This is a genomic window from Dechloromonas denitrificans (assembly GCF_020510685.1).
Lineage (GTDB): Bacteria > Pseudomonadota > Gammaproteobacteria > Burkholderiales > Rhodocyclaceae > Azonexus > Azonexus denitrificans_A.
The window spans coordinates 2729919-2784952 of sequence record NZ_CP075185.1 but is presented as its reverse complement, the minus strand read 5'-3'; the positions used below and the strand labels follow the sequence as shown (position 1 = coordinate 2784952).

Genomic DNA, 55034 nt, shown 5'->3' with positions numbered 1-55034 from the left:
TGCGCCAGCGCCACCGCCTGCGCGACGGCTCGCCCGACGATTTCTTCATGCGCAACCTGTCGGCCGCCGCCGAATCCGAGGCGGAAACGACGCGCACGATGTCCATCCTGCTCGGCGCCATCGCCTCCATTTCACTACTCGTTGGCGGCATCGGCATCATGAACATCATGCTGGTGTCGGTCACCGAACGGACCCGCGAAATCGGCATCCGGATGGCCATCGGCGCCCGCCAGAAAGACATCCTGACGCAGTTCCTGCTCGAAGCGGTGATGATCTCCTTCGCCGGCTGCCTGCTCGGGCTGGTCCTCGGCCTGGCCATTGCGCTGGGGATCAATCTGGCCACCGGCATGGTCGTCGTCATTTCCGGCAGCGCCGCCCTCATTGCCTTTGCCGTGGCCGCCGCCGTCGGCATTTTCTTCGGCTGGTATCCGGCCCGCAAGGCGGCGCAGCTCGACCCGATCGAAGCGCTGCGCTACCAGTAACGACAAGGCCAAGCGAGTCGCTTGGCCTTTGGGTTTTGGGCTACTGACCGGCGTCAGCCACCTTGGTTATGGAGCACTGCATTGCGGCGGGCGTAGAGGAAATAGATCGCCAGTCCCAACACCAACCAGACCAGGAAGGCTATCCAGGTCAGCGCCTGCAAGTGTGCCATCAGGAACAGGCAGAAGCCCACCGACAGCAAGGGCACCACGGGCACCCCCGGGCAGCGGAAGGCGCGGGGCAGTTCCGGATGCGTGCGGCGCAGCACCAGGACGGAAACGGAGATCAGCGTAAAGGCCGCCAGCGTACCGATATTGATCAGTTCGGCCAGAACATTCAGCGGCACGAAGGCGGCGATGGTGGCAAACACGATGCCGACGGTCCAGGTGGCAAAGTATGGCGTGGCATACACCGGATGCACTACCGAGAGCCGCTTGGGCAGCAGGCCGTCGCGCGACATCGCAAAAATGATGCGCGTTTGCCCATAGGTCATCACCAGGATCACCGTCGTCATGCCGAGGATGGCTCCCAGGTCCACAAAGCCCGCCACCCAGTTCTGGCCGGCAAACTGCAGGGCCAGAGAAATCGGATGATCGACGCCGGCGAAATTCGCGAATGGAACGATGCCGGTCATGATCGCCGAGACGGCCACGTACAGCACCGTACAGACCGTCAGTGAACCAATGATGCCGATCGGCAGGTCGCGGCGCGGATTGCGCACTTCCTCGGCCGCCGAAGTGACTGCATCGAAGCCGATGAAGGAAAAAAACACCAGCGCCGCCGCCTGAAACACGCCAGCGGCGCCGAACGGCGCGAAGGGCTGCCAGTTGGCCGGTTTGACATGCCAGATGCCGACACCGATGAAGAGCAGCACCACGGCGATCTTGATGGTCACCATCAGGTTGTTGAGGCGGGCGGATTCGCGGGCACCGTGCGACACCACCCAGGTGATGGCGAGCATGATCAGGGATGCCGGCAGGTTCATTATGGTGTGGGTACCCGGTATGGCCCCCGGCGCGGCAGTTAGCGCCGTCGGCAAAGCCAGCCCCAGGCCCGCCATCAGCGACTGGAAATAGCCTGACCAGCCGACCGACACCGCCGACATCGCCAGCCCATATTCCAGCAGCAGGTCCCAGCCGATCATCCACGCGACAATTTCGCCGAGCGTCGCATAGCAGTAGGTATAGATCGATCCCGATACCGGGATCGCCGATGCAAACTCGGCATAGCACAGCGCGGCAAAGCCGCAGGCCATGGCAGCGATGAGGAAGGACACCGTCAGTGCCGGTCCGGCGGTCAGCGCTCCGGTGCCGGTCAGTACGAAAATTCCGGTTCCGATGATGGCGCCGATGCCCATCATTACCAGGTCCACCGGGCCAAGGACCTTTTTCAAGCCATCTTCGCGAGCCATGGCGAGCATGGCGTCGATACTCTTCGTACGAAAGAGGCTCATTGGTAATACTCCTGTGGTCGCCGACGACAGCGGCGAGGCCACGCCGGCTTGTTCCAGGGGCCTGCGCAGGGCGTTGCGAGGTCGGACGCTACGAGGCGGTACGGTTGACCGATAAACCGGGAGCCAGGAGATTAAATTAGTTGCCACCTACTTGCCGATTTCATGCCGCTTCGGCTGCTGGCAACGGTCTGCTCGTCCCCGGTATGGGGTGTTGTGGCAGAGCAGCTGTCAGCCAGGTTTTGGATTTTGGAATCGCTTAGTTGTGCTTTTTTATCCAGGCGACGTAGCGATCTATCCAGCTTTGCAGGAATGCCTTGCTATCGGGGCCGATATTGCCGGCACTATCAAATAGACCATCCTTGGCGTGAATGAATGCTTCCGGTTGACCTAGGGTTGGCACGTCCAGGTAGGCGAGAACATTGCGCAAATGCTGTTGCGCCATCGCGGTCCCGATGGCACCGACCGATACCCCCAACACGCCGGCAGGCTTGCCCGCCCACGCGCTCTGGCCATACGGGCGTGAAGCGTGGTCGATGGCGTTCTTGAGGACGCCTGGCATTGAGCGGTTGTATTCAGGCGTGACGAACAATAGACCTTGGGCGGTAGCGATTTCCGCTTTCAGGCGCTTGACCGAAGCGGCCTGTTGCGCATCGTCATCCTGGTTGTAGAGCGGCAGATCGCCAATTTCCAGCTGTTTGAACGAGAACTCGGATGGCGCCAGTTTGACGATGGCACTTGCCAACTTGCGATTGAATGAATCCTTGCGAAGGCTACCGACTACGACGGCAATTTGATATTGGCTCATGTCTGTTTTCCTTACGTTTGCGATTGGAAGTAGAGCTTGCTTTATTGCTGCATGATTCACACCGAACAACTTGAATTTCACTCCCCGCGTCATTTTAAAAAACACGGATGATTGATTCTTTCACAGTTATCAAACGGTAGAGATTTAGTGCCTACGCACTCCGTCGATGCCCCTTCCGTCTGTGATCGCGACATGATGCCTAAGTTGCACAGTTCTTCAGATCACCAGCTGCGTCCCCAGTTCGACGACGCGGTTGGTCGGAATATGGAAGAAGTCGCTGGCGCTGGTGGCGTTTTTCGACATCACGGCGAACAGGCGGGCACGGAGCGGCTGCATGCGCTTGGTCATCGATGGCACGATGGTTTCGCGGGAGAGGTAGAACGTCGTTTCCATGATGTCGAAACGTTCGCCGAAGCGCTTGCATTGCTCGAGCGCGCCCGGTACATCCGGACTTTCCATGAAACCGTAACGGACGATCAGGCGGATGAAGCCACGGCTCATCCGATGCAGGTAGATGCGGTCCATGTCGTTGACATGCGGGGTGGCCATTGTCTGCACCGTGAGCAAGACCACCCGCTCATGCAGTACCTGGTTGTGCTTCAGGTTGTGCAGCAGGGCCGGCGGTACGCCATCCTTGGCGCTGGTCATGAAAACGGCGGTACCGTCGATGCGGTGGACGTCGTCGATGCTTTGCAGGAAGTCGTCCATCGGGATGCTTTGCTTGGCCATTTCCTGCGAAACGAGGGCGCGGCCGCGCCGCCAGGTGGTCAGCACGGTGAATGAAACCAGACCCATGGCAATCGGGAACCAGCCGCCCTCGGGGATCTTGATCGCATTGGCGGCAAAGAAGGCGAGATCGACGGTGAGCAGTACACCGGCGACGATGAAGACAACGACACGGTTCCACTTCCACAACAGCACCATAACGAAGGCGACCAGGATGGTATCGATCAGCATCGTGCCGGTGACGGCGATGCCGTAGGCGGCGGCGAGATTGGAGGAGTTCTTGAAGCCGATGACCAGGGCGACGACCGCCAGGTACAGCGACCAGTTGGTGAAGGGCACGTAAATCTGGCCTTCTTCCATGCCCGAGGTGTGGATGATCTGCATGCGCGGCAAGAGGCCCATCTGGATCGACTGGCGGGCCACCGAGAAGGCGCCGGAGATGACCGCCTGCGAGGCGATTACGGTGGCCATGGTGGCGAGGAAGACCATCGGCACGATCGCCCAGTCCGGCGCCAGATGGAAGAAGGGGCTCTGGATGGCGGCCGGATCGATGAGCAGCAAGGCACCCTGGCCGAAGTAGTTGAGGACCAGGGCCGGCATGACGAAGCCGAACCAGGCCAGGCGGATCGGGAAGCGCCCGAAATGGCCCATGTCGGTGTACAGCGCCTCGCCGCCGGTCACGGCGAGCACGACCGAGCCGAGCGCCAGGAAGGCGAGGCCGGGATAGGTGACGATGAAATAGATCGCAAAGATCGGGTTCAGGGCCTCCAGCACGTGCGGGTTCTGCACGATCTGCATGACGCCGAGGGCGCCGAGGATGCTGAACCAGGCGACCATGACCGGGCCGAAGAACAGGCCGACGGTGCCGGTGCCGCGCTTCTGGATGAAGAACAGGCCGGTCAGGATGGCGAGCGTGATCGGGATGACGTAGGGCTTCAGCGTCGGGGTGATGATCTCCAAGCCCTCGACGGCGGAAAGCACCGAAATGGCCGGCGTGATCATGCTGTCGCCGTAGAACAACGCCGCCGCGAAAATGCCGAGCAGCGTGACGATCCACGACAGGCGCGGATTTTTGGCGCGTTCGGTGACCAAGGCGAGGAGGGCCAGCGAGCCGCCTTCGCCGCGGTTGTCGGCACGCATGATGATCGCCACATACTTGATGGTGACCAGCACGATGATCGACCAGAAGACCAGCGACAGGACGCCGAGAATGTTTTGCGGCGTAACCGGGATTGGGTGATGGCCGTTGAAAATTTCCTTCAAGGCGTAAAGCGGGCTGGTGCCGATGTCGCCGAAGACGACCCCGATGGCTGCGACGGTCAGAGCCGGCAGCGCTTGGCGTTGATGCATGATTTCCCCTGAGGCGCCTGAGCCGCGATGAATGATTTATTGGCGACCAGGCCAGAACGCCAATCTAGCACTTCAGTCATATCTTGGGTATGGCTCGGCGCGCTCGGGGACGATGATCTCAGCGATTCGGGCGGCGGCGCAGCAGGTGGATGACGATGAAGCTGAGGACCGCTTCGCCCCGCTGGTTGACCGCCTGATACTTCAGTCGGGCAATGCCGCGGTCGGCCTTTGACGCCGAGGGCCGCACTTCCAGCACCTCGATTTCGCTGTGCAGCGTATCGCCCGGCCGGACCGGTGCCAGCCAGCGCAACTCGTCGATGCCCGGTGAACCCATGCTCGAATCGGCCAGCATGCCGGACTGGATGAACAGCCGAAAGCAGATCGCCAGGCTCTGGAAACCGCTGGCGATCAGCCCGCCATAAGGCGAATCGGCGGCGGCATTGGCATCGAGGTGGAAAGACTGCGGATCGTAACGCCAGGCGAAATCGATGATCTCGGCTTCAGTCAGCGTCACGCCCGGCGTAGTGAATTGCTGGCCGGGCGTCAGGTCGTCGAGGTAGCGGGTATCCATGGCTGGTCTCCTAAGGGTTCTGGCATTCCGAAACCAGATCGTCGCCACCCCGCCCGCAAGGCGTAAAGGTGCCGGAGACCGGCCAGGGGGTGCCGTCGTTGTCCATCTGCGCGGCGAGGGTGTCCCAGAAGATCAAGCCGGATTTGTCGAGCCTCAGGCGGAGCAGCCAGCCGCGCTGGGCGTTGGCGTAGTCGAAGCCGTCGAAGACGAAATTGCCGAGGCTGTAGATGATCGGTTTGCCCTTGTAGGTTTCGGCGCCCTGGGTGACGTGCGGGTGGCCGCCGACGACCAGCGCGGCGCCTTCGTCGATCATTCGGCGGGCCAGCGTTTTCTGCCGCTCGCCCGGCTGGGTTTCCTTTTCCCAGCCCCAGTGCATGAAGGGGATGACCAGATCGGCGCCGGCCGCCTTGGCGGCGCGGATGTCGGCGATCACCTGATCGTCCTCGCTCCAGGCGATGCCAGGCCAGTTGGCGCCGGCTTCGAAGGCGCGCGGCTTGAATTCGTTGTAGGCGAGCACGGCGATCTTCAGGCCCTTGCGGTCGATCCATAGCGGCCGGTGGGCTTCGCCGAGATTGCGGCCGCCGCCGAAATGGGCGATGCCGGCGTTGTCCAGGAGGCGGATGGTTTCCAGGAAGGCGTCGCGACCGTAGTCGCCGGAGTGATTGTTGGCCAGCGCGACGGCATCGAAGCGGCCTTGCAGCACCGGCAGCACGCGCGGTTTGGCACGGAAGTTGTAGATCTTGTTGTCCTGCGGGCTACCGCTTTCGGCAATCGGGCATTCGAGATTGCCGATCCGGTAGTCGGTTTCCTTGAGGATGCTCGCGAAGGGCTGCAGCGGGTCGCCGCCTTGGCCGATCAGGCGGCCGGGGCCGTCGTCGAGCATGATGTCGCCGGCGAAGATCAGCGTGACCGGCTCGGCATGCAGGTTGAAAGCGAGCAGAACGGCGATTGCCGCCAGCCATGGCTTTCTCATCTTGGTGGTGGGGTAGAGGCTTTGACTCATTTCGCTGCCGCGTCCTTCAGTTCGCACCAGTATTGCAGTTCGCCGTCGCGCACCGGTTCATAGACGAAGTGCAAGCCGCTGAAGCCGTAGTCCGGCAGGGCGGCGGCCAGCGGATAACGGTAGCTGGCCTGGTGGATGAGCACCGGGCCGGCATCGCGGTCGGCATAGGCGTAGAGCTTGATGCCGGCGAGGTCGGCCGGTTCCTGACGGAAAACGATGCGGAACAGGAAGTAGGAGCCGACGGCAACTGGCGCCACGCTGTAGGGATCGGTGCTCGGCCGGGCTTCGACGACCTGCGTTTCACCGCCATAGCTGAGGTGGCAGACGACGCTTTGCGCCTGCGCCGTGGCCGCGATGCATACCGCGATCAGCCCGCCGAGGTGCCTAGCGCGCCTTGCCACTGACGACCTGCTTGAGCTGCATGGCGACATGCAGTGGCTGGCCGTTGTGCAGCGCCGGGTAGGATTTGTCGCTGACGAACAGCAGCTTGCCGCGCCGCTCGATGCGGGCGGAAACGGTGACCTGGGCCTTCTTGCCGATCAGGTCGCGGTCGATGGTAGCGGCGAAGGGGATCGGCACCTGCCGGCCGCCGAGTTCGATGCGTTGCTCGGCCAGTTGGCGGGGGCGACCGCCGGCCCGGGCGACGTCCTGGATGCGGACGATCAGGATGGCATCGGGTGGCAGGGCGATGCGCTGGCGGTAGGTGATGCTGCCGGCAATATCGAGGAAGCTGCTGGTGGCCGGCGTTGCCGTGGCCTGGGGCGGCGGGGTGGTGCCCTGGGTACAACGCCGGGTGTTGCCCTTGCCGTCGTCGAAAATCGCTTCGTCGCCCTGGGTCTGCAGGCGGATGTTGTCGGCCCGGTACAGCGCGCCGGAGGCGGCCGGGACTTGCGGCAGCGTCAGTTCGCTATCGGAGAAGTGCAGGGTGGCTTGCGGTGGACCATCGCCGGCCGGGGCAAACGAGATGTCGATGCGGCTGCCATTGTCGCAGGCGTAGGGCAGGCGCTCGCCGGCGGCGAGTGCGGTCAGCGGGAGCAGAAGGAAAGGGAGCAGGTAGCGTTTCATGCGGTGTCCGTGAGGCGTTGCCATTGCCCATCGACGAGACCTTCGATGGGCTGGAAGTCTTTCTTGTAGGCCATTTTCCGGCTTTCGGCAATCCAGTAGCCGAGGTACAGGTAGGGTAGGCCGAGCGCCTCGCACTGGCTGACTTGCCAGATGATGTTGTAGACGCCGTAGCTGGCGCCGGCGATTGCCGGGTCGTAGAAGGTGTAAACCGAGGACAGCCCGTCATCAAGCACGTCGATCAGGCTGACCATGCGCACCACGCCATCTTCGGAAAACTCGATCAGCCGGGTATCGACGCGGCTTTGCAGCAGGAACTGGGCGTACTGCTCGTGGCTGTCTTCGTCCATGCCGCCGCCGGGATGGCGGGCCTGCTGGTAGCGGTTGTAGAGGGCGTAGTGTTTGTCGAGGAAGACCAGCGGCAACTCGAGCGCTTTCAGATTGCCGTGTTTCTTCACCGCCCGGCGCTGGCTGCGGCGCAGTTGCAGTTCGGCCACCGGCAGGCGGACCGGCGTGCATGCCTGGCAGCTGTCGCAGCGCGGCCGGTAGGTAAAGATGCCGCTGCGCCGGAAGCCGGCGCGGACCAGCGAACTGTAGATTTCGGCATTGATCAGGTGGGCCGGCGTGGCGACCTGCGAGCGTGCCTGACGGTCCGGCAGATAGCTGCACGGATACGGTGAGGTGGCGTAGAACTGGAGCAGCGAGAAGGGTAGCGCTGCGTCGTCCGGGCGGGCCATGGTTACCAGTCCAGTGTCAGGTCGGCGGCCGACCACCGGGCGCGCGATCCCGCTTCGCCGGTCAATGCCTGCAAGCGGGTCAGGAAGCTCGAACGCGGAATTTCACGGCCACCCAGGGAGGCAAGGTGCTCGGTACGCATCTGGCAATCGATCATGGCGAACTCATGCGTGACAAGGTAGCGGATAAGGTGAGCGAAGGCGATCTTCGAGGCGTCGCTGCGGTGAGAGAACATCGATTCGCCATAGAACATCCGCCCGATGGCGAGGCCGTACAGACCGCCAACCAGATGGCCCTCGCTGTAGGTTTCGACCGAGTGCGCCCAGCCAAGTTCGTGCAAACGAATGTAGGCGCCCATCATGTCCGGCGAAATCCAGGTACCGTCTTGCCCAGGGCGCGGCGTTTCGGCGCAGCCGGCAATGACCCCGGCGAAGTTGCTGTCGAAGCGGACTTCGCAGTGGCCGGCGCGCAGCGTCTTGCGCAGCGAGCGGGTCAGGCGGAATTCCTCGGGAAAAAGCACCATGCGCGGGTCGGGGCTGTACCACAGCGGGTGGCCCTCGACGGTGCCCCACGGGAAAATGCCTTGCCGATAGGCGTTGAGCAGACGGTCCGGAGACAGGTCGCCGCCAATCGCCACCAGGCCGCCCATGTCTTCCCGGGCGGTCTCGACCGGCGGGAATGTCGAATGCGGACCGAGAAAGGGAATCATCAAGCGGGTTCGCGTTTAGCGGGGGGCGTTTTCGGCCAGCCAGGTGATTGGCCGGGGTTGCTGTTCGAGCTTGATCTCGCAGGCGGGATCAGTGCATTCGTCATGCTTCTTGAAGGCAATGACATGGTCGGCATCGAGCCGGATGCCGATCTTTTCGCCCAGCGCATGGTTGTGATGCGAAGGCACCAGCGACAGGACCTCGGTGCCGCTGGCCAGGCGCAACGTGTACAGGATGTCGGCGCCGCGGAAGGCTTTGTGCAGCACTTCGGCGTGCACCGGGCTGGCGTCGTCATGCACGATGTCGTCGGGGCGCAGCAGGATGTCGACGCGGCAGCCGTTGTCGCAATGGTCGCAGGTCTCGCTGCATTCGACCGGGGTGTCGGAAACCAGGGTGCCGAGCTCCATGCGGACGCTGTTGTTGTCGCCAACGGTGCCGGTGACCAGCACGCCCTGGCCGATGAAGTCGGCAACGAAGCGGTTGGCCGGCCGGTGGTACAGGTTGTACGGGATGTCCCATTGCTGGATGCGTCCTTCGTACATGATGCCGATTTCGTCGGCCATGGCGAATGCCTCGTTCTGGTCGTGGGTGACCATCACGGCGGTCGACCCTTCGCGCTTGAGAATTTCGCGCACTTCGACCGAGAGCCGCTCGCGCAGGCCGACATCGAGATTGGAGAAGGGCTCGTCGAGCAGGATCAGTTCCGGCCGTGGCGCCAGCGCCCGGGCCAGGGCAACGCGCTGTTGCTGGCCGCCGGAGAGTTCATGCGGATACTTTTCGCCTTGCCCGGACAGGCCGACCGTCGCCAGCAACTGGCGAACGCGCAGATGGATATCCTCGGTCGGGTTGCGACCGAGTCCGAAGGCGACATTTTGTTCGATGGTCAGGTGCGGAAACAGCGCGTAGTCCTGGAAGACCATGCCGATCCGCCGTTTTTCCGGAGCGACGCGCTGGCCGACCGAGCTGACCACTTCGTCGCGCAGGCGGATTTCGCCGTCGGCAATATCCTCAAAACCGGCGATGCAGCGCAGCAGCGTGGTCTTGCCGCAGCCCGACGGGCCGAGCAGGCAGGCGATTTTCCCTTGTTCCAGATAGAAATTCACCCCGTCGACAACGGTGTGTTTGCCATAGCGCTGAACAACGCCATTTAGTTCAAGTTGGGCCATAGCGGTCGATTATAATTCCCATTCACTTCCATGCGCGCAGCCCAATACTCTCCCCTGTTGATCGTCGGCTTCATCGTCGCCCTGCTGGCCGGGCTGCCGGTAGCGAGCGTCGGCCTCAATCTCTTCGTGAGCGGCACGAGCAGCACCTGGGCGCATCTGGCGCAGACCGTGTTGCCGGAATACATCCTGAATTCGTTGTGGCTGTGCCTTGGGGTTGGCTGCGGCGTCGGCGTGCTCGGCGTCGCGACGGCCTGGCTGACCTCGATGCACGATTTTCCCGGGCGGCGCATTTTCGATTGGGCGCTGGTTCTGCCATTGGCCATGCCGGCTTACGTGATGGCCTACGTCTATACCGATTTCCTGCAGTTCGTCGGGCCGGTCCAGACGGCGTTGCGCGACACTTTTGGCTGGGAGCATGGCGACTACTGGTTCCCCGATATCCGCACCTTGCCCGGCGCGATGTTGATGTTCGTCTGCGTCCTTTACCCCTACGTTTACCTGCTTGCCCGCACCGCCTTTCTCGAACGCGCCAGCGGCATGCTGGAAGCGGCGCGGACGCTCGGCATGGGGCCGTGGCGGGCGTTCTTTTCGGTATCGCTGCCCTTGGCCCGGCCGGCCATCGTCGCCGGCGTGGCGCTGGCGCTGATGGAAACGCTGGCCGACTACGGGACGGTGGCCTACTTTGCCGTCAATACCTTTACCACCGGCATTTACCGCGCCTGGTTCTCGCTCGGCGACCGCGTTGCGGCGGCCCAGCTGGCGGCCATGCTGCTCGGTTTCGTGCTTTTCCTGCTGATGGCCGAACGGGTATCGCGCGGCCGGGCCCGCTACCACAACACTACCGGCCGCAACCGGCCGATGGCCGGGGCTCGCCTGTCCGGCGTGCCGGCCGCGTTGGCGGTCCTCGCCTGTGCGTTGCCGCTGCTGCTCGGCTTTCTCCTGCCCGCCGTCCTGCTCCTCAAAATGGCGCTGACCGAGGGCGATGCCCAGTTTGGCGGACGCTTCCTGATGCTGGCCCGGAACAGCTTCGTGCTGGCCGGTGCGACCGCCGTGATCGGCGTTTTTCTGGCGCTGCTGATGGGCTACGGTGCCCGCCTCTCGAAAACGGCTTTTGCCAACGGCTTGAACCGGCTGGTCGGCCTTGGCTATGCGGTGCCGGGGGCGGTGATCGCGGTGGGGGTGCTGATCCCGGTGACGCGCCTCGACAACTGGCTGGTCGGACAGTGGGAGCAATGGTTCGGCTACAACCCCGGCCTGCTGTTGACCGGCGGCATTGCCGCGCTGATCTACGCCTATCTGGTGCGTTTTCTGGCGGTCGCGCTGCATACCGTCGAGTCGAGTCTGGCCAAGATCACGCCGAACATGGATGACGCAGCGCGCAGCCTTGGTCTTGGTCAGGCTGAAACGCTGCGCCGGGTACATGCCCCGATCTTGCGTGGCAGCTTGTTTACTGCCGGTTTGCTGGTGTTCGTCGATGTGATGAAGGAATTGCCGGCAACGCTCGTCATGCGCCCTTTCAATTTCGACACGCTGGCCACCCAGGCCTACACGCTGGCTTCCGATGAGCGGCTGGCCGAGGCGTCGACGGCCTCGCTGGCGATTGTCGCGGTGGGCTTGCTGCCGCTGATTGCGCTATCGCGGCAGATTACGGCGGCGCGCCGGGTCTAGCCGGCCGCCTTCCGCCTATTCGCAAGCCCCCCAGGGCGGTGATTAATTGAAGCCGGCGCGATCGAAAATGATCTGGGCCTTGGTTTGGTACATTGCCAGATTCTTGACGGGCAGTTTGTCGGCCTTGAACTTGCCGAGCGAGTCGAGGGCCGGATTAGCCACCTTGACGCTGTCCACCACCGGCCATTCGTTGTTGCCGTCGGCGAAGTAGCGCTGGGCTTGGTCGGATGCGAGGTATTCGAGGAACTTGACGGCGGCTTCCTTGTGCGGCGCAGTCTTCATCATGCCGCCGCCGGAAACGTTGATATGGGTGCCGGTCGTTCCCTGGTTGGGCCAGACGACGCCGACCTTGGCCATCAGCTTCTGGTCTTCCGGTTTCGTCGAGCGCAACAGACGGGCAACGTAATAGGTGTTGGAAATGGTCAGGCCGCATTCGCCGGCTGACACTGCCTTGATCTGGTCGGTGTCGCCGCCTTTCGGGGCGCGGGCGAAATTGGCGACCATGCCGCGTGCCAATTCTTCGGCCTTGGCTTCACCCTGATGGGCGATGATCGAGGCCATCAACGAGAGATTGTAGGGGTGCGAGCCGGAGCGCGAGCAGAATTTGCCCTTCAGCTTCGGATTGGCCAGATCTTCGTAATTCTGTACGTCCTCGGCCTTGACCGCCGCTTTGTTGTAAACGATGACACGGGCCCGGGTCGAGAAGGAAAACCAGTCTTCGGTGCGCAGATGGGCCGGAATCCGGGATTCAAGCGATTTCGAAACGACTGGGGCAAACAGTCCAAGCTCGTGTGCCTTGGCCAGCCGGGCCGCATCGACGGTCAGGAAAACATCGGCCGGGCTGTTGGCACCCTCATTCTTGATCCGCTCGAGCAGTTCGTCTTCCTTGCCTTCGATGCGGTTGATCTTGATGCCGGTCTGCTGCGTGAAGTTGGCGTAGAGCGCCTCATCCGTCTGATAGTGCCGGGCCGAGTAAAGGTTGAGGATCTTGTCTTCAGCGAAGGCGGGGTGTGACAGGGCGGCAATGGCGGCGGCAATCAGAACGGACCGTGATTTCATGCTGAAAAACTCCATGGGGAATGAGGTTTTTTCAGTCTACATGCCGAAAAATGGTTTGTAAATGAGAAACGTTACCAAGTGCAGGTGTAAAAAAGCGGCTCGCAAGCCGCCGGTTTTCAGTTTCCGTCGAGAATTCGTCGGGCGCCGTTATAGCGCTGCACCCAGTAGCTGCTTTCCATGCTCTCAACGCGGACTTCGGCGCCGGTGCGCGGCGCATGCATGAAATGGTTGTCGCCAAGGTAGATGCCGACATGCGAGAAGGTCCGGCGCATGGTGTTGAAGAACACCAAGTCGCCCGGTTTCAACTCGCTGGTGCTGACCTGCTGGCCGACTTCGCTCATTTCGCGGGCCGTGCGGGGTAGCGAGGCACCGATGCTGTCCTTGAACACCAGGCGGACAAAACCGCTGCAGTCGAGACCGCTGTTCTCGTCGTTGCCGCCCAGGCGGTAACGGACGCCAACCAGCTTCAGGCCTTGCAGGATGACATCCTGGGCTGCGTTGGTGTAACGTTCAAGGAACGACATCTGCTCGTCCGGCTTCCGGCTCTGTTCCGCTGCGGAAGCGGCACCGATGCCGCTGAAAAGCAGGGCGGAAGCGAGCAAAAACGAGGTAGTTACTTTACGCATAGGGCCGGAATGTATTGGAAAAACAGGCATCTGTAAAGACTTGGGGTGATTTGGCAAAATCGCGCCCCGTAACTATGTTCATAGTCCGTAATTATGAATACAATTTCTTTCCCACAGCGTAAGGAACACGATGAAACCCTTCAAGGCACTGCTGATTGAGGAGCGTGACGGCAAGGTAATCAGCGGTTTCGTCCAGATGGACGAGAGTCAGCTCGATCCCGGTACAGTCACCATTCGTGTCGCCTATTCGAGCGTCAACTACAAGGATGCGCTGGCGGCAACCGGTAGCGGCAAGATCATTCGGCGCTTTCCCTGCGTCGGCGGCATCGACCTGTCCGGTACGGTTATCGAAAGTTCCGATGCGCGCTTCAAGGTCGGCGATCCGGTCATTGCGACCAGTTTCGACATCGGCGTGGCGCATCACGGCGGTTATGCCGAAATTGCCCGCGTGCCGGGCGACTGGGTCGTTCCGCTGCCCGATGGCCTGAGCTTGTTCGATGCCATGGCGCTCGGTACGGCCGGCTTTACGGCGGCCCTCGGCATTGTGCGGATGGAGGAAAACGGCCTGCGCCCGGACAAGGGGCCGGTTATCGTTACCGGGGCAACCGGTGGAGTCGGCAGCCTGGCCGTCGATATGTTGGCGAAGAGCGGCTATCACGTGGTGGCGCTGACCGGTAAGGAGAGCGAGGCCGACTACCTGCGCGGGCTGGGCGCCGCCGAAGTCATGCTGCGCCAGAGTCTCGATCTGTCGAAAATCCGCCCGCTCGACCGGGGGCGCTGGGCGGGGGCGGTCGATAATCTGGGGGGCGATGTCCTGGCCTGGATTGCCAGCACGATGGAGCAGGGCGGGACGATCGCTAGTATTGGTCTGGCGGCCAGCATGTCGCTGAATACCACGGTAGCGCCCTTCATTTTGCGCGGCGTTTCCCTGCTCGGAGTCGATTCCGGCTATATCCGCGAACCCTATCGCAGCGGCGTCTGGCGGCGCCTGGCCGGCGATCTGCGGCCGCCGCATCTGGCCGCCATGGCCCGGTGCATTGCACTGGACGAATTGCCGGCTACTTTCAACGAATACATAGCAGGTCGGGCCAAAGGTCGCGTGGTGGTTGACGTTGCCGGAGGCTGAAGTGGCTGACCTGCCGCGCATCCTGGTCGTTGACGACTCGCGAGTCGTCAGGGTGTCGCTCATCAAGCATCTGAAGGGGTCTTACGAGGTTCGCGAGGAGGGCGATGGCGAGGCGGCCTGGCAGACGCTGGTCCTCGACCATTCTATCCGGGCCGTGATTTCCGACCTGCAGATGCCGAAGCTGAATGGTTATGAGTTGCTGGAGCGGGTTCGGACATCGAAGCTGCGCCGCTTGCAGCAATTGCCCTTCATCCTGGTTTCCGGCGAGGAAACCGAAGAGGAGCGCCTCAAGGCGCGCGAGCTTGGCGTTTCGGATTTTGTTACCAAGGGAGCCGGCAGCGCCGAGGTGCTGACCCGCTTGAATAATCTGCTGGCCCTGTCGAATGCCCAGGAAAGCCTCGATACCGGGCGCGAAGGTATGGTTCAGGATCCGGTGAGCGGCTTGTTTACGCGAAAATTCGTTGAACTCCAGACCGCCCAGGGCTTGTCGCATTCATCACGGCATGGCGTCGAAACCAGCGTGATGGTGCTCGGCTTCGACGGTTTTGCCGGGATGTGCGAACGACTGGGGCCACAAGTCGCCGAGGCGGTAGGCAACCGCTTTGCCAAGATGCTGGTCGGCAAGATGCGCCAGGAAGACAGCCTCGGACATTTCGGCGCCGGCCAGTACGCCGTCGTCTCGCCAGGCACTGCGGCGGCATTTTGCGCGACCTTTGCCGAACGAGTGCGCGAGGCCGTCGAGGTGGCACGGCTGTCGGTGCAGGGCCAGACGGTGGCGCTGACGGTTAGCATCGGGCTGGCCAGCGTGCCGGTCGATGCGGTTGGTTCGGCCGGCGCCTTGCTTGATCTGGCCGGGCAACGCATGCAGCAGGCGATGGCGGCCGGCGGCAATCGCACCAATACCGGTGGTGTCTTGCCGGCGACGCGGCCGATTTCGATCAACCACGCGCTGGAATTGCTGGCGGCTGGCCGCCAGGATCCGGTCAAGCCGCATCTGGCGGTGCTTGGCCGGCAGTTGTTGCCGTTGATCGGTCTGATCAATCAGGAATTGGGTTTGGCTTTGCCGATGGCAGAGATCGAACGCCGTTTGACTGAACGGAATCCTCCAAAACAATAGTCCGTTCAGTATTTTTGTAGTGCAGGAAATCTTAATTAGAGGGAGCTTTATGGCGACGTACAAGGAGTTTCACCAATATTCCATCGAAAAGCCGGATGAGTTCTGGACCGAGCAGGCCCAGCTTGTCGACTGGAAGGAACCGTTCACCCAGGTCTGTGACTATTCCCGTCCGCCGTTTGCTAAATGGTTCGTCGGTGGCAAGACCAACCTGTGTTACAACGCGGTTGACCGCCATGCTGCCAAGCGGCCGAACGATCGCGCACTGATCTTCGTGTCGACTGAGACCAACGAAGAGAAGGTTTATTCCTTCATTGAACTGCAGCGCGAAATCGAACGCATGGCGGCGATCTACCAGAGCCTCGGCGTCAAGAAGGGCGACCGCGTGCTGATTTACATGCCGATGATCGCCCAGGCAACCTTCGCCATCCTCGCGGCGACCCGTATTGGCGCCATCCACTCGGTGGTCTTCGGCGGCTTCGCTTCCGGTTCGCTGGCTACCCGTATCGACGACGCCAAGCCGGTGTTGATCGTTTCTTCCGACGCCGGCATGCGTGGTGGCAAGGCCGTGCCCTACAAGCACCTGCTCGATGAAGCGATCGAGCTGGCCGAACACAAGCCGGCCAAGGTGTTGATGGTCGACCGTGGGCTGGACAAGGAATTCAACAAGGTCGCCGGGCGCGATGTCGACTACGCCACGCTGCGCGAGCAGTTTATCGATGCCCAGGTGCCGTGCGAATGGCTGGAGTCCTCCGAGCCGTCCTACATCCTCTACACCTCCGGTACGACCGGCAAGCCGAAGGGCGTCCAGCGCGACACCGGCGGCTATGCGGTGGCCCTGGCTTCGTCGATGAAGCACATCTATTGCGGTGGCGAGGGCGAGACTTTCTTCTCGACTTCCGACATCGGCTGGGTGGTCGGTCACTCCTACATCATCTATGGTCCGCTGATCGCCGGCATGGCCACCGTGATGTACGAAGGCACGCCGCTGCGTCCCGATCCAGGCATCTGGTGGCAGATCGTCGAAAAGTACAAGGTTACCGTGATGTTCTCGGCGCCGACCGCCGCCCGCGTACTGAAGAAGCAAGACCCGGCGTACATGCACAAGTACGACCTGTCGTCGCTGAAGCACGTCTTCATGGCCGGCGAGCCGCTCGACCAGCCGACGCATGAGTGGTTCATGACCGAGCTGCAAAAGCCGGTCATCGACAACTATTGGCAGACCGAAACCGGCTGGCCGATGCTGGCTGCACTGCCGGGTGTCGAAAATACGCCGATCAAGTACGGTTCGCCGTCCTTCCCGGTCTATGGCTACAACCTGCAGATTTTCCGCGAAGACGGCTCGATTTGCGATGCCAACGAAAAAGGTATCGCCGCCGTCATCCCACCGCTGCCGCCCGGCTGCCTGTCCACCGTCTGGGGCCAGGACGACCGTTTCGTGTCGACCTACTTCACGCTGTTCAAGGAGCCGCTGGTTTATTCCTCCTACGACTGGGCGATCAAGGACGACGACGGTTATTTCACCATCCTCGGCCGTACCGACGACGTGATCAACGTCGCCGGTCATCGCCTGGGCACCCGTGAAATCGAGGAAGCGATCCAGAACCACCCGGCAATTGCCGAAGTGGCCGTGGTCGGTGTCGAGGACAAGCTGAAGGGACAAGTGCCGATGGCGTTCGCCGTCGTCAAGGATGCTTCCAAGGTGGCGACGCCCGAGCTGGTCAAGGCGCTGGAGAAGGAAGTGTTCGGCACGGTCGACGGCATTCTCGGGGCGATTGGCCGTCCTGCCCGCGTGCACTTCGTCACCGGTCTGCCGAAGACCCGTTCCGGCAAGATGCTGCGCCGCTCGCTGCAGGCGCTGGCTGAAGGCCGCGATCCGGGCGATCTGACGACCATCGACGATCCGTCCACGCTGGAGCAGATCAAGAAGGCACTGACCAGCTAATCGTCATTAGTGTCTTTGCAAAAAACCCGCCGGCGCGAGCCGGCGGTTTTTTTTGCCTCTGAACGGAAAGATTCCGGCTTAGGTGCGGATGTTAGAATGCTGGCCAGTTCTACCTTCCCGTCGTACCTAGCAAATGATCTACGAAACCGTAGCCGCCGTTGATTTGGGTTCCAATAGTTTCCGCCTGCAGGTCGGACGGGTGGTTGACGACCAGATTTATATCCTTGATTCGATGAAGGAACCGGTGCGCCTGGCCTCCGGCCTGACGGCCGACAAACGTCTGGACGAAGCCGCTCAGGCCCGGGCGCTGGAAGCCCTGCGCCGTTTCGGTGAGCGCTTGGGCGGCCTGGATGGCGGTGCGGTGCGGGTGGTGGCGACCAATACTTTGCGGGTCGCCAAGAACGCTGCGGAATTTCTGCCGCTCGCCGAGGCGGCCCTCGGTTTCCCGATCGAAATCATCGCCGGGCGCGAAGAGGCCCGGCTGATCTACATCGGCGCCTCCCATTCGCTGCCGATGGCGGCCCACAAGCGGCTGGTCATCGACATCGGTGGCGGCTCCACGGAATTCATCATCGGCAAGCGGCATGATCCGCAACTGATGGAATCCTTGTACATGGGTTGCGTCAGCTACACGCTGCAGTTTTTCCCGGATCGCAAATTCGACAAGAAGCGCTTGCGCGAAGCCCAGATTGCCGCTGCCAAGGAAATCGAGCTGATCGCCTACGACTACCAGCGTCTGGGCTGGAAGGAAGCGATCGGCTCCTCCGGTTCGGCCCGGGCCATTGCCGACGTGCTGGAGTTGAATGCGCTCAATCCGAATGGCGAGAGCGGCATTACCCGTGAAGGCCTGGATCGGCTGTGTTCGCTGCTGATCAAGGCCGGCTCGGCCGAGGCGCTCGATTTGCCCGGCGTCAAGGGAGACCGTCTGCCGGTGCTGCCGGGCGGCATTGCCATCATGTCGGCGATTTTCGAGGAACTGGGTATCGAGCGGATGACCTATGCCGACGGTGCCTTGCGTCTGGGAGTCCTCTATGACCTGCTCGGCCGCTTTCATCACCACGATATGCGCGACTCGACGGTGGCACAGTTTCGCCGGCGCTATCAGGTCGAGGCCGATCAGTCCGAGCGGGTCGAGGCGACCGCGCTATCGGCATTGACGCAATTGGCCGAAGGCGAGCCGAGCGAGGACGATGTGCAGTTTCTGTCGTGGGCTACGCGGCTGCACGAGATCGGCATTTCGGTCGCCCACAACGCCTATCACAAGCACGGTGCCTACGTGCTGACCTATGCCGACATGCCGGGTTTTTCAAAGAAGGATCAGGCGCGGCTGGCCATGCTGGTGCTTGGCCATCGTGGCAAGCTGGAAAAGCTGAGTGCAATTCCTGCGTCCGACAGCGCCTGGAAACTGGTTTTCTGCTTGCGCCTGGCCGTGCTGCTGCATCGCACCCGTGACGACCGGCTGTTGCCGGCCTGGTCCGTCAAATTGCTGGGTAACGGTTTTCAGCTTGAGTTGCCTGCCGAATGGCTGGCCAGCAATCCGTGGACTGCCGCAGCCTTGGGTGAGGAGGCGGCTATCTGGAAACAGATCGGACGGGAATACCTGGTCAAGTCCAGGACGGCCAGGAAAATCGCATGAGTGACAGTCCCCGATTGCGCGTCGAGTCGGGGAGGGTGGTTCTGTCCGGCCAGTGGACGCTGGCCGCGATGCTGCCGGATCTCAGCGATTTGCAGGAGCAACTGGCGGTCCAAGGCAAAGGCGTTACATGCTGGGATCTGTTGGCGCTGACCAAACTGGATAGCGCCGCCGCCGTGTTGCTCTGGCGAAGCTGGGGCAATGCCTGGCCGGAGTGCCTGGATATTTCGGCCATCCACCGGCAAGTGCTGAGCCGGGTCGCCGAACTGCCTGAGCGTATTCCGGGCTCGCCGACCCGCCTCTTTCATCCCCTGGAATTCATCGGCTGCCTGTTGCTGGAAGCGCTCGCCAATTTGAAGGGCATGGTCGCCCTGTTCGGCCAATTGTTGCTGGATCTCGGATATCTTTTTCGGCACCCCGAGGATATTCCCTGGAAGGAGTTTGCGGCCAACGTCTACAAGGCGGGGGTGCGCGCCTTGCCGGTCACGGCGCTGGTCGGATTCCTGATCGGCATTACCATCAGTTACCTGTCAGCCTTGCAGTTGAAGAGTTTTGGCGCCGACATCTTTATCGTCAATATTCTCGGTATCGCCATCATTCGCGAGTTGGGGCCGGTCCTCGTCGCCGTGCTCGTTGCCGGCCGCTCCGGTTCGGCAATGACGGCCCAGATCGGCGTGATGCGGGTGACCGAGGAAATCGATGCGCTATCTACCATGGGCATCTCGAGAACCGTCCGTGTGGTCTTGCCAAAAATCCTCGGGCTGACCGCCGTAATGCCTCTGATCGTGCTGTGGACCTCCGCCGTGGCGCTGCTCGGCGGCATGGTGGCAGCCATGCTGCAACTTGATCTGTCGCTTGTCTATTTTCTCGAAAACCTGCCGCGCGCAGTTCCGCTCGCCAATCTCCTGATCGGTCTGGGCAAAGGGCTGGTCTTCGGTTTCGTCATCGCCCTGGTCGCCTGTCATTTTGGCTTGCGGGTCAAACCCAATACTGAAAGCCTGTCAGCCAATACCACCCGGGCGGTCGTTACGGCGATTACCACGGTGATTCTCGTCGATGCGGTGTTTGCGGTTTTCACCCGCCATATCGGGGTGCCGAACTTATGAGCGAACCGGCGGTTGTCGAACTCGCCGGCGTCAGCACGGTATTCGGTACCCAGACCATCCACCGGGATCTGAATCTGCGCGTCGAGACCGGACAGATCGTCGGTCTGCTGGGCGGTTCGGGGAGCGGGAAGACCACTTTGCTGCGCGAGATGCTCGGGCTGCTCCGACCGACGGCCGGCTGCGTCCGCCTGTTCGGTGTCGATCTCAACGATGGCGATGCATTTCTCCAGCGCAGCATACGCCGCCGGTTGGGCATGTTGTTTCAGCAAGGTGCCCTGTTTTCGGCCCTTTCGGTTTTCGACAACATCGCTTTTCCGCTGCGCGAACTGCGGTGCCTCGACGAGGACTGGATCTGTCGCCTGGTGCACCTCAAGCTGGCCATGGTCGAATTGGAACCGGAGCACGGCAAGCTGATGCCGGCCGAACTCTCCGGCGGCATGGTCAAGCGCGTTGCCCTGGCCCGGGCGCTGGCCCTGGAGCCGGAGTTGCTGCTGCTCGACGAACCGACGGCCGGCCTCGATCCGGATCGCAGCCAGAATTTCGTCGACCTGGTTGGCGCCTTGCAGAAGGCGCTCGGCCTGACCGTCATCATGGTCACGCATGATCTCAATACCCTGGCCGGACTGGCCAGCCACGTGGCGGTTCTGGCCGATGGCCAGATCATTGCCTTCGGCCCGAAAGACGAGGTGATGACCGTTGATCATCCTTTCGTCACCGGCTTTTTTGGCGCAGATCGCCGGAAACTGCTTTAATACCCCTCCATGGAAAACAAGTCGCACGCTTTTGCCGCCGGACTTTTTGCTCTGCTGCTCGTCGCCGCGATGCTGCTCGCCATCTACTGGCTGGGCGGTGACAAGGACAACACACATGACTACATCGTCGTCACCAAGCAGAACATTGGCGGCCTCAACCCCCAGGCGCAGGTTCGCTATCGCGGTATCCGGGTTGGCAAGGTCAGCGATATTCGCCTCGACCCCGAGGATTACAGCAATATCCTGGTGACCATCTCGGTCAATGAAGACGTGCCGCTGACGCGCGGTACGATCGCCCGGCTGAACTATCAAGGGGTGACCGGGCTGGCGCATATCCTGCTGCTGGAAACCGGCAAGGACATGGAACCGCTGGAGCCTAACGACGAGAAGCCGCCGCATATCACGATGCTTCCGTCCTTGCTCGATGAACTCGGCGAAACCGGCGCGGCAACCTTGCGTCAGGCCCGGCAACTGATGGTCAATGCCAATGCAATGTTGAGCGAAGAAAACCGGCAGCACCTGACGGCGACGCTGGCCAATCTCGAGTCGGCCTCGGCCAACATGAAGCCGGCGCTGGAAAACCTGAACGGCACCATGGGGCAAATGAAGAAGCTGCTCGACGATCGGAACATCAAGAGTATCTCGGTGGCGGCCGGCGAGGTTGGACCCCTGCTGGCGGAAACGCGGCTGCTGATCGGCAAGATGCAGGCCGCCACCGATAAATTGGATGTAGCGATAGGCGATCCATCGGCCACTGGCGCTTCGGCATTGATGCCGCGCCTGAACGAGATGGCCACGGATTTTTCGATGACTTCCCGCCAGTTGAGCCGCGTTCTGCGCATCCTCGAAGACACGCCGCAAGGCCTGGTCTTCGGGGCGCCGGCTTTGCCGCCGGGGCCGGGTGAGCCAGGGTTCCAGACTGGTGGAGCGAAATGATATGAGCCGGCTAGTCCTGATCCTGATTTTCGTTTCGCTCAGTGCCTGTTTTACCTCGGGTAAGCGTGGCACGGAAAAAGGCTTGGCGATCTACGATCTGGGGCCGCCGGCTGCGTCACGCCTCGCCGACGAAAGAAAAATGCCGCTTGCCGTCGAGGTGCGCGCGCCGCTCTGGATGGACTCGCTCGGCGTCAATTACCGGCTGGTCTATGCCGATGCCTCGCGTCTGCACGAATATTCGCGAGTCCGCTGGGCCGGTCCGCCAGCTCAGCTGATTCAGCAGCACCTGATGCAACAGCTGGATTTGTCGCCGACCGGGCAGGCCCGCTCTCGGTGCGTCCTGCGCGTCGAAATCAGCGAATTCACCCAGGTTTTCGTCAGTCCGGGCAGCAGTAAGGGCGTTCTACGGGGGCATGTGCATTGGCTCGACCAGGCGCGCCATCAATTGGCCGAAGTTAACCTGGATATCGAGAAAGCCGCCAACAGCCAAGATTCGCATGGTGGCATCGGTGCGCTACGGGCGACGGTTGAGCAACTGGCCGTCGATTTGCAGGCCTGGGAAAAACAACTGGCGGCCAGCGGCAAAGCCGGAAGCTGTTCCGGTTAGTCGGAAATGATGCGCTCGGCAATACGCTGTTTGAGATTGGCGAGGTTGTCGTCGAAATGGCTGTAATGCATCAGCGACAGGCCGAATACGCAGGCGTAGAGCAGCAGGCTGCGGCTCTTCGCTTCGGCATCCGACATTCCGGCGGCGACAAACAGCTTGCGCGTGCATTCCAGCCGATAGAGATCGACCGATTCGACGACCGCCGCAGCTTGCGCGTCATGCCGTGCCCAGTCGCGGACGGCCAGTTCAATCGCCATGCCCTTGCGGTTGCGACTCGCACCGTAAACCTCGATGGCGTAATGCAACTGGTCGCGCTCCTTGCCCGGGGCGACCGCCGTGGTCTTCTCGATATCGAAAATGCGCCCCGCCTTCCAGTGTTCAAGCACGGCGTCGAGCAGCGACTGGCGATCCTTGAAGTGCCAGTAGAAGCTGCCCTTGGTCACGCCACAACGCTTGGCGAGAACTTCGACGCGCAGACCGGCAATGCCGTCGCGCGCCAGCACCTCGATAGCCTCTTCTATCCAGCGATCAGGGTCGAGTTGGGTGCGTGGCGATTGGGCGCGACCGCGCGTACGGGGGAGCGTTGATTTCAAGGAGGAGTTGACAGTTTTATTTTCCATACGCTACCGTATGCGTTTCCATACGACACAGTATGGTCATTGTGCGGATAGACTGGGCGTCTGTCAAACAGGCAAACAGCGCTGAGCAGAACTAATCGAGGAAAAAGGAGAGCCTAGTGAAAATTCTCGTCCCCGTGAAACGGGTAGTGGACTACAACGTCAAGATTCGGGTGAAGGCCGACGGTTCGGGTGTTGACCTGGCCAACGTCAAGATGAGCATGAACCCCTTCGACGAAATCGCCATTGAAGAAGCCGTCCGGCTGAAGGAGGCCGGCATCGCCAGCGAAGTCATCGCCGTCTCCTGCGGCGTCGCCGCCTGCCAGGAAACCCTGCGCACCGCGATGGCGATCGGTGCCGACCGCGGCATCCTCGTCGAAACCGACGTCGAGCTCCAGCCACTGGCCGTCGCCAAGCTGTTGAAAGCCCTGTGCGACAAGGAACAACCGCAACTCGTCATCTGCGGCAAACAAGCCATCGACGACGATGCCAACCAGACCGGCCAGATGCTCGCCGCGCTGCAAAACTGGCCGCAAGCCACCTTCGCCTCGAAGGTCGTCATCGCCGACGGCCAAGCGACGGTCACCCGGGAAATCGACGGCGGCCTCGAAACCCTGGCGATCAGCCTGCCAGCCGTCGTTTCCACCGACCTGCGCCTGAACGAGCCGCGCTACGCTACGCTGCCCAACATCATGAAAGCCAAAAAGAAGCCGCTCGACACCGTCAAGCCGGCCGACCTCGGCGTCGATGTCGCGCCGCGCCTGACGACGCTGAAAGTCGCCGAACCCGCCAAGCGCAGTGCCGGCGTCAAGGTCGCCGACGTCGCCGAACTCGTCAACAAGCTTCGCAATGAAGCGAAAGTGATCTAAGGGAGAACACACCATGACCATTCTCGTCATTGCCGAACACGACCAGCTCAGCCTCAAAGCCGCCACCCTCAACACCGTCGCCGCCGCCGTCAAGATCGGTGGCGAAGTGCACGTTCTGGTCGCCGGCAGCGCCTGCGCCGGCGCCGCCCAGCAAGCCGCCGGCCTGCACGGCGTCGCCAAGGTCAAAGTCGCCGACGCCGCCCACTACCAGAGCCAGACCGCCGAAAACCTGACCGCTCTGATCATCGCCCAGGCCGCCGGCTACAGCCACATCCTCGCCCCGGCCACCACCTTCGGCAAGAACCTGCTGCCGCGCGTCGCCGCCTTGCTCGACGTCGCCCAGATCTCGGAAATCACCGGCGTCGAAGCCGCCGACACCTTCGTCCGCCCGATCTACGCCGGCAACGCCCTGGCCACGGTCAAGAGCGCCGATCCGGTCAAGGTCATCACCGTCCGCACCACCGCCTTCGATGCCGTAGCCAGCGGCCACAGCGCCCCGGTCGAGACCATCAGCCCGGCGGCCGACACCGCCCAAACCCAACTTACCCACCGCGAACTGACCAAATCCGAACGGCCCGAACTCGGCGCCGCCAAGATCATCGTTTCCGGCGGGCGCGGTCTGGGCAGTGGCGAGAACTACCACGCCCTGCTCGAACCGCTCGCCGACAAGCTCGGTGCCGCCCTCGGCGCCAGCCGTGCGGCGGTCGATGCCGGCTTCGTGCCGAACGACTACCAGGTCGGTCAGACCGGCAAGATTGTCGCACCGCAGCTCTACATCGCGGTCGGCATCTCGGGTGCCATCCAGCATTTGGCCGGCATGAAGGAATCGAAAGTCATCGTCGCCATCAACAAGGATCCCGATGCGCCGATCTTCCAGGTCGCCGATTACGGCCTGGTCGGCGATCTGTTTGAAGTCGTACCGCAACTGGTGGGAGCGGTCGGCTAAACTTGCCGGGTGAATCTACCGGATACCTTGCTGGGCGAAGAATGGTACTGGGCGGCTTGGGTCGTCTGGCTGCTGTTCTTCGCCCGCAGCGTTTGGCGTGCCCCGTGGGGGCGGCTGAAGGACAGCGAGCAACTGAATCTCTGGCTCGGCATGATCGTCTTGCTGACCCTGGTCTGGAGCCTGAAAGCCGGCGTCAAGCCCGGCCTCGGTTTTCATCTGCTGGGGGCGACGGTCTTTACGCTGAGTTGCGGGCCGCATCTGGCCTTTATCGGTTTGTCGCTGGTAACCGCCGGTATTACCCTGAACGGTGCCGGCGGACCGCTGGCCTTTGCGGCCAACGCCCTGTTGCTGGGCGGGCTGGGCGTGGCGTTCAGTCAGGGTTTCTATCGTTTCTTGTCGCCGCTACTGCCCCGACACTTCTTTGTTTACATTTTTGTTAATGGTTTTTTTGGTTCGGCGCTGACGATTATCGGTGTCGGCTTCTCTGTCACGCTCTTTCTCGCGGTGGCCGGTGTTTACGAGTGGGAATATCTGATCAGTGAATATTTCCCCTATTTCTTCCTGTTGGCTTTTTCGGAAGCCTGGTTGTCCGGCATGGTGATGACCTTATTTGTCGTTTATCGCCCCAACTGGGTGATCACCTTCGATGATTCCCGCTATCTGGCAGACAAATAGCCGTTACAATTCAAGCGATTTGTCTTTGCTGAGGCATGTGTCCTTGAATTCTCTGGCTTTTCGCTATTGTTTGCCGCTGACCTTTTGGGTTCTGTCGGGTAGCGCTTCCGCGGTTGGTTTGGGCGAATTGCGCGGGCAACCGAATCTTGGTGAGCAACTGCGGTTGGAAATCACGATTCTCGGTGCCGGCAAACAGGGCCTCGATGCGAATTGCTTCCGCTTGGTGCAGCCGGAAGGCGGTAACGATCTGCCCTGGCTGAAAAAAGCCACTTTCAGTCTGCGCAAGGGAAACCCGCCGGTTCTTGAGATTCGTTCCGACGTCATCCTGCGCGAGCCGATTTTGCAGCTGGCGGTACAGTTGAGTTGTGGCCACGAAGTTTCCCGGGAATACATGCTTCTGGCCTCGCCAGAAAAGAATGTTGCGGCGCCGCCGGCCATTCAACGTTCCTTGCCTGACGATGTGCCATCCCGTACTCCGCGAATCACGCCGCAAACCAAGGCGCCGCGTCCCGCACAGCCGGACGTGCTGGAGTCGCCTCCGCGTCTGGCGCCACGGCGGGCCGAGCGGCGTTCGGCACCGCGTGGCTTGCCGGATCGCGTGATGTTGTCGAGCGGCAACGAGGTTGGCGAACCTTCATTGCGTCTGGCCACCGATATCTTTGCCACGCCTGGTGGCGAGGCGGCAGAGGCGCGACGCGACATTCTTCGCCTGGAATTCCGGATGCTGATGGCGCTCAACGAGCAGGCGACATCGCAGTTGGCGACAGCGGAAAAGCTGCGCAACATGGAAGATACTCTCGGCGAATTGCAGCAACGCGCGGGAGAGTTTGCCCAGCGCATCGAAAAAGGTGGTGCTTCAAACGAGTCGCCGGTCGTTGCCGACCAGACGCCGGTGCGACCTGTGCCGACCGATACTTCGGCTCGTCCAGCCAAACCCTCGGTTGCGGGGAGGGCGGAGACTTCCGCTGGTCTTTCCGAGTGGAGCCTCTACGGTGTCTTGCTCGGTGCGCTTTTGGGCATTGGTGGCTGGCTCGGCTGGAAAAATTATCGCGAACGTCGGCAGCGACTGGCTGATGAAAAGCGTGTGCCGCTCGCCCCGAAAATTACCTCGACGGCTGAGCTGGACAAAGAATCCGCTGGGCTGGGTGGCGTAGATCTGCATTTCGATATGCCGACCGGCAGTTCGCCGATCCAGGTCGATGTCGAACTCGATGGCGGCGAGCCTAGCCTCCTTGGGCACCCGGCGGCTCTATCCGATACCCCGGTGGATGCCACCGATTCAGCGGCGGCGATCGATGTTGCCCCGGTTGACGAGCATTTTGAAGCCAATCCCGTGATGGAACTGGCCGACATCATGCTCTCCTTTGGTCGGGTCAAAGGGGCGGCGCAGGCCTTGCAGGAATATATCGACAACAACCCGCAGGAGGCGCTGCAGCCATGGATCAGGCTGATGGATGTCTATCGCATGGCCGGTATGCAGGATGAATTCGAAACTGTGGCGCGCAACCTGAATCAGAACTTCAACGTTGAAATTCAACATTGGGATCCGGCGCAAGCGACGCCCGGCCTTCAGGTCGTCGATCTGCTCGTTGACGATTCCGCCACGGTCCCGGTTGCGCCGCGTCCGGAGTCGCTGGAACAGATGCCGCGCATCATCGGCATGATCTGCGAGATGTGGCCGGGTGGCGATGTCGTCGGTTATCTTTACCAGTTGTTACGTGACAACCGCGGTGGTCAGCGTCTTGGTTTCGCGCTTCCCGTCGTCGAGGAAATACTTTTCCTGATTGAACTCAAGGAAACCTCCAACCGAATTCAATAGAAAGATGCGATCCCATGAGTGAATACGTTGCGCCGTTAAAAGATATTCGTTTCGTCATGCAGGATCTGGCCGATCTCGACCGGGTCGTTGCTTTGCCGGGGTGCGAGGAGGCGACGCCGGACGTCGTCGATGCCATTCTCGAAGAGGCAGCCAAATTTGCCGGGGCGGTGCTTTCGCCGCTCAATCGCGTTGGTGACCAGGATGGCGCCAAGTGGAAAGACACGGTGGTGACCACGTCGCCTGGTTTCAAGGAAGCCTATCGGCAATTTGTCGACAACGGCTGGAACGGTCTCGGTTGCGATCCGGAGTTTGGCGGCCAGGGCTTGCCCAAGCTGCTGTCCACCGCGGTCAGCGAAATGTGGAAAGCGGCCAACCATGCTTTCTCGCTGTGTCCGATGCTGACGCAGGGGGCCATTGAGGCGCTGATGATCGCCGGTACCGACGAGCAGAAGGCGGCCTACCTGCCGAACCTGGTTTCCGGCGAATGGACCGGGACGATGAATCTGACCGAGCCTTCGGCCGGTTCCGATCTGGCCGCCGTGCGGACGCGCGCCGAGCCGGTCGGTGACGGCACCTACAAGGTTTTCGGCCAGAAGATCTTCATCACCTATGGCGAGCATGACATGACGGACAACATCGTCCATCTGGTGCTCGCCCGGACGCCGAATGCGCCGGAAGGAGTCAAGGGAATTTCGCTGTTCGTCGTGCCGAAATTCCTGCTCAAGGCCGACGGTACGCCCGGCGAACGTAATGACGTCTACTGCGTCTCGATCGAACACAAGCTGGGCATTCACGGTAGTCCGACGGCGGTACTCGCCTTTGGCGACAACGGCGGGGCGATCGGTACGCTGGTCGGTGAGGAGAATCGCGGCCTGGAGTACATGTTCATCATGATGAACGCCGCCCGCTTCAACGTCGGCCTGGAAGGTCTGGGCGATGCCGAGCGGGCCTATCAGCGCGCTGCCGTCTATGCCAAGGAGCGCGTCCAGGGAACCGAAGTCGGCGTGCGGGGCGGTCCGAAAGTGCCGATCATCAAGCATCCCGACGTTCGTCGCATGTTGATGTCGATGCGTTCCCGCATCGAAGCCATGCGCGCGCTGGCTTATGTCACCGCTGCGGCACAGGACAATGCCCATGCCAACCCGGACGAGGCGGCGCGCAAGAAGGGGCAGGCGTTTGCCGAACTGATGATTCCGGTGGTTAAAGGCTGGAGTACCGAAAGCGCCATCGACATCGCCTCGCTCGGTGTTCAGGTGCATGGCGGGATGGGTTACATCGAAGAAACCGGCGCCGCCCAGCATCTGCGCGATGCCCGCATCACGGCGATCTATGAAGGAACGACGGCGATTCAGGCGAACGACCTGATCGGCCGCAAGATCGCCCGCGAGAAAGGGCTGACCATCCTGGCGGTAATCGCCGACATGCGGGCTGCTGCCGCCCGGCTCGATGGCGATCTGGCTCCGATTGGAGCACGGCAGAATGCCGCGATCGACGCCCTGGAGAAAGCGGTTGCCTGGATCGTCGCCAATTTTTCCGGTGAGCCAAAGGCGGTGCATGCCGGCGCCGTACCGTTCCTGTATCTGCTCGGTATCGTGGCTGGCGGCTGGCAAATGGGGCGCGCGGCAGTGATTGCCCGGGCCCGGATCGCGGCCGGTGACGGCGACCCGTTCTGGGCGGCAAAGCTGGCGACCACGCGTTTTTTCGCCGATCATTTCCTGGTTCAGGCGGCTGGTCTGGCCGAGTCGGTTGTGGCCGGTGCCGGCGGGGCGTTGGAAATGGCTGACGACTGCTTCTAATTAAGCTGCATCGGATCCCCGTAAGCCCACGATTGCTGTTATAATCGTGGGCTTTTCAACCTTGCCCTACCGCATTCGCATGGTGGAGGGTTCATCCCAAAAGGAGTTTGCATGCGCCATTATGAAATCGTCTTTATCGTCCATCCGGACCAAAGCGAACAAGTGCCCGGCATGGTCGAGCGCTATCGTGCCATCGTCGCTGCCAAGGGCGGCGTGATCCATCGTCTGGAAGACTGGGGCCGTCGCCAATTGGCTTACCCGATCCAGAAGATCCACAAGGCTCACTATGTTCTGATGAACATCGAGATCGACGGCGAAACGCTGAACGAACTCGAGCATTCATTCAAGTTCAACGATGCCGTGCTGCGCCACCTCACCGTCAAGATGAAAGCCGCTGTGACGACTCCTTCCCCGATGATGAAGGAAGAGAAGTCCAAGTCCCTGCTGGCTGGCGACGTGGCTCCGGTTGCTGCTGAACAAGCTGCTCCGGCTGCTGCCTAAAACATATTTGCACGGGAATTACGGCTGAACTGTATCGAACTCTCCGGTCAATTGGTCGAGCGCAAAGCCTTGCGCTACACCCCGGCCGGCGTGCCAGTCAGTGAAGGGCGCTTGCAACACAGCTCCTCGCAGATTGAAGGCGGTGCAGAGCGTCTGGTGGAAGTGGAAATTGCTGTTCTGGCCTTGGGCGAATCCGCCCGCTGGCTACAAGCAGCACCCCTCGGCGGGGCCGTCAAACTGACTGGATTTCTTGCTGCCAGAAGCCGCAACAGCAAAGCGCCCGTGCTACATGTGAATTCAATAGAATTTTTGGAAGGAAACGAAAATGGCTCGATTCTTCAAGAAGAAGGATGATGACAAGAAAAAGAAACGCGGCGGTGGTCTCTTCAAGCGCCGTAAGTTCTGCCGCTTCACGGCAGAAAAAGTCGAACAGATCGACTACAAGGATGTGGATGTCCTGAAGGAATTCATCCAGGAAAACGCCAAGATCATGCCGGCTCGTCTGACCGGCACCAAGGCCGGCTATCAGCGTCAGCTGGGCACCGCCATCAAGCGCGCCCGCTTCCTGGCTCTGCTGCCTTACACCGACAACCATCAATAATTCTCGAGGAGACGAAACATGCAAATCATTCTGCTCGAAAAGGTTGTTAACCTCGGTAACCTCGGCGATATCGTCAAGGTCAAGGATGGCTACGCCCGTAACTTCCTGATCCCGAAAAAGATTGCCAAGCGCGCCACGCCGGCTGCCAAGGCCGAGTTCGAAGTCCGTCGCGCCGAACTGGAAAAGATCGCCGCTGACAAGCTCGTCGCTGCTCAAGGCGTTGCTGAAAAGCTGACCGGTGTTTCCGTGTCGGTTGCCCGCAAGGCCGGTCTGGACGGTCGCTTGTTCGGTTCCGTCGGCAATGCCGACATCGCCGAAGCACTGAAGGCTGCCGGTTTCGTGGTCGACAAGTCGGCTATCCGCCTGCCGGATGGTCCGCTGAAGACGATTGGCGATTTCCCGCTCGACGTTGCGCTGCACACCGACGTGCTGGCCAGCATCAACGTGGCGGTGGTTGCCGAGTAATTCCGGCCACGCCTCACGACAAAAGGCCTCGCAGTAGCGAGGCCTTTTTACTTTAAACTCGATCCCATGAACCAGCGCCCACAGAAACCCCGTGTTACCGATTCTTCCCTGGACCACCTGCGTGTTCCGCCGCATTCCGTAGAGGCCGAGCAGTCGGTTCTCGGTGGTTTGTTGCTTGATAACCAGGCCTGGGACCGGATCGGCGACATGATCGTCGATACGGACTTCTATCGCGACGAGCACCGGCGTATCTTCCGCCAGATTCGCAGCCTGCTGGAGCGCGCCAAGCCGGCCGACGTCATTACCGTGGCGGAGGCGCTCGATGCGGCCGGCGATGGTGAGCGGACCGGCGGCCTGGTCTATCTTGGCGAATTGGCCGCCAACACGCCCTCGGCGGCGAATATCAAGCGCTATGCGGAGATTGTTCGTGAGCGTTCGGTTTTGCGCCAGCTGGTGGCGACGGCCGACGAAATCGCTTCCGATGCGCTGAATCCGCTCGGCCGGGATGCCGAAACGCTGCTTGATGAAGCGGAATCGAAGATCTTCAAGATTGCCGAAGCCGGCGCTGGACACAACGAAGGCTTCGTTCATATCAATCCGCTGCTGACCCAGGTTGTCGAGCGGATTCAGGAATTGCACGATCGCGATAACCCGTCAGACATTACCGGGGTGCCGACCGGCTTCATCGATCTCGATCAGAAAACCTCGGGCTTCCAGCCGGGCGACCTGATCATCGTCGCCGGCCGCCCGTCGATGGGCAAGACGGCCTTTGCCCTGAACATTGCCGAAAACGTCGCGGTCGAGTCGGGACTGCCGGTCGGCGTATTCTCGATGGAAATGGGCGGTGCCCAGTTGGCCATGCGGATGCTGGCCTCGATCGGCCGCCTGAATTCGCAGAGTCTGCGGACTGGGCGGATGAACGACGATGAGTGGGCTAAGCTCTCCTTCGCCCTTGGCAAGCTGCATGAGGCGCCGCTCTACATCGACGAGACCGGCGGCCTCAGTCCGGCCAACCTGCGCGCTCGCGCCCGACGCCTGGCCCGCCAGTACGGCGGCAAGCTCGGTCTGCTGGTGATCGACTACATCCAGCTGATGAGCGGCAACCGGCAGGGTGAAAACCGGGCGACCGAAGTCTCGGAAATCTCCCGTTCGATCAAGTCGCTGGCCAAGGAATTGCAAGTACCCATCGTCGCGCTGTCGCAGCTTTCGCGGAAAGTCGAGGAGCGGACGGACAAGCGGCCGATGATGTCCGACTTGCGCGAATCCGGCGCTATCGAGCAGGATGCCGACGTGATCCTGATGATGTACCGCGACGAGTACTACAACAAGGAAAGCCAGGACAACAAGGGCATGGCCGAAGTGATTATCGGCAAGCAGCGTAACGGCCCGACCGGCACCGTGCGCATGGCCTTCATCGGCGAATACACACGTTTCGAAAATCTGGCGAGCGGTGGCTTTGTCAGCTCGGATAACTGACCATCAGAAGTGAAGAGGGCCGGGAAATCCCGGCCTTCTTCGTTGCGCCGGCAGCCTTGTCGATCAGACGCGGAGCAGTGCCTTGACCAGGCGTTCGGAGAGTTGATCCTCGGTGAACTGGGCTTCGTTCGGTGGGTAAAGGGAGTTCTCTTCGATAGCGAAACCGTGTTCCTGAGCCAGGGCACGCAGTTCCTTGATCTTCTGGCAGGCTTTGAGTTTTTCTGTCAGCTCGGCATCGGTTTTGGCTTTTTCGGCGAAGGCCTTGATCGGGGCAATGGACATCTATGGTTCTCCTGAACGGTGATGTGGGTGGAAAGAGCGGTTGGTTTGCGGAAAATTGTCGTCTTGATTACAAAAAACGAAATATTCCGGGGCAAAGCTTCCTGTTAGCAATAAAAGGGCCAAATGCTTGGCCCGCCACCGTTGGCTGCGGAAAACCGCCAGAAGATGCGATCTTTCGGGAAAACAGCCGGCAGTAAGCGATCTTGATGGACTAACATTTGTCCCTCCATTGCCAACGACAAAACGCTTGATGCCCGCTATGCAGACCGAACAGATCACCCGCCACAGTCTTTTCGAAGACGTCCAGGCCTTGCTGGTCGGGCCGATGTTCGTCGCCTTCGCCGTCCTGCTTTTTCAGCAGGCCGGCTTGCTGACCGGCGGCACGGTCGGCCTGGCCTTCCTGTTGCACTACCTGATGGGGTGGTCGATGGCGTGGATCGTCTTCGTGCTGAATCTGCCGTTTTACCTCTTTGCCTGGCGGGCAATGGGCTGGGTGTTCACCATCAAGACCTTTATCTGCGTCGGCTTGCTGTCGCTCTACACCGCGCTGTTGCCGCAGGTGATTGTGCTGCAGTCGGTCGACCGGCTGTTTGCCGCGGTGATGGGCGGTTTCTTGATTGGCGTCGGATTGCTGATGATCGTCCGCCACAAGGCCAGCCTTGGCGGTCTGGGCGTGCTGGCGCTGTACTTTCAGAACACCCGTGGCTGGCCGGCCGGCAAGGTCCAGATGGTAGCCGACGCGTTGATTCTGGTGGTTGGCCTGGTGATTCGTGACCCGCTCAGTATCGGTCTGTCGATTGTCGGCGCCCTGGCGCTAAATCTGGTGCTGGCCGTCAATCACAAGGCCGGGCGCTATCTCGGAACCTGAGTCGCGGCGATCAACCGCTGCCGACGATCATTTCGCCGCCATGACTTTGTTTCAAGAGTCCTTTACCTTGCCCAGCGAATGCCGTGATTTTGTCGAATGGCATCTCGGGCGCTCACCCTATCTGTTCTGGGCGGTCGATCTCGATACGCCCGTTGTGCGACAGCGGATCGATCGCGCCGCGATGCAGCTTGATGGTCTGCTACTCGATACTTATTGCCGTCAGCCGCATGTCACGCTCGACGTCTGCGGTTTTCCCAGCGGCGAGCCGCGCTATCCCGATGATTTCGGCCCGGAGTTGGTGCATGCCCAATGCCTGGCCCTGCGTGCAGCGCGCCTGGCTTGCTTCGAGATTGAAATCGGCGGGTTGGCGAGCTTTTCCTCGGCGCCCTATCTGGCCCTGGTTGACCACGGCGGCGGTCTTGCCGCCGTCCGGAGATGCCTGGCTGTCAATGGCACAAACCGGCTGACCGGCGCGTTTACGCCGCATCTGACGGTTGGCCTTTATGCCGACGCCTGGCCGGCCGCCATGGTGCATTCCCGCCTGGCCTGCTTTGCTGTCGGGGAGCAGCTGCGTTGCCGGGTCGAGCGGGTCAGTCTGATGAGCTATGCGCCTTCGGAAATCGGTGGGCCGTTGAGTCGGGTCGGCAGTTTTCATCTCGAGTCGGGGCACATGCGCTGGCACGACAGGGCAAATCAGCTTATCCCTGGCTTTCAGTCGGCGCTTCGTCGGCTCGCCCGATAATTTTCCAGGCATACATCAGGCTCGTCTCGCTGAATTCCCGGCCGCTTGCGCTGTCCTGCCACCAGATATCGCCGCGCGCATCGGGGCCGCGATAGCGCCAGTGCTGCTGTTCGCCGCTGCACAGTTCGATCAGGTAGAGGGCGTTGCGTATCGGCTCGGTCATTGGCAGCTCCGGTGCCGGTGTTTCACCAGGATGCGGGGCGCGAGGTGTCGTCGGCCCGGTAAGCGGCAAAGCGTTCGGCGAGAAAGTCGATGAAGATCCGCACCTTGGCCGACAACTGGTGGCGCTGCGGGTAGATGGCGTGGATGTCGGCGGCGCTGCCGACCCATGGTTCGAGCACCCGGACCAGTTCGCCGCTGCGCAGGTAGCCGGCGATATCCCATTCCGAGCGCAGTACGATGCCGTGTCCGGCCAAGGCCCAGTCGACGGCGATTTCGCCGTGATTGACGGCGAGCGGGCTGCGCACCTTGATCATCACTTGCTGCTTGCCGTCGGCGAGCTGCCAGTTGTTGAAGGCGGCAGTGCTTTCGCGAATGACGATGCAGGAATGGCCTTGCAGATCGCGCGGTTCGGCCGGCCTGCCGCGTTCGGCAAGGTAGGCCGGAGCGGCGCACAGCAGGCGGCGGTTGGCGGCAATTTTACGGGCGAGGATGCGGGCATCCGGTGGCGGTCCGAAGCGGATGCCGATATCCAGGGCGTGTTCGGTCAGGTCGAGGGCGCGATCCGACAGATGCAGAACGACATCGACTTCCGGATAGCTTCGAACAAAATCGGAAATCAGCGGCCCGAGGTGGCGGCGGCCGAAGCCGAATCCGGCATTGATCCGCAGCAGGCCGCGCGGCGTATCGCGGCTTTCGGTCAGCGAGCGCTCAAGACGCTCGATGTCGCGCAGGATCTGCTCGCCGTCTTCGAGATAACTTTCACCTTCCGGGGTTAGGCTGAGGCGGCGCGTCGTCCGGTTGAGCAAGCGGACGCCGAGGCGTTTTTCTAGCGCCGCCAGGCGGCGGCTGACCGCCGGCGGCGTCACGCCGAGAGCCTGGGCGGCCGCAGCCAGGCTCGGCTGGCGGGCAAGCAAGCTGAAAAAACCAAGATCGGTGGCGTCGGCCATTAGTGCGTAAAAGTTAATAATGAATTGATCGGTCAGCCATTGTAGCTTTGGGTGGGTTGAATATGATGTGTTTTCCACCGCCAAGCGAAGCATCATGCATCTTCTTCCGTTCTCCGAACTCTTGCTGACCCTGGCCCTCGGCGCCGGGCTCGGATTTTTTGGCGGCCTGTTCGGCATCGGTGGCGGCATCATCGCCATTCCGCTACTGGTCCTCGGTTTTGGCATGGAGCAGCCGCTGGCTCAAGGCACGGCGCTGGTCCTGATGGTGCCGAATCTGCTGGTTGGCTGGTGGCGTTACAGCCAGCGCCATCCGCTGGCCTTGGGCAATGCCCTGTTGATGGCGCTTTCCGGCACCTTGACCACCTGGCTGGTCGCCCATTTTGCCACCCGGCTCGATCCGCTGATCCTGCGCTGGCTGTTCAGTCTCTTCATCGGCCTGCTGGCTTTGCGCTTGCTGATCCGTCGTCGGACCCTCGGCGACGCCGGCGAGCAGCCCTTGGATGTCCGCTGCCTACCGCTCGTCGGCATCATGGGCGGCAGCAGCATGGGCCTGCTCGGTATCGGTGGCGGACTGGTCGCGACGCCGCTGCTGTCGGGTTGGCTGGGGCAACGTCAGGCGATGGCGCAAAGTCTGTCGCTGGCCCTGGTTGCCCCGAGTTCGGTGGTCGCCCTGGCGACCTACGCCGGCGCCCAGCGGGTGGACTGGACGATGGGTTTGCCGCTGGCAATTGGCGGCTTATTCACTGTCTCAGCTGGCGTGGCACTGGCCCACCGCTTGCCCGAAAAACGCATGCGCGCGGCGTTTGCCTGGATGCTGCTGAGCACCGCGCTATGGCTGTTGATCGGGCCGTTTGTCCTGTAGCTTCATTTTTGGCCGGCCAACCCGTCACCGATGATGAGGGTCTCGTATATGAACGACGATGCTCTCAGTCGATTTCGGTGGCGGGCAGGGTGCTTTGGTAAGTCGGTGCGTAGTACTCGCCGACATGTGCGGCATGATTGCGGCCAAGTTCAATGTAGGCTGCTAGTGTGACCAGGCCGAGGGTAACGAAGAAAGCGCTGATCCCATGTTTGGCCAAGTGTTGCCGACGACGGCTGATATTCGATCGGTTGGCCACGAACCAGCCCCGCTTGATCGCCAACCGGTAGAGGCCGATGCTGGCATGCAGTTCGGCGGCGAACAGCAGCATCAGGTAGAGCGGCCACAGATTACCGGTCCATACCCGGTCGGCAGCTTCGAAAGGGTTGCTCATCGACGGTTGAGTCAGCATGTCGTAAAGGTGGATGGTGGCCATGAAAAACAGCGCGAAGCCGGTCCAGATCTGCAGCCACCACAGCGAGGTATGGTCATGATGCAAGTCGTTCTTGGTCGGGGTGGCGGCGCGGTACTGACGATAGCCGGCGGGAAACTTGCGCATCGCCAGCCAGACGTGGGAAATGAAGATCACCAGAATGACGGTGGCGACACCTGATACCAGAACGGGATAGGGTTTACCAAGATGGTAGGCGCCTTCAAATAACCGGGCGACGGTATAAAAAGCATTCTGGCTGATCAGTAAGGATGTGACGAATAACAGGTGTGCCAACAGGAACACCGCCAGGAGCAGTCCGGAGACAGTCTGCAGGACGTCGAGCCGGGTTGGCGGGGCGACGGACGACGGACCGCTGTCATCCGGGTTGGTCGGTTTGTGGCAGGCTTTGCTACGCCCTGTCAGGCTGGCCATCATCGCTTCCCGTTGCAAAATCTTTCTCTCTGTTGAAGGTCGATGTCGAAATCCGGTTTCTTGCCGGATGTCCGGAAGAGAGGGGCGACATTCATCTTGTTTTTACTATCGAATTTGACTGTAGCACAGAGGTTTGCGCTATTGCTGCAACGCAACATATATTTGTTTTTTTGCGTTTTGTAAGGCTTTTGTAAGGCATGCAGCAAAAAGGTTTTCGGCTATTCCGTGAGTATTTTTGCGCTGCATCAAAATCGTCCTGGAGATGGAGGCCTGTCCGGTTATTGTCGGATGTCTTTGTTTGAACTGTCAGATGCCGGCGATGTGCTCGAAGATGGTGGGCGGCATCTGTTAAGATTCGGCCCGCATTCATCAGGTCTTGCTCCTTGTCTTCCCTTCCCGAAATATTCTCTCCCGATGGTCCGCTGGCCCAAGGCATCAGCGGCTATCGCGTGCGCGATCAGCAGGTCGAAATGGCCGAGCGTATCGCCGCCGCCATCAACAGCTGCTCGGTCTTCATCGCCGAAGCGGGTACCGGCACGGGCAAAACCTTTGCCTATCTGGTGCCGGCCCTGCGCTCGGGCGGCAAGGTGATTGTCTCGACCGGTACCAAGACGCTGCAGGACCAGCTTTTCAACAAGGACCTGCCGATGGTCCGCGATGCGCTGAAGGCGCCGGTCAAGATCGCCTTGCTCAAGGGACGGGCCAATTACGTTTGTCCCTACCATCTCGAACGCTCGCTGGCCGACGGCCGCTTCCTGACCCGCGAAGATGCTGCCGACGCCCGCCGCATCTCGGTCTTCGCCAAGGTGACGCATACCGGCGACAAGGCGGAATGCCTGGAAGTCTCGGAAAACTCGCCGGTCTGGAATCACGTCACCTCGACCCGCGAAAACTGCCTCGGCCAGGACTGCCCGGATTACAAGGACTGCTTTGTGATGTTGGCGCGGCGCGAGGCGATGGCGGCCGATCTGGTGGTGGTCAATCACCACCTGTTCTTCGCCGACGTGATGCTGCGTGACGAAGGTATGGCCGAACTGCTGCCGGCCTGCAACACGGTGATCTTCGACGAGGCACACCAGTTGCCGGAAGTGGCGACGCTGTTCTTCGGCGATACTGTATCGACGGCGCAGATCCTCGATCTGGCCCGCGATGCCCGTTCCGAAGGGCTGACCAATGCCCGCGATTGTCTTGAACTGCAGTCCGGCGCCCGGGAAATGGAAAAAATTGCCAAGGACCTGCGGTTGGCCGTCGGTCTCGATGCCGGGCGTTTCTCCTATGGCCAGCTGCTCGAAAAGCCCGAATTTGCCCCGGCCTTGAAGGAACTGGAAGAGGAGGTAACGAAGTTTGCCGCCATTCTGGAAACCCAGGCCGAGCGCGCCGAGGGACTTGAGAAATGCTGGCAGCGGGCGGTCGAACTGGTGCAGCGGCTTGGTCAGTGGCAGAAAGTCAGTGATGACGGTTATGTGCGCTGGGCCGAAGCCTTCACCCATTCGCTGCAGCTGAATTCGACGCCGCTCGATGTCGCGGAGATTTTCCGCAAGCAGATGGGTGGCCATCCGCGCGCCTGGATCTTTACCTCGGCGACGCTCGCCGTGCAGGGCAAGTTTCACCATTACTGCGCCGAACTCGGTCTTGGCGAGCCGGAATCCGCCTGCTGGCAAAGTCCCTTCGATTATGGCCGGCAGGCCTTGCTCTACGCGCCGCTCGGCATGCCGGAACCGAACTCCTACGGCTACACCGACGCCGTCGTCGATGCCGCCTTCCCGGCGGTGGTGGCGGCCGGCGGCGGGGCTTTCTTCCTGTGCACCAGCTTGCGCGCCATGCGCCGGACGCATGAGCTGATCAAGGCGCGGCTGGAAGACGAAGGCCACGACATGCCGCTGCTGATGCAGGGCGAGGGCAGCAAGAACGATCTGCTGCAACGCTTCCGCCACCTCGGCAACGCCATCCTGGTCGGCAGCCAGAGCTTCTGGGAAGGCGTCGATGTGCGCGGTGAAGCCTTGTCGCTGGTCGTCATCGACAAGATCCCCTTCGCGCCGCCTGACGATCCGGTACTCTCGGCGCGCATCGAGCAAATGCGGCAGCAGGGGCGCAACGCCTTCATGGAATACCAGTTGCCGCGTGCCGTGATCAACGTCAAGCAGGGGGCCGGCCGGCTGATTCGCGATGAAACCGATACCGGGGTGCTGATGATTTGCGATCCACGACTTTTATCAAAGCCTTACGGCCGCCGGGTCTGGCAAAGTCTGCCCCCGATGAAGCGGACCAAGGAGCTTTCCGAAGTGATCAATTTCTTTGCCAGCAGGAACCGTGATGTTTGACCGGCAGGCCTTGAAGGCGGCGCTGGAGGAGGGGGCTCCGCTGGATTTCGAAAGCCTGTCCAGTTCGCACCCGTCGTTGTTCTCGCCGGCTGAACTGCATATCGCCCCGGCGACGCTGCAGGCGATGGCCGATCTGGTCGCCGCCATCGAATCGGTGATTGCCCTACCGGCCTACCAGCAACGGGTGCTGGCCTGGGCGCCGGCCAGCGCGCAGAAGCCAGTGGCGGCGCGCAGCGTCTTTTTCGGCTATGACTTTCATCTGGCCGAGAGCGGCCCGCGGCTGATCGAAATAAACACCAATGCCGGCGGCGGGATGTTGAACAGCCGACTGTTGATGGCCCACGGCGAGACCGAAGCGGCGCGCCGCGTCGAGCAGGCCTTTGTCGCGATGTTCCGCGAGGAATGGCGGCTGATGCGTGGTGCGGCGCCGCTTAAGCGCATCGCCATCGTTGACGAAAATCCGGACCGGCAATATCTGGCACCGGAATTCGAACTGTTCCGTCAGTTGTTCGAGGCCAACGGCATTGCGGCGGTGATCGCCGACCCAGGTGAGTTCACCCGCGACGGCAATCGGCTGCTCTACCGCGGCGAAGTCGTAGACTTGATCTACAACCGGCTGACCGATTTTTCGCTCGATGCCGCGGCCAATGCCGATATCCAGGCCGTTTTCGCCGCCGATGGCGTGGTCGTCACGCCGCATCCGCGCGCCCACGCCCTCTATGCCGACAAACGCAACCTGGTGCTGCTGTCCGACGAGGCCACGCTGATCGAGCTCGACGTGCCGGCAGCGACCCGGCGCACCTTGCTGGCCGGCATCCCGCGCACGGTTGCGGTCGGCACGGCGGAGGGCGAGCGCTTCTGGGCCGAGCGTAAACGCTGGTTCTTCAAGCCGGCTGCCGGTTTCGGCAGTCGTGCCGCCTACCGTGGCGACAAACTGACCAAGCGTGTCTTCGAAGAAATCTGCCAGGGCGGTTACATCGCCCAGCAAATTGTCCCGCCATCCGAGCACGCGGTGCTGGTCGAGGACGAAATGCAGTTGATGAAGGCCGATATTCGCGCCTTTGTCTATCAGGCCGAGGTGCAATTGTTCGTGGCTCGTCTATACCAGGGCCAGACGACCAATTTCCGGACGCCGGGCGGTGGTTTCGCGCCGGTTTTCCCGGCTTAAGCGGGTAAAATCCGGCCATGAAAGTTTTTGGTATTGCCGGCTATTCCGGCTCCGGCAAGACGACTTTGCTGGAAAAATTGATTCCCCAACTCACCGCCCGCGGCATCAAGGTCGCGGTGATCAAACATGCCCATCACGGCTTCGATATCGACCGGCCGGGAAAGGACTCCTACCGCCACCGCGAAGCGGGTGCCCACGAAGTGCTGTTGTCCTGCAACGACCGCTGGGCCTTGATGCACGAGCGCCGCAGCGAAGGCGAGGTGACCCTCGACGAGCTGATCGGCCGCCTGTCGCCCTGCGATCTGGTGCTGATCGAAGGCTTCAAGCAGGAACCGGTGCCCAAGCTGGAAGTCTACCGCCCGGAGAACGGCAAGCCGCCGCTCTTTCCGGAGCGCAGCGATATCGTCGCGCTGGCCACCGATGCCGACATTGTCACCTCCTTGCCGAAACTGCCGCTGAACGACATGGCGGCGATTGCCACTTTTATTATCGATACCCTCCAATTGTCGGAGCGCCCATGCTGACCTTTGAACAAGCCCTGGAAAAACTGCTCGCCGCTGCCCTGCCGGTCGAAGAGGTCCGCTCGCTACCGCTGACCGCCGCCGCCGGCCGCGTCCTGGCCGCTGCCCAGCAGTCCACCGTGGCCGTTCCGCCGCTCGACAATTCGGCGATGGATGGTTACGCCGTGCGGATTGCCGACCTGTCGGCAGCCGGCGTCTGTCTGCCGGTCAGCCAGCGGATTCCGGCGGGCACGGTCGGTACCGCGCTGCAACCCGGTACCGCCGCCCGGATCTTTACCGGCGCCCCGGTGCCGGCCGGGGCCGACGCCGTGGTCATGCAGGAGCTCTGCGCGCATGGCGAAAACGGTGTCGTCATCAACCATCAGCCGCGTCTGGGCGAAAACATTCGCCGGGCCGGCGAAGACATCGCGCTCGGCGCCGACATCCTGACGTCGGGCAGCAAGCTGCGGCCGCAGGACATTGCCCTCGCCGCATCGGCCGGGCTGCCCGAGTTGCCGGTCTATCGCCGGGTCCGTGTCGGCGTCTTCTTTACCGGCAACGAACTGGTCCAGCCCGGCGATCCTTTGCCGCCGGGCGCCATCTACAATTCCAACCGCTACGCGTTGCGCGCCCTGCTCGAAGGGCTGGGCTGCGAAGTGCGCGATCTCGGCACCGTGCCGGACAATCTGGCATCGACCCGCGAAGCCCTGCGCAAGGCGGCCGCCGACAATGACCTGATCGTCACCAGCGGCGGCGTTTCGGTCGGCGAGGAAGATCACGTCAAGCCGGCGGTCGAAGCGGAAGGCCGGATCGACATGTGGAAGCTTGCCATCAAGCCGGGCAAGCCGCTGGCTTTCGGCGAAGTCCGCCGGCCCGGCGGCAAGGCCTGGTTCATCGGCCTGCCGGGCAATCCGGTGTCGGCCATCGTCACTTTCCTGATCATGGTTCGCCCCTTCGTGCTGCGTTTGCAGGGGGTGAGCGATGTCACGCCGCGCTCCTTCAGCCTGCGCGCCGATTTCGCCTGGCTGCGGCCGGATGTCCGTGCCGAATTCCTGCGGGCCCGGATGAACGACAAGGGCGGCGTCGAGCTCTACCCGAATCAGGGCGCCGGCGTCCTCACCTCGCTGTGCTGGGGCGATGGCCTGGTGTTCAACAAGCCGGGGCTGGCCATCAACCAGGGTGACAGCGTGTGCTTCGTGCCCTACGCGGAGTTGCTGTCGTGAGCGTCAAAATTCTCTATTTCGCGAGTCTCAAGGAGGCGCTCGGCATGGCCGGCGAATCCGTCGAGCTGCCGGCCGGCGTGGCTACCGTCGGCGCCTTGCGCGATTGGCTGGTCGGCCGCGGTCGGGAAAAACTGGCGAGCGCCAAAAATCTGCGCTGCGCTGTCAATCAGGATATGGCCGGGCTCGATGCACCGGTCAGGGAGGGCGACGAGATCGCCTTCTTTCCGCCGGTTACCGGCGGTTAATTAGGAAATACAATGTCTATTCAATGGTTCCCCGGGCATATGACCCAGGCCCGCAAGAAGGCCGGCGAGACGCTGGCCATGGCCGACGTCGTGGTCGAGGTGCTCGATGCCCGCCTGCCGCAGGCGAGCAGTAATCCGATGATTCACGAGCTGCGCGCCTTCCGCCAGCGCCCCTGCCTGAAGCTGCTGAACAAGGCCGACATGGCCGATCCGGTGGCGACCAAGGCCTGGCTCGACTATTTCGCCAAGCAGCCGGGGGTGATGGCGGTGGCCATTTCCTGCAAGAAGGCCAGCGACGTGGCGCGCATTCCGGGGCTGGCGCAGAAGCTGGCGCCGCATCGCTGCGATGCGATCAAGCCGCTGCGCCTGATGATCATGGGCATTCCCAACGTCGGCAAATCGACGCTGATGAACGCGCTGGTCAAGAAGCGGGTAGCGGCGGTCGGCGACCAGCCGGCGGTGACCAAGAGCCAGCAGCGCATCGACATCAGCTCGCGGCTGACGATCTACGACACGCCGGGCATGCTCTGGCCACGCATTGCCCATCCGATCGACGGTCTGATGCTGGCGGCCAGCCACGCGGTCGGCGTCAATGCCTACATCGATGAAGAAGTCGCGACTTTTCTCGCCGACTTCCTGGTCGAGCACTACCCGGCCATGCTCAGCGCCCGCTATGGCTTTGCCACCGACGGGCTGGATGGCGTCGCGGTTATCGCAGCCGTCGCCAAGAAGCGCGGCTGCCTGATGAAAGGGCGGGGCGGCGAACTGGATCTGGAAAAAGCGGCCGGCATTCTGCTCACCGACTACCGGACCGGCGCCATCGGCCGGATCAGCCTGGAAACGCCGGCACTGCGCGAAGCCCGCGCCGAGCAACTGGCCAAGGCGGCAGTGGTCGTCGATACCCCGGAAGACTGAAAGTGGCCAGGGACGAGCAATTCGAGCAGGGCTTGCGGATGCGCAAGCAGGTGATGGGCGAGGCTTTTGTCGACCAGGCTTTCGCCAATGTCGATGCCTTCACCGCGCCCTTGCAGGAGTTCGTCACCCGCAATGCCTGGGGCACCACCTGGTGCCGTGAAGGCCTTGATCTGAAGACGCGCAGCCTGCTGACGCTGTCGATGCTGACGGCACTCGGCCGGGCGCACGAGATCAAGGGCCACGTGCGCGGCGCGATCAACAACGGGGCGACGCCGCAGGAAATCCAGGAAGTGCTGCTGCATGCCGCCATTTACTGCGGCATGCCCTTGGCTATCGACGCCTTCCGTTCGGCGCATGAAGTGCTCAAGGATATGGGCCAGCTCGCCGAGTAAGGCCTTGGCCGGCCTCGGCCGGCCGTTCCTTAAACCCGCAGCAGGGCGATTTTCAGCGGCGGCTGGCCGTCGTGGCTGGGGAAATCTTCTTCCGGCGTGATCCATTCCAGTTCGCGGATGGTCCGGCCGGCTTTGGTCGCGCAGCGTTGCAGTTGATCGGCCCAGACCTCGCGCGAGATTTGTGCGGCGTTGTTGCAGCAGATCAGCGTGCCGCCTTCGGCCGTGCATTGCAGCGCCAGCTTCATCAGCGCCGCGTAGTCGTTGATGATGTCGACCACCCCGAAGGCGCTTTTGGCGTAGCGCGGCGGATCGAGGAACACCAGATCGAAGGCGTGCGGCTGGAGTTTCGGGAAGGCCGGCATTTTCTTGCCGCGCACCATCGCCGCCTGGCCGAGTCCGGCCAGCTGGCGCATCGCGGCAAAGGCATCGCTCTGCACGAAACGCAGGCGGATCGGCAGGTCGTTCAGGCGGGCATTGTCCTTGCCGACCTTGATGTTGGATTCGGAAAAATCGACATTCACGACATGCGTGGCACCGGCCTTGGCCGCCACCACACCAGCGCCGCAGGTATAGGCAAACAAGTTGAGCACTGATTTGCCGGCGGCTTCCTGCATGATCCGTCGCCGCCCGGCGCGCATGTCGAGGAAGAGCCAAGGATCCTGACCGGCGTGGCGGGCCTGGACCAGGTAACGGACACCCATTTCGTGAAATTCACGTGGCTTGTGGGCTTCGACCAGCACCTCGGCCGGCAGCGGATTGCAGATGCGCGAGTTGGCGTGGCTGCGGTCGTTATAGACGGCGACCAGGCCGGGCAGGGCGGCGGCGTAGAAGTTCTCGATTTCGACGCGATCGTGGCCATCAATCGCTTCGTGGAAAGTCTGGGTCAGCAGCAGGTCGCCGTAGCGGTCGATAGTCAGGCCGGGGCGGCCTTCCGTACTGCCGTTGAACAGCCGGTAGCCATTGGTATCTTCGGCCTGCAGACGTTCGATGAGCGGCTGGCGGGCGATGAAGGCCGCTTCCAGCAAAGAGGTAAGGCTTGCTTCGGGCATGATGATTTCCGGTGATTTGCAGCCATCAGTGCAGTCAGTGCTGCCGGAAAGCCGAGAAGCCGGGCATTCTACCGGAGCTTGCCGGCCCCGTCCGGTTTGTTGAGGACCGGCCAGATGCGCCAGTGCCCGCAGGCCGAGCGGGCACGCCGCTCGGAGTCGTGCCAGCCGCCATCCAGACAAAGGCCGCTGACGGTTTCCGCTTCGATATCGACCGTACCCGGTTGTGCGCCGGGCTGGCGCGCGCCTTGCCAGCAGGCACAACTGGCGCAGCGCTGGCGGTCGACGGCTTGGCTCAGCAAGTTTTCGCCGAGCGGCAAGCCGCGATGCTTTGGCTGGCCGGCACCACCGGAGCGCCACTGGCGATCCAGCCCTTGATGCCCGCTTTGACGTTGTAAACCGTGGCGTAGCCAGCCTGTTGCGACAGGAACTGGCTGACCGCCTTGGTCCGGTTGCCGGTGCGGCAGATGACGATGACCGGCTCGTTCGGCTTGGCGATCGGCGCGACCTTTTCCAGCCAGGCCGGGGCGTTGTGGCGGCCGCGTTCGTCGAAGAAGGTGAGCAGCGCGCTGCCGCCGACGATGCCGGTTTCCTCCCACTCCGATTGCAGGCGAATATCGATCACCGGCACACCATCCTTCAGTAGTCTGGCGAGCTCGGCATTGTCGATGTCGATGACTTCGGCGTGCGCAAGCAGCGAGGCAAGGCCGAGGCAACAGGTCAGGATCAGGCGGCGCATGGCAGACTCCGAAGGATTAGAGAACGCTGATTATAGAGCCGGATCAACGGCTTGGTCGGCGATGCTTGAGCGGGCAGCGAATAGCGTCAATCCTGGCCTTCTTCGAGGCGGTCGGCATGGGATAATCGCCGCTTTTTCGAGGACGGGCATGGCTATTAAATCCACCATCTTCAAGGTCGATCTGCAGGTGGCCGACCTTGATCGCGGGCACTTTGCCGACTACGCATTGACCGTCGCTCGCCATCCCTCGGAAACCGACGAGCGGATGATGGTGCGCCTGCTCGCCTTTGCCCTTTACGCCGGTCAGGACCTGCGCTTCGGCAAGGGTATTTCGACCGACGAAGAGCCGGCGCTGTGGGAGGTCGATCCGGCCGGTGTCATCCGCTTGTGGATCGAGGTCGGCCTGCCCGACGAAACGCGCATCCGCAAGGCTTCGCACAAGGCCGACCGGGCCGTCTTGCTGACCTATGGCGGGCGGGCGGTCGACATGTGGTGGAAGGCGAATGCCGATGCCCTGAAGCGCTTCGACAATCTGCAAGTCTGGCAGCTGTCGAGCGAGGAAGGGGCGGCGCTGGCCGGCCTGGCGCAACGCAACATGAAGCTGGCGTGCACTGTCCAGGAAGGGACGATTTATTTTGACGGGCTGGAGCTGAAACCGGTCAGGCTTCAGTGACGAATCAGGTTCCACACCAGTTCGGCGCCGGAGGCGATCAGGTCGCCCACGTCGAGAGTGTCCAGCGTATCGGCCTGGCGTTCGCGCTGGTAGCGTGAGCGCTCCTTCTCGCGCATGACGATGGCGTCGCCCAGCGCTTCGACGTCGGGCGTCGTGCGTTTGACTTCGGCCTGCTGATAGCGGGCCAGCGCCTGCTCGACGGCTGCCGGGTCGAGGATGGCAATCGGCGAGCGGCAATGGCCGCAGGCGTGCTCCTGGCGGATGTCGACCGGGGCGCCGCAGCCGGTACAGCGCACGATGCCGATCTTGGCGCTCAGCGCATCGATTTCCGCGGCGCTCAATTGCCGGACAAAGCCCTTTTCGATCATGAACTGGGCAAAGGTGGTGAACCGGCCGTGTTTCTGCAGGCAGCGGTGGTAATTGAAATGGCCGCCCTTGGCGACATCCAGGCCATGCAGCAGGCGCTCGTTGCAGCGCGGGCAATGCAACGGCTCACTGAGCGGCAGGCGCGGCTCGTCGCGGTGCTGGTGGATCAGCTTGAACAGCTCGATGATGCCGCCCGGCGTAATCTGCACGCTCTCGAAGTCGTCGAACCAGATGCCCTGGCAGGCGAAGCAGAAGTCGAGCTCGACTTCGCCGTACAACTGGCGCGCGAAGATTTTCTGCACCATTGGCTGCCGACAGGACGGGCAGTGGGCCGGCGGATTCATGCCGGGCGGATGGTGCCGAGGTTGAGTTTGACGCCCTTTTTCATCTTGCCGATAACGTGCATTTCGCAGGCCTTGCAGTCGAATTTCAGGATCAGTTTTTCGTTGCCGTTGACCAGTGTCATCGGGTCGGGCTTCAGGTGCTTCACTTCCTTCGGACAGAGATTGAAACTGTAACGCAGGCAGTGGCGGGTGATCATCAGCGAGACCATGCCTTTTTCCTGGTTGGCCTCGTAGGCATCGGCAATCAGTTTGACGCCGTGTTTCTCGTAAAACTGGCGGGCCTTGGCGTTGAAGACGTTGCCGAGGTAAGTCAGTTCGTCCTGCGGGTAGGTGACCGGGTTGGCTGCCGGCGTGGCGCGCGGCGGCCGCGGGTGGGCGGCCAGGCGGGCCGCCTCCAGCTGCTCGGTGGCTTCCCGGCGCAGCGCGTTGATCGCCCCGGTGGGCAGGAACCAGGCTTGCGACAACTGCAGTTCGGGTAATGCGGCGACGAACATCGTGTTGCCGAACTTGGCCAGTTGTTCGCTCAGACCGGCGACGGCGCGTTCGGCGTTCTTGGCGGCTTCCTTGGCGTGTGGCAGGTCTACCGTGACGCTGATGCCATCTTCGTCGCGCAGGGTCAGCGCAAAACCGTCGGCGGTTTCGGCAAACACCGGCTGCACCGAGACGTGGCGCTCGGCCGATTCCTTTTCCAAGGCCCGTTCGAAATGCTGGTCGTGATTGCGGAACAAGGTCGCGCCTTCGGTCAGCTCGGCCGGGACTTCGACCGGGAAGAGCTTGTTGCCTTCGACGCGATTGATCCGCACGCCGACGACCTCGCCATGGGCATCGTAGAAGCAGACGCCATCGCCATTGTTGAAATCGATCTCGGCATTGACGGTGAAATGGCCGGGGCCGATCGCGACGACTTCGCCGATCGGTTCGCCGACAAAACTTGGCGAGTCGAAGGCGCCGATGTCGTCCTGCCGGTCATTGGCAAAATAATCAGTGTAGCCGCGGTTGTAGGTCTTTTCCGGATGGGGCGTGAAGGTGTAGGTGCTGCGCCCCGAGGAAGCGCGGCGGAATTCCGGGTGTTGGGCGATGACGGCATCGAGCAGCGAGCGATAGTGCGCGGTGATGTTCTTGACGTAGCTGAGGTCTTTCAGGCGCCCTTCGATCTTGAACGAACTGACCCCGGCCTGGGCCAGCGCCAGGATGTTGGCGCTCTGGTTGTTGTCCTTCATCGACAGCAGGTGCTGGTTCTCGGTGATCACCTTGCCCTTGTCGTCGACCAGCGTGTAGGGCAGGCGACAGGCCTGCGAGCATTCGCCGCGATTGGCGCTGCGTCCGGTATGGGCGTGGCTGATGAAGCACTGGCCGCTGTAGGCGACACAGAGCGCGCCATGGACGAAATATTCGAGGGCGAGCGTTGTCTCGGCGGCGACCTTCTCGACTTCCTTGATGGTCATCTCGCGCGCCAGCACCACCTGCGAGAAGCCGGCATCTTCAAGGAATCTGACCTTGGCCGGGTTGCGGTTGTCGGTCTGCGTGCTGGCGTGCAGCTGGATCGGCGGCAGATCCAGTTCCAGCAGACCCATGTCCTGAATGATCAGGGCATCGGCGCCGGCCTGGTAAATCTGCCAGGCGAGTTGGCGGGCTTCTTCCAGCTCGTCGTCGCGCAGGATGGTGTTCAGGGCGACGAACACCTTGGCGTGGTAGCGGTGGGCGAAGGCGCACAGGCGTTCGATGTCGGCGAGCGTATTGCCGGCGCCGTAGCGGGCGCCGAAAGCCGGGCCGCCGATATAGACGGCGTCGGCGCCGTGCTTGATGGCTTCAATGCCGAAATCGGCGTTCTTGGCCGGGGCGAGCAGTTCGAGCGGGTGTTGGATGCGGGTCATGGGTGACTTAGTAGGTGAAGCGCGCCGCAAGTTCCTCGATATTGAACTCGCGCAGGATGGCTTCGGCCCGCTCGCGGGCGATCGTCTGACGTCCCTTCTTGGCGGCTGCCTTCGAGGCGATGATCAGCTCGTTCTTCATCGAGTGCTCCCAACCGACCAGTTCGGTGACCGTCACGTCGTAACCATGCGACTCGAGCAGAAGGCAACGCAGCACGTTGGTCAGGTGGCTGCCCAGCTCGCGGGTATGGATCGGGTGTCGCCAAAGTTCGGACAGCGGTTTTTGGGCCAGTGCGTCGTTCTTTCCGGCCCGCATCGCAGCGGCGACTTCGGCCTGGCAGCAAGGGACGAGGACGACATGGCGGGCTTCCTTGGTCAGCGCAAAACGGATCGCGTCGTCGGTCGCCGTGTTGCAGGCGTGTAGCGCGGTGACGACATCCACTCGGGCCGGCAGCTCCGGCGAGGTTAGCGAATCCTCGACCGTGCAGGCGAGGAAGCGCATGCGCTCAAAGCCAAGCCGGGCGGCCAGTGCGCGGGATTTGTCGACGAGCTCCGGGCGGCTTTCGATACCGATGATGTCACCGATGGCCCGGTTCTTGATACACAGATCGTAAAGGATGAAACCGAGATAGGACTTGCCGGCGCCATGGTCGACCAGCGTCTCGGCTTCCGCCAGCAGCGGTTCGATGAACTGGACCAGGTGATACACCTGCTTCAGCTTGCGGCGGGTGTCCTGATTGAGTTTGCCGTCGCGGGTCAGGATGTGCAGTTCCTTGAGCAGTTCTATCGACTGCCCGGGACGGATTTCCGGAATCTCGGCGGGAATGTTTTGCTTTTTCATGGGGCGTGATTATCGCATTCAAACTTCTATGACTTTCGTGTCAACCGAATTGAAATCCCCTCGTTATTAGGCTCATGGTGATCCAACACCGCACTTCAAACGGAGAAATAAATGGGCAGTCTGAGCACAGAGTCTTTCGAACAATTCCTGGATTCCTTGAAGAAAGCCGGCATCACGATTTCCAACGAAATCGAACTGCGCGAGCGGCTGGCTGAAGCTCAACGCTGGCGTTATGCCTTCCAGACACTGGCTGCCAATGGCAAGACCATCGGTATCAGTTTCGAAGATCATTCCGCCGGTGGCAACGAAGCCGAGATCGATCGCACTTTCAACGAATTCCAGTTTTCCGAAAAGACCAAGGCAGTCTTTTCCGCCAACCTGAAGCACTAAAAAGTTTACCGCGCCTCGCGCTACAGCGGGGCACAAGAAAGAACGGGCGCCAAATGGCGCCCGTTTTGCATGGCTTTAGCGGGTAATCGGCTTGTAGCGGATGCGCTTTGGCTTGGCACCTTCTTCGCCGAGGCGCTTCTTCTTGTCTTCCTCGTATTCCTGGAAGTTGCCGGTAAAGAAATTCCACTGCGAATCGCCTTCGGCCGCCAGGATGTGCGTACAGATCCGGTCGAGGAACCAGCGATCGTGCGAAATGACCATCGCACAGCCGGGGAACTCGAGCAGGGCGTCTTCCAGGGCGCGCAGGGTTTCGACGTCGAGGTCGTTGGACGGCTCGTCAAGCAGCAGGACGTTGCCGCCGGTCATCAGCGTCTTGGCCAGGTGCAACCGGCCACGTTCGCCGCCGGACAGATTGCCGACCAGCTTGCCTTGATCGCCGCCCTTGAAGTTGAAGCGGCCGATATAGGCGCGGCTCGGCATTTCGAATTTGCCGATCTGCAGGATGTCGCTGCCCTGGGCCAGTTCGTCGAACACCGTCTTGTTGCCGTCGAGGCAGTCGCGCGACTGGTCGACATAAGCCATCTTGACCGTGGGTCCGATGACGACTTCGCCGGCATCCGGCTGTTGCTGGTCGGTGATCATCTTGAATAGCGTCGATTTACCGGCGCCGTTCGGGCCGATGATGCCGACGATGGCGCCGGCCGGGATGTTGAAGCTGACGTTGTCCATCAGCAGCTTGTCGCCGAATGACTTGGTGACGCCGTTGAATTCGATGACCTTGTCGCCCAGACGCTCGCCGACCGGAATGAAGATTTCCTGGGTTTCGTTGCGCTTCTGGTATTCCTGGCTGGACAGTTCCTCGAAGCGGGCGAGACGCGACTTGGACTTGGCCTGACGCGCCTTTGGGTTGCTGCGCACCCATTCCAGTTCCTGCTTCATCGCCTTCATGTGGGCGTCGATCTGCTTGTTTTCGGTCTCCAGGCGGGCTTCCTTCTGCTCCAGCCAGGACGAGTAATTGCCCTTGTACGGGATGCCGTGACCGCGGTCGAGTTCGAGAATCCATTCTGCGGCGTTGTCGAGGAAGTAGCGGTCGTGGGTGACGGCGACCACGGTGCCCGGGAAGCGGACGAGGAATTGCTCCAGCCATTCGACCGATTCGGCGTCGAGGTGGTTGGTCGGTTCGTCGAGCAGCAGCATGTCCGGCTTGGCGAGCAGCAGCTTGCACAGCGCGACGCGGCGCTTTTCACCGCCCGACAGGTTGCCGATCACGGCCTCCCAGGGCGGCAGGCGCAGTGCGTCGGCGGCCAGTTCCATCTGGTTACCGGTGTCGGCGCCAGCGGTGGCGATGATCGCTTCGAGGCGGGCCTGTTCTTCGGCCAGCTTGTCGAAATCGGCTTCCGGGTCGGCGTAGGCGGCATAAACCTCGTCGAGCTTGGCTTGGGCCTGCATCACTTCGCCGAGCGCCGATTCGACTTCTTCCTTGACGGTCTTGGCTGGGTCGAGCTGTGGTTCCTGCGGCAGGTAGCCGATCGAGACGCCGGCCAGATGCTGGACTTCACCGTCGTATTCCTTGTCCACGCCGGCCATGATCTTCAGGACGGTCGACTTGCCGGAGCCATTCAGGCCGAGCAGGCCGATCTTGGCACCCGGGAAGAAGGAAAGGGAAATATCCTTGATGATCTGCCGCTTGGGCGGCACGATCTTGCTGACGCGCAGCATCGACATTACATATTGGGCCATGGGTCCGTCTGGGGGCGTTGAAAGACCGCCAGTTTACCCAAGAAGCCGCTGCCCGAACACCATTCTGCAGCGGCGCGGCAATTTGCTTGGCCGCAGGCGGTTTAGGCGGCCTTTGCGGCGGCGAATGATTCGGGGATCGTGTGCTGCAGGTTGCGATGAAGCAGGATGGCCGGCGCTTCAACTCGCGGGCAAATGCGCAATGGCCCGATGCGCGAGAAGCCCCATTCGCGCTGGTAATAGCGGCTATGCCGCGGATTGACTTCGACGACCGCGTCGCTCGCGTCGAAGTGCGAACGTGACAGCAAGTACGCGGTGTGGAAAAGTTTCTGCAGAAGGGCCGGCGAACTGAATTCCGGATCGGTAGCCAGCCGGGAGTATTCGCAAATCCGCAGCTGCTTTGCGCGTAGCGCGGCAATTTCGTCCCTGTACAGCGTTTCGCAAAGAAGCTCCGTACCGTTGTCGGGCGACAGGGTCAGGGTTGCGGCCAGTTCATCATCCTGCCAGGCGGCAATCGTGATCCGCTCGGCGTGACCCGGCGACGGCGCGAGGGGTTCGGCACGATAGCCGCGCCAGGCATACATGCGGCGAACGAGCAGGTCAGAGGCAAGTCTTTCCTCGGTGCTGCTGACCCGGCGAACGACCAGTCCCGCCGAGCGGAGCCGCGTCGTTGACGACAATGTCGCTATAACGGGAGCTTGCTTGCCGGCAGTGTAATGGAGTGATGCACTTTGCATGGCACGGATTCTATGTCGGGAGGTGAGTTGATTCAACCAGCAACTGCGTTGAGGGTTGGCACAAAGTCGCTGACTGGGCGAGGCGGAGTACGATTTTCTGCCGAGATGGCGTTGATATCGCCACATAGTTCACCGCCTTCGTCGATGACCAGCTTGCCGTAACGGATCTTGCCGCTGACCCGGCCGGTGGCGTGAATGATCAGTTGGGAGCGGGCGGTTAGTTCGCCTTCGAAGGCGCCATGAATCTCGGCGATATCGATACTGACTTTACCGGCAAACGAGCCCTGGTCGGCAATCCGGATGACACGGCTATCCATGGTCGCTTCGACGCGACCTTCGACGACCAGCGTATCGCAATCGAGAATTTCCGCCCCTTTCAGCTTGACGTCGGGACCGACGATCAGGCGGGCTCCCATGACGTTTTCGGGATTGCCGGCCGGCTCGACCTGCGGCGCTTTGCTGACGGCGGCCGGCTGCTTGGCTGCGGCTTCGAGTGCACTCTTCGTGGTGAGATCCGCATTGTTAACCGCCGCGTTGTTGCCGAGCACGGAACTGACATCCTTGCGGGTGATCAGGTCGTTACGATTGCCTAGGCTGGGTTTGTTGAACATGAAATTCCTCGCTGGAGTGGTTGGCATGATGAATCGTCGAGGGTCAAATGCGATAACCGTGCCATGAGGATTATTTCCATATAAAACATGTCGTTGCATGAGTTATCTAATTTGGGTTCTTTAATCCGACGGGGGATATGTCGCTGTTTGGCGACAGGTATTTTTCGCTTTTCCCGGAAAACCGGATAGGCTGTGACTGCAGCTTGTCGCAATTTGGCGACATGTTTTGTAAGTAATTGATTTTATGTTGTTAAGTTTGTTTTGTGTAGCTCAGGGTTAGTGGTTTTCTGTGCCGGCGTTACTCCTCGAGAAGGCGCCGCTGCGGTGTACACTTCAATTTTCAGGAAAACCTCTGGGATGAACCGAATTTCATTTCGTCTGGGCATGCTGATCGGCTTTGCCGTCATCGTTCTGCTCCTGGGCGGGGCTGCGTTGCGAAGTTGGCTGGTCGTCGAGCGTCTGGTCGCGCAGAGTCGAACGAGCAGCGAGCAGGCGATCCAGTTGACTGCGGCAATTCAGGAACTGGCGGAGCGCACCATCGATATCGAGCGGAGTGCCCGTCAATATCTGGTGCTCGACGACCCGGCTTTTCGCCAACGCTTTGACGAACATCTGGCGCTCTCTCTTGCCCTCGTCGACCGACTGGATACGCTGGCGGCAGAACCTTTGTCGCCTTTGCTCGGCGGTTGGCGGATGGTTTCCGAAGCGCTGAAGGGAGGACTCGAGAACCGGATCAGCAAGGGCGAGCTGGCGCCTTTGCTGGGCCGTCTGGTTGAGCTGAATGGATTGCTGAAACAGGCCGGGCAGCGCTGGATAGAGGCCGAGAAAACCCGCCTTCTCGAAGATCTGGAGGCGAACCGCCTGCATCTCGGGGGGCAGATTGCGCTTGCCCTGGCCGGCGCCTTTCTGGTCGCGCTGGTCATGGGCTGGTGGCTGGTCCGGCCGGTCCGGCAACTGGAGCAGGCGATCATCCGGCTTGGCGCCAATCGCTTCAATGAGACCATTACCGTTGGCGGGCCGGCTGACCTCCGGCAGCTCGGCGTACGCCTTGACTGGCTCAGGCAGCGCTTGTCCGAACTGGAAACGGACCGCGAAAGGACCTTGCGGCATGTCTCGCATGAGCTGAAAACACCGCTCACCGCGCTGAAGGAGGGGGTTGCGCTGCTTCGGGAAGAAGTGCCGGGGCCGTTGGCCGGCAATCAGCGCGAGGTCGTCGATATTCTTCAGCACAATGTCGTCAGCTTGCAGCAACAAATCGAGAGCCTGCTCAGCCTCAATGCCGCAGCATTCGAGGCGCGTCGGCTTCGCCTGGCGCGTGTCGACTTGCCGAAATTCATGGCCAGTGTCGTGCAACGTCGGGACTTTCATGCTCAATCGCGGCATTTGAAGGTGCTGGTCGAAGCACTCAAACTGGACAACGTAATGCTCGACGCCGAAAAAATGGCCGTGGTACTTGATAATCTGCTGTCGAATGCAATCGACTTCAGCCCCGAAGGTGGCGAGGTCCGGCTCGTGGTTACCCGCTCCGACGCCTGCCTGCATTTTGAATGCATCGACCAGGGGCCCGGTGTTGCCAGCGAGGACCGGCTGCGAATTTTCGATCCCTTCGTTCAGGGCCAGCGGCAGGCGCCGGCACAACGCCAGGGGAGCGGGGTAGGGCTTTCCATCGTTCGTGACCTCGTCCGTGCGATGGGCGGTAAGGTCTCACTGCTTCCCGCCGAGAAAGGCGCTCATTTTTGTGTGGAACTACCTGATGAACAGTAATTTCTGGCGCGACCGTTCGGCATGGTGGCCG

The 55034-nt window shown here is 61.6% G+C and carries 61 protein-coding genes (2 of these 61 cut by a window edge); 35 read left to right on the top strand and 26 right to left on the bottom strand.

Annotated elements, in window-relative coordinates:
* Positions 1-482: the end of an ABC transporter permease gene (locus tag KI611_RS13325; RefSeq protein ID WP_226416142.1), read on the top strand. 739 nt of this gene lie to the left of the window's left edge; the window shows 482 of its 1221 coding nt (coding positions 740-1221); its start codon lies beyond the left edge, outside the window; it ends in the stop codon at positions 480-482.
* A 53-nt stretch (positions 483-535) separates the two neighbouring features.
* Here the strand turns inward: KI611_RS13325 and KI611_RS13320 are convergent, their stop codons facing one another.
* The 10 genes from KI611_RS13320 to KI611_RS13275 form a co-directional block, all read right to left on the bottom strand.
* A complete protein-coding gene (locus KI611_RS13320) occupies positions 536-1975 on the bottom strand; it encodes an amino acid permease (protein WP_319002291.1) in 1440 nt (479 codons plus the stop codon).
* Positions 1976-2189: 214 nt separating this feature from the next.
* Complete coding sequence (locus KI611_RS13315) at positions 2190-2819, bottom strand: NADPH-dependent FMN reductase (RefSeq protein WP_226416141.1); 630 nt, start codon at positions 2817-2819, stop codon at positions 2190-2192.
* Between the two features lie 135 nt (positions 2820-2954).
* Positions 2955-4814 carry a potassium transporter Kup gene (locus KI611_RS13310; RefSeq protein ID WP_226416140.1) on the bottom strand — a complete coding sequence of 620 codons (1860 nt, stop codon included), beginning with the start codon at positions 4812-4814 and terminating at the stop codon, positions 2955-2957.
* Positions 4815-4932: 118 nt separating this feature from the next.
* Positions 4933-5385, bottom strand: coding sequence for a MaoC family dehydratase (locus KI611_RS13305; protein WP_226416139.1), 453 nt, complete (start codon positions 5383-5385; stop codon positions 4933-4935).
* A gap of 10 nt (positions 5386-5395) precedes the next feature.
* Positions 5396-6388 carry a CapA family protein gene (locus KI611_RS13300; protein WP_226416138.1) on the bottom strand — a complete coding sequence of 331 codons (993 nt, stop codon included), beginning with the start codon at positions 6386-6388 and terminating at the stop codon, positions 5396-5398.
* Positions 6385-6789, bottom strand: coding sequence for a hypothetical protein (locus tag KI611_RS13295; RefSeq protein ID WP_226416137.1), 405 nt, complete (start codon positions 6787-6789; stop codon positions 6385-6387). Before KI611_RS13295 ends, KI611_RS13300 begins: the two co-directional genes overlap by 4 nt.
* Positions 6773-7453: a YbaY family lipoprotein gene (locus KI611_RS13290; protein WP_226416136.1), complete on the bottom strand. Its 681-nt coding sequence runs from the start codon at positions 7451-7453 to the stop codon at positions 6773-6775. The genes KI611_RS13295 and KI611_RS13290 overlap by 17 nt, the downstream gene beginning before the upstream one ends.
* A complete protein-coding gene (locus KI611_RS13285; RefSeq protein WP_226416135.1) occupies positions 7450-8187 on the bottom strand; it encodes an arginyltransferase in 738 nt (245 codons plus the stop codon). Before KI611_RS13285 ends, KI611_RS13290 begins: the two co-directional genes overlap by 4 nt.
* A gap of 2 nt (positions 8188-8189) precedes the next feature.
* Positions 8190-8894, bottom strand: a complete 705-nt coding sequence (gene aat / locus KI611_RS13280; protein WP_226419911.1) for a leucyl/phenylalanyl-tRNA--protein transferase — start codon at positions 8892-8894, stop codon at positions 8190-8192.
* 15 nt (positions 8895-8909) lie between these two features.
* Positions 8910-10058: an ABC transporter ATP-binding protein gene (locus KI611_RS13275; protein ID WP_226416134.1), complete on the bottom strand. Its 1149-nt coding sequence runs from the start codon at positions 10056-10058 to the stop codon at positions 8910-8912.
* A gap of 30 nt (positions 10059-10088) precedes the next feature.
* On the opposite strand from KI611_RS13275, the gene KI611_RS13270 reads away from it, so the two are divergent.
* Positions 10089-11726: an ABC transporter permease gene (locus tag KI611_RS13270; RefSeq protein ID WP_226416133.1), complete on the top strand. Its 1638-nt coding sequence runs from the start codon at positions 10089-10091 to the stop codon at positions 11724-11726.
* A gap of 42 nt (positions 11727-11768) precedes the next feature.
* Here the strand turns inward: KI611_RS13270 and KI611_RS13265 are convergent, their stop codons facing one another.
* Together KI611_RS13265 and KI611_RS13260 are read right to left on the bottom strand one after the other, a co-directional pair.
* Positions 11769-12785 (bottom strand): Fe(3+) ABC transporter substrate-binding protein, encoded by a 1017-nt coding sequence (locus tag KI611_RS13265; protein ID WP_226416132.1) that lies wholly within the window; start codon positions 12783-12785, stop codon positions 11769-11771.
* 116 nt (positions 12786-12901) lie between these two features.
* The gene (locus tag KI611_RS13260) at positions 12902-13411 is read right to left on the bottom strand and encodes a C40 family peptidase (protein ID WP_226416131.1); all 510 of its coding nucleotides are present in this window, start codon (positions 13409-13411) and stop codon (positions 12902-12904) included.
* Between the two features lie 130 nt (positions 13412-13541).
* Here KI611_RS13260 and KI611_RS13255 point away from each other — a divergent pair, with 130 nt between their 5' ends.
* From KI611_RS13255 to KI611_RS13220, 8 genes are all read left to right on the top strand, one after another.
* Positions 13542-14537, top strand: a complete 996-nt coding sequence (locus tag KI611_RS13255; RefSeq protein WP_226416130.1) for an oxidoreductase — start codon at positions 13542-13544, stop codon at positions 14535-14537.
* Position 14538: 1 nt separating this feature from the next.
* Positions 14539-15654 carry a GGDEF domain-containing protein gene (locus KI611_RS13250; protein ID WP_226416129.1) on the top strand — a complete coding sequence of 372 codons (1116 nt, stop codon included), beginning with the start codon at positions 14539-14541 and terminating at the stop codon, positions 15652-15654.
* 49 nt (positions 15655-15703) lie between these two features.
* Positions 15704-17596: a propionate--CoA ligase gene (locus KI611_RS13245; protein WP_226416128.1), complete on the top strand. Its 1893-nt coding sequence runs from the start codon at positions 15704-15706 to the stop codon at positions 17594-17596.
* 133 nt (positions 17597-17729) lie between these two features.
* Positions 17730-19232 (top strand): exopolyphosphatase, encoded by a 1503-nt coding sequence (gene ppx, locus KI611_RS13240; RefSeq protein ID WP_226416127.1) that lies wholly within the window; start codon positions 17730-17732, stop codon positions 19230-19232.
* Positions 19229-20335, top strand: a complete 1107-nt coding sequence (locus tag KI611_RS13235; RefSeq protein WP_226416126.1) for an ABC transporter permease — start codon at positions 19229-19231, stop codon at positions 20333-20335. The genes ppx and KI611_RS13235 overlap by 4 nt, the downstream gene beginning before the upstream one ends.
* On the top strand, positions 20332-21087 hold the full coding sequence (locus KI611_RS13230) for an ABC transporter ATP-binding protein (protein WP_226416125.1): 756 nt from the start codon (positions 20332-20334) through the stop codon (positions 21085-21087). Before KI611_RS13235 ends, KI611_RS13230 begins: the two co-directional genes overlap by 4 nt.
* Before the next feature lie 9 nt (positions 21088-21096).
* The gene (locus KI611_RS13225) at positions 21097-22023 is read left to right on the top strand and encodes an MlaD family protein (protein WP_226416124.1); all 927 of its coding nucleotides are present in this window, start codon (positions 21097-21099) and stop codon (positions 22021-22023) included.
* Position 22024: 1 nt separating this feature from the next.
* Positions 22025-22630: an ABC-type transport auxiliary lipoprotein family protein gene (locus tag KI611_RS13220; protein ID WP_226416123.1), complete on the top strand. Its 606-nt coding sequence runs from the start codon at positions 22025-22027 to the stop codon at positions 22628-22630.
* Here the strand turns inward: KI611_RS13220 and KI611_RS13215 are convergent.
* A complete protein-coding gene (locus KI611_RS13215; RefSeq protein WP_226416122.1) occupies positions 22627-23250 on the bottom strand; it encodes a TetR/AcrR family transcriptional regulator in 624 nt (207 codons plus the stop codon). The genes KI611_RS13220 and KI611_RS13215 overlap by 4 nt on opposite strands.
* A 116-nt stretch (positions 23251-23366) precedes the next feature.
* On the opposite strand from KI611_RS13215, the gene KI611_RS13210 reads away from it, so the two are divergent.
* From KI611_RS13210 to dnaB, 10 genes are all read left to right on the top strand, one after another.
* On the top strand, positions 23367-24116 hold the full coding sequence (locus tag KI611_RS13210) for an electron transfer flavoprotein subunit beta/FixA family protein (RefSeq protein ID WP_226416121.1): 750 nt from the start codon (positions 23367-23369) through the stop codon (positions 24114-24116).
* A 13-nt stretch (positions 24117-24129) separates the two neighbouring features.
* A complete protein-coding gene (locus KI611_RS13205) occupies positions 24130-25062 on the top strand; it encodes an electron transfer flavoprotein subunit alpha/FixB family protein (protein WP_226416120.1) in 933 nt (310 codons plus the stop codon).
* Between the two features lie 9 nt (positions 25063-25071).
* The gene (locus KI611_RS13200) at positions 25072-25737 is read left to right on the top strand and encodes an energy-coupling factor ABC transporter permease (protein WP_226416119.1); all 666 of its coding nucleotides are present in this window, start codon (positions 25072-25074) and stop codon (positions 25735-25737) included.
* 163 nt (positions 25738-25900) lie between these two features.
* Entirely contained in the window at positions 25901-27556 is a 1656-nt protein-coding gene (locus KI611_RS13195) for a FimV family protein (protein WP_226416118.1), read from the top strand.
* 14 nt (positions 27557-27570) lie between these two features.
* Positions 27571-29352 (top strand): acyl-CoA dehydrogenase, encoded by a 1782-nt coding sequence (locus KI611_RS13190; protein ID WP_226416117.1) that lies wholly within the window; start codon positions 27571-27573, stop codon positions 29350-29352.
* 111 nt (positions 29353-29463) lie between these two features.
* Positions 29464-29853 (top strand): 30S ribosomal protein S6, encoded by a 390-nt coding sequence (gene rpsF / locus KI611_RS13185; protein ID WP_226416116.1) that lies wholly within the window; start codon positions 29464-29466, stop codon positions 29851-29853.
* 3 nt (positions 29854-29856) lie between these two features.
* On the top strand, positions 29857-30207 hold the full coding sequence (gene priB, locus KI611_RS13180; RefSeq protein WP_319002340.1) for a primosomal replication protein N: 351 nt from the start codon (positions 29857-29859) through the stop codon (positions 30205-30207).
* Complete coding sequence (gene rpsR / locus KI611_RS13175; RefSeq protein WP_153148050.1) at positions 30179-30454, top strand: 30S ribosomal protein S18; 276 nt, start codon at positions 30179-30181, stop codon at positions 30452-30454. The genes priB and rpsR overlap by 29 nt, the downstream gene beginning before the upstream one ends.
* 18 nt (positions 30455-30472) lie before the next feature.
* On the top strand, positions 30473-30919 hold the full coding sequence (gene rplI / locus KI611_RS13170; RefSeq protein ID WP_226416115.1) for a 50S ribosomal protein L9: 447 nt from the start codon (positions 30473-30475) through the stop codon (positions 30917-30919).
* Positions 30920-30985: 66 nt separating this feature from the next.
* Positions 30986-32395, top strand: coding sequence for a replicative DNA helicase (gene dnaB, locus KI611_RS13165; protein WP_226416114.1), 1410 nt, complete (start codon positions 30986-30988; stop codon positions 32393-32395).
* 63 nt (positions 32396-32458) lie between these two features.
* Here the strand turns inward: dnaB and KI611_RS13160 are convergent, their stop codons facing one another.
* On the bottom strand, positions 32459-32677 hold the full coding sequence (locus KI611_RS13160; RefSeq protein ID WP_226416113.1) for a Nif11-like leader peptide family natural product precursor: 219 nt from the start codon (positions 32675-32677) through the stop codon (positions 32459-32461).
* A gap of 2 nt (positions 32678-32679) precedes the next feature.
* On the opposite strand from KI611_RS13160, the gene KI611_RS13155 reads away from it, so the two are divergent.
* Genes KI611_RS13155 through KI611_RS13145 form a run of 3 tightly spaced genes read left to right on the top strand, consistent with a single transcriptional unit; the run spans position 32680 to position 34287 of the window.
* A complete protein-coding gene (locus KI611_RS13155; RefSeq protein ID WP_226416112.1) occupies positions 32680-32874 on the top strand; it encodes a hypothetical protein in 195 nt (64 codons plus the stop codon).
* Between the two features lie 53 nt (positions 32875-32927).
* Positions 32928-33545 (top strand): YitT family protein, encoded by a 618-nt coding sequence (locus KI611_RS13150; protein ID WP_226416111.1) that lies wholly within the window; start codon positions 32928-32930, stop codon positions 33543-33545.
* A 40-nt stretch (positions 33546-33585) separates the two neighbouring features.
* Complete coding sequence (locus KI611_RS13145; RefSeq protein ID WP_226416110.1) at positions 33586-34287, top strand: 2'-5' RNA ligase family protein; 702 nt, start codon at positions 33586-33588, stop codon at positions 34285-34287.
* Here the strand turns inward: KI611_RS13145 and KI611_RS13140 are convergent.
* A complete protein-coding gene (locus KI611_RS13140; protein ID WP_226416109.1) occupies positions 34244-34450 on the bottom strand; it encodes a hypothetical protein in 207 nt (68 codons plus the stop codon). The two genes, KI611_RS13145 and KI611_RS13140, sit on opposite strands and share 44 nt — an antisense overlap.
* Positions 34451-34472: 22 nt before the next feature.
* Positions 34473-35396, bottom strand: coding sequence for a LysR family transcriptional regulator (locus tag KI611_RS13135; RefSeq protein WP_226416108.1), 924 nt, complete (start codon positions 35394-35396; stop codon positions 34473-34475).
* 94 nt (positions 35397-35490) lie between these two features.
* Between KI611_RS13135 and KI611_RS13130 the strand changes: the two genes are divergently transcribed.
* Positions 35491-36258 (top strand): sulfite exporter TauE/SafE family protein, encoded by a 768-nt coding sequence (locus tag KI611_RS13130; RefSeq protein WP_226416107.1) that lies wholly within the window; start codon positions 35491-35493, stop codon positions 36256-36258.
* Positions 36259-36322: 64 nt separating this feature from the next.
* On the opposite strand, the gene KI611_RS13125 is transcribed toward KI611_RS13130, so the two are convergent.
* Entirely contained in the window at positions 36323-37120 is a 798-nt protein-coding gene (locus KI611_RS13125) for a fumarate reductase cytochrome b subunit (protein ID WP_226416106.1), read from the bottom strand.
* Between the two features lie 383 nt (positions 37121-37503).
* Between KI611_RS13125 and KI611_RS13120 the strand changes: the two genes are divergently transcribed.
* The 7 genes from KI611_RS13120 to pcaC are packed head-to-tail and all read left to right on the top strand — an operon-like array spanning position 37504 to position 43884.
* Positions 37504-39441, top strand: coding sequence for an ATP-dependent DNA helicase (locus KI611_RS13120; RefSeq protein ID WP_226416105.1), 1938 nt, complete (start codon positions 37504-37506; stop codon positions 39439-39441).
* Entirely contained in the window at positions 39434-40609 is a 1176-nt protein-coding gene (locus KI611_RS13115; protein ID WP_226416104.1) for a hypothetical protein, read from the top strand. Before KI611_RS13120 ends, KI611_RS13115 begins: the two co-directional genes overlap by 8 nt.
* Positions 40610-40626: 17 nt before the next feature.
* Positions 40627-41133 (top strand): molybdopterin-guanine dinucleotide biosynthesis protein B, encoded by a 507-nt coding sequence (gene mobB / locus KI611_RS13110; RefSeq protein WP_226416103.1) that lies wholly within the window; start codon positions 40627-40629, stop codon positions 41131-41133.
* Positions 41127-42332 carry a gephyrin-like molybdotransferase Glp gene (glp, locus tag KI611_RS13105; protein ID WP_226416102.1) on the top strand — a complete coding sequence of 402 codons (1206 nt, stop codon included), beginning with the start codon at positions 41127-41129 and terminating at the stop codon, positions 42330-42332. The genes mobB and glp overlap by 7 nt, the downstream gene beginning before the upstream one ends.
* Positions 42329-42577 (top strand): molybdopterin converting factor subunit 1, encoded by a 249-nt coding sequence (moaD, locus tag KI611_RS13100; RefSeq protein WP_226416101.1) that lies wholly within the window; start codon positions 42329-42331, stop codon positions 42575-42577. Before glp ends, moaD begins: the two co-directional genes overlap by 4 nt.
* 12 nt (positions 42578-42589) lie before the next feature.
* Positions 42590-43492: a ribosome biogenesis GTPase YlqF gene (gene ylqF / locus KI611_RS13095; RefSeq protein ID WP_226416100.1), complete on the top strand. Its 903-nt coding sequence runs from the start codon at positions 42590-42592 to the stop codon at positions 43490-43492.
* A 2-nt stretch (positions 43493-43494) separates the two neighbouring features.
* Entirely contained in the window at positions 43495-43884 is a 390-nt protein-coding gene (gene pcaC / locus KI611_RS13090) for a 4-carboxymuconolactone decarboxylase (protein WP_226416099.1), read from the top strand.
* A 29-nt stretch (positions 43885-43913) separates the two neighbouring features.
* Here the strand turns inward: pcaC and KI611_RS13085 are convergent, their stop codons facing one another.
* The 3 genes from KI611_RS13085 to KI611_RS13075 all read right to left on the bottom strand — a co-directional run bounded on the left by KI611_RS13085 (position 43914) and on the right by KI611_RS13075 (position 45669).
* Positions 43914-44933 (bottom strand): class I SAM-dependent rRNA methyltransferase, encoded by a 1020-nt coding sequence (locus KI611_RS13085; RefSeq protein WP_226416098.1) that lies wholly within the window; start codon positions 44931-44933, stop codon positions 43914-43916.
* A 68-nt stretch (positions 44934-45001) separates the two neighbouring features.
* Positions 45002-45232: a hypothetical protein gene (locus KI611_RS13080; RefSeq protein WP_226416097.1), complete on the bottom strand. Its 231-nt coding sequence runs from the start codon at positions 45230-45232 to the stop codon at positions 45002-45004.
* Complete coding sequence (locus tag KI611_RS13075) at positions 45226-45669, bottom strand: rhodanese-like domain-containing protein (RefSeq protein ID WP_226416096.1); 444 nt, start codon at positions 45667-45669, stop codon at positions 45226-45228. The genes KI611_RS13080 and KI611_RS13075 overlap by 7 nt, the downstream gene beginning before the upstream one ends.
* A 148-nt stretch (positions 45670-45817) precedes the next feature.
* Here KI611_RS13075 and KI611_RS13070 point away from each other — a divergent pair, with 148 nt between their 5' ends.
* Complete coding sequence (locus KI611_RS13070; RefSeq protein ID WP_226416095.1) at positions 45818-46342, top strand: YaeQ family protein; 525 nt, start codon at positions 45818-45820, stop codon at positions 46340-46342.
* Here KI611_RS13070 and KI611_RS13065 read toward each other — a convergent pair.
* The 3 genes from KI611_RS13065 to KI611_RS13055 are packed head-to-tail and all read right to left on the bottom strand — an operon-like array spanning position 46336 to position 49764.
* Positions 46336-47052, bottom strand: a complete 717-nt coding sequence (locus tag KI611_RS13065) for a zf-TFIIB domain-containing protein (RefSeq protein WP_226416094.1) — start codon at positions 47050-47052, stop codon at positions 46336-46338. The genes KI611_RS13070 and KI611_RS13065 overlap by 7 nt on opposite strands.
* Positions 47049-48926 carry a peptidase U32 family protein gene (locus KI611_RS13060; protein WP_226416093.1) on the bottom strand — a complete coding sequence of 626 codons (1878 nt, stop codon included), beginning with the start codon at positions 48924-48926 and terminating at the stop codon, positions 47049-47051. Before KI611_RS13060 ends, KI611_RS13065 begins: the two co-directional genes overlap by 4 nt.
* A 7-nt stretch (positions 48927-48933) precedes the next feature.
* A complete protein-coding gene (locus KI611_RS13055; RefSeq protein ID WP_226416092.1) occupies positions 48934-49764 on the bottom strand; it encodes a class I SAM-dependent methyltransferase in 831 nt (276 codons plus the stop codon).
* Between the two features lie 111 nt (positions 49765-49875).
* On the opposite strand from KI611_RS13055, the gene KI611_RS13050 reads away from it, so the two are divergent.
* Positions 49876-50154 carry a hypothetical protein gene (locus KI611_RS13050; protein WP_226416091.1) on the top strand — a complete coding sequence of 93 codons (279 nt, stop codon included), beginning with the start codon at positions 49876-49878 and terminating at the stop codon, positions 50152-50154.
* A 75-nt stretch (positions 50155-50229) separates the two neighbouring features.
* On the opposite strand, the gene ettA is transcribed toward KI611_RS13050, so the two are convergent.
* The 3 genes from ettA to KI611_RS13035 form a co-directional block, all read right to left on the bottom strand.
* Positions 50230-51894, bottom strand: coding sequence for an energy-dependent translational throttle protein EttA (gene ettA / locus KI611_RS13045; RefSeq protein WP_226416090.1), 1665 nt, complete (start codon positions 51892-51894; stop codon positions 50230-50232).
* Positions 51895-51995: 101 nt separating this feature from the next.
* A complete protein-coding gene (locus KI611_RS13040; RefSeq protein ID WP_226470935.1) occupies positions 51996-52628 on the bottom strand; it encodes an N-acyl amino acid synthase FeeM domain-containing protein in 633 nt (210 codons plus the stop codon).
* 32 nt (positions 52629-52660) lie between these two features.
* Positions 52661-53239, bottom strand: coding sequence for a bactofilin family protein (locus tag KI611_RS13035; RefSeq protein ID WP_226416088.1), 579 nt, complete (start codon positions 53237-53239; stop codon positions 52661-52663).
* Between the two features lie 357 nt (positions 53240-53596).
* Here KI611_RS13035 and KI611_RS13030 point away from each other — a divergent pair, with 357 nt between their 5' ends.
* Positions 53597-55003 (top strand): ATP-binding protein, encoded by a 1407-nt coding sequence (locus KI611_RS13030; RefSeq protein WP_226416087.1) that lies wholly within the window; start codon positions 53597-53599, stop codon positions 55001-55003.
* Positions 54993-55034, top strand: the beginning of a protein-coding gene (locus KI611_RS13025; RefSeq protein ID WP_226416086.1) for a permease. 510 nt of this gene lie beyond the right edge of the window; only the first 42 of its 552 coding nucleotides appear in the window; the start codon lies at positions 54993-54995; its stop codon lies off the right edge, out of view. The genes KI611_RS13030 and KI611_RS13025 overlap by 11 nt, the downstream gene beginning before the upstream one ends.

Excerpts from the sequence above, each read along its gene's own strand:
- rpsF (WP_226416116.1), top strand. The coding sequence starts at position 29,464 with ATGCGCCATTATGAAATCGTCTTTATCGTCCATCCGGACCAAAGCGAA.
- KI611_RS13035 (WP_226416088.1), bottom strand. The coding sequence starts at position 53,239 with ATGTTCAACAAACCCAGCCTAGGCAATCGTAACGACCTGATCACCCGC.
- KI611_RS13155 (WP_226416112.1), top strand. The coding sequence starts at position 32,680 with ATGGTTCTCCTGAACGGTGATGTGGGTGGAAAGAGCGGTTGGTTTGCG.
- KI611_RS13260 (WP_226416131.1), bottom strand. The coding sequence starts at position 13,411 with ATGCGTAAAGTAACTACCTCGTTTTTGCTCGCTTCCGCCCTGCTTTTC.
- KI611_RS13225 (WP_226416124.1), top strand. The coding sequence starts at position 21,097 with ATGGAAAACAAGTCGCACGCTTTTGCCGCCGGACTTTTTGCTCTGCTG.
- KI611_RS13265 (WP_226416132.1), bottom strand. The coding sequence starts at position 12,785 with ATGAAATCACGGTCCGTTCTGATTGCCGCCGCCATTGCCGCCCTGTCA.
- KI611_RS13115 (WP_226416104.1), top strand. The coding sequence starts at position 39,434 with ATGTTTGACCGGCAGGCCTTGAAGGCGGCGCTGGAGGAGGGGGCTCCG.
- KI611_RS13145 (WP_226416110.1), top strand. The coding sequence starts at position 33,586 with ATGACTTTGTTTCAAGAGTCCTTTACCTTGCCCAGCGAATGCCGTGAT.
- KI611_RS13275 (WP_226416134.1), bottom strand. The coding sequence starts at position 10,058 with ATGGCCCAACTTGAACTAAATGGCGTTGTTCAGCGCTATGGCAAACAC.
- KI611_RS13085 (WP_226416098.1), bottom strand. The coding sequence starts at position 44,933 with ATGCCCGAAGCAAGCCTTACCTCTTTGCTGGAAGCGGCCTTCATCGCC.
- KI611_RS13245 (WP_226416128.1), top strand. The coding sequence starts at position 15,704 with ATGGCGACGTACAAGGAGTTTCACCAATATTCCATCGAAAAGCCGGAT.
- KI611_RS13060 (WP_226416093.1), bottom strand. The coding sequence starts at position 48,926 with ATGACCCGCATCCAACACCCGCTCGAACTGCTCGCCCCGGCCAAGAAC.
- ylqF (WP_226416100.1), top strand. The coding sequence starts at position 42,590 with ATGTCTATTCAATGGTTCCCCGGGCATATGACCCAGGCCCGCAAGAAG.
- glp (WP_226416102.1), top strand. The coding sequence starts at position 41,127 with ATGCTGACCTTTGAACAAGCCCTGGAAAAACTGCTCGCCGCTGCCCTG.
- KI611_RS13270 (WP_226416133.1), top strand. The coding sequence starts at position 10,089 with ATGCGCGCAGCCCAATACTCTCCCCTGTTGATCGTCGGCTTCATCGTC.
- KI611_RS13285 (WP_226416135.1), bottom strand. The coding sequence starts at position 8,187 with ATGGCCCGCCCGGACGACGCAGCGCTACCCTTCTCGCTGCTCCAGTTC.
- KI611_RS13130 (WP_226416107.1), top strand. The coding sequence starts at position 35,491 with ATGCATCTTCTTCCGTTCTCCGAACTCTTGCTGACCCTGGCCCTCGGC.
- KI611_RS13125 (WP_226416106.1), bottom strand. The coding sequence starts at position 37,120 with ATGGCCAGCCTGACAGGGCGTAGCAAAGCCTGCCACAAACCGACCAAC.
- KI611_RS13160 (WP_226416113.1), bottom strand. The coding sequence starts at position 32,677 with ATGTCCATTGCCCCGATCAAGGCCTTCGCCGAAAAAGCCAAAACCGAT.
- ettA (WP_226416090.1), bottom strand. The coding sequence starts at position 51,894 with ATGGCCCAATATGTAATGTCGATGCTGCGCGTCAGCAAGATCGTGCCG.
- KI611_RS13070 (WP_226416095.1), top strand. The coding sequence starts at position 45,818 with ATGGCTATTAAATCCACCATCTTCAAGGTCGATCTGCAGGTGGCCGAC.
- KI611_RS13030 (WP_226416087.1), top strand. The coding sequence starts at position 53,597 with ATGAACCGAATTTCATTTCGTCTGGGCATGCTGATCGGCTTTGCCGTC.
- rplI (WP_226416115.1), top strand. The coding sequence starts at position 30,473 with ATGCAAATCATTCTGCTCGAAAAGGTTGTTAACCTCGGTAACCTCGGC.
- KI611_RS13255 (WP_226416130.1), top strand. The coding sequence starts at position 13,542 with ATGAAACCCTTCAAGGCACTGCTGATTGAGGAGCGTGACGGCAAGGTA.
- KI611_RS13150 (WP_226416111.1), top strand. The coding sequence starts at position 32,928 with ATGCCCGCTATGCAGACCGAACAGATCACCCGCCACAGTCTTTTCGAA.
- KI611_RS13290 (WP_226416136.1), bottom strand. The coding sequence starts at position 7,453 with ATGAAACGCTACCTGCTCCCTTTCCTTCTGCTCCCGCTGACCGCACTC.
- KI611_RS13190 (WP_226416117.1), top strand. The coding sequence starts at position 27,571 with ATGAGTGAATACGTTGCGCCGTTAAAAGATATTCGTTTCGTCATGCAG.
- ppx (WP_226416127.1), top strand. The coding sequence starts at position 17,730 with ATGATCTACGAAACCGTAGCCGCCGTTGATTTGGGTTCCAATAGTTTC.
- KI611_RS13215 (WP_226416122.1), bottom strand. The coding sequence starts at position 23,250 with ATGGAAAATAAAACTGTCAACTCCTCCTTGAAATCAACGCTCCCCCGT.
- KI611_RS13305 (WP_226416139.1), bottom strand. The coding sequence starts at position 5,385 with ATGGATACCCGCTACCTCGACGACCTGACGCCCGGCCAGCAATTCACT.
- KI611_RS13230 (WP_226416125.1), top strand. The coding sequence starts at position 20,332 with ATGAGCGAACCGGCGGTTGTCGAACTCGCCGGCGTCAGCACGGTATTC.
- KI611_RS13040 (WP_226470935.1), bottom strand. The coding sequence starts at position 52,628 with ATGCAAAGTGCATCACTCCATTACACTGCCGGCAAGCAAGCTCCCGTT.
- KI611_RS13140 (WP_226416109.1), bottom strand. The coding sequence starts at position 34,450 with ATGACCGAGCCGATACGCAACGCCCTCTACCTGATCGAACTGTGCAGC.
- KI611_RS13310 (WP_226416140.1), bottom strand. The coding sequence starts at position 4,814 with ATGCATCAACGCCAAGCGCTGCCGGCTCTGACCGTCGCAGCCATCGGG.
- KI611_RS13205 (WP_226416120.1), top strand. The coding sequence starts at position 24,130 with ATGACCATTCTCGTCATTGCCGAACACGACCAGCTCAGCCTCAAAGCC.
- KI611_RS13065 (WP_226416094.1), bottom strand. The coding sequence starts at position 47,052 with ATGAATCCGCCGGCCCACTGCCCGTCCTGTCGGCAGCCAATGGTGCAG.
- KI611_RS13220 (WP_226416123.1), top strand. The coding sequence starts at position 22,025 with ATGAGCCGGCTAGTCCTGATCCTGATTTTCGTTTCGCTCAGTGCCTGT.
- KI611_RS13300 (WP_226416138.1), bottom strand. The coding sequence starts at position 6,388 with ATGAGTCAAAGCCTCTACCCCACCACCAAGATGAGAAAGCCATGGCTG.
- aat (WP_226419911.1), bottom strand. The coding sequence starts at position 8,894 with ATGATTCCCTTTCTCGGTCCGCATTCGACATTCCCGCCGGTCGAGACC.
- mobB (WP_226416103.1), top strand. The coding sequence starts at position 40,627 with ATGAAAGTTTTTGGTATTGCCGGCTATTCCGGCTCCGGCAAGACGACT.
- rpsR (WP_153148050.1), top strand. The coding sequence starts at position 30,179 with ATGGCTCGATTCTTCAAGAAGAAGGATGATGACAAGAAAAAGAAACGC.
- KI611_RS13135 (WP_226416108.1), bottom strand. The coding sequence starts at position 35,396 with ATGGCCGACGCCACCGATCTTGGTTTTTTCAGCTTGCTTGCCCGCCAG.
- KI611_RS13050 (WP_226416091.1), top strand. The coding sequence starts at position 49,876 with ATGGGCAGTCTGAGCACAGAGTCTTTCGAACAATTCCTGGATTCCTTG.
- KI611_RS13055 (WP_226416092.1), bottom strand. The coding sequence starts at position 49,764 with ATGAAAAAGCAAAACATTCCCGCCGAGATTCCGGAAATCCGTCCCGGG.
- dnaB (WP_226416114.1), top strand. The coding sequence starts at position 30,986 with ATGAACCAGCGCCCACAGAAACCCCGTGTTACCGATTCTTCCCTGGAC.
- KI611_RS13235 (WP_226416126.1), top strand. The coding sequence starts at position 19,229 with ATGAGTGACAGTCCCCGATTGCGCGTCGAGTCGGGGAGGGTGGTTCTG.
- KI611_RS13075 (WP_226416096.1), bottom strand. The coding sequence starts at position 45,669 with ATGCGCCGCCTGATCCTGACCTGTTGCCTCGGCCTTGCCTCGCTGCTT.